This window comes from Halomonas sp. MCCC 1A13316, assembly GCF_014931605.1.
Lineage (GTDB): Bacteria > Pseudomonadota > Gammaproteobacteria > Pseudomonadales > Halomonadaceae > Halomonas.
Genome location: NZ_CP053382.1, coordinates 3,687,964 through 3,744,507, shown reverse-complemented (window position 1 = coordinate 3,744,507; position 56,544 = coordinate 3,687,964). Strand labels below are relative to the sequence as shown.

General features: G+C 63.5%; 52 protein-coding genes (2 of these 52 cut by a window edge). 24 read left to right on the top strand and 28 right to left on the bottom strand.

Features of this window, described 5'->3' with window-relative positions:
- Nucleotides 1–490, top strand: the end of a protein-coding gene (gene astD, locus HNO52_RS17295; protein ID WP_197566468.1) for a succinylglutamate-semialdehyde dehydrogenase. 980 nt of this gene lie to the left of the window's left edge; only the last 490 of its 1,470 coding nucleotides appear in the window; its start codon lies beyond the left edge, outside the window; its stop codon occupies nt 488–490.
- Nucleotides 487–1,851, top strand: coding sequence for an N-succinylarginine dihydrolase (astB, locus tag HNO52_RS17290; protein ID WP_197566467.1), 1,365 nt, complete (start codon nt 487–489; stop codon nt 1,849–1,851). Before astD ends, astB begins: the two co-directional genes overlap by 4 nt.
- Before the next feature lie 38 nt (nt 1,852–1,889).
- Here astB and HNO52_RS17285 read toward each other — a convergent pair whose 3' ends face one another.
- The gene (locus HNO52_RS17285; protein ID WP_197566466.1) at nt 1,890–2,912 is read right to left on the bottom strand and encodes an SDR family oxidoreductase; all 1,023 of its coding nucleotides are present in this window, start codon (nt 2,910–2,912) and stop codon (nt 1,890–1,892) included.
- Between the two features lie 127 nt (nt 2,913–3,039).
- On the opposite strand from HNO52_RS17285, the gene HNO52_RS17280 reads away from it, so the two are divergent.
- Both HNO52_RS17280 and zapE read left to right on the top strand, forming a co-directional pair.
- Nucleotides 3,040–3,522, top strand: coding sequence for a GNAT family N-acetyltransferase (locus tag HNO52_RS17280; protein WP_197566465.1), 483 nt, complete (start codon nt 3,040–3,042; stop codon nt 3,520–3,522).
- A complete protein-coding gene (zapE, locus tag HNO52_RS17275) occupies nt 3,519–4,655 on the top strand; it encodes a cell division protein ZapE (RefSeq protein ID WP_197566464.1) in 1,137 nt (378 codons plus the stop codon). Before HNO52_RS17280 ends, zapE begins: the two co-directional genes overlap by 4 nt.
- Here the strand turns inward: zapE and HNO52_RS17270 are convergent.
- Together HNO52_RS17270 and HNO52_RS17265 are read right to left on the bottom strand one after the other, a co-directional pair.
- A complete protein-coding gene (locus tag HNO52_RS17270) occupies nt 4,652–5,701 on the bottom strand; it encodes an SPFH domain-containing protein (protein ID WP_197566463.1) in 1,050 nt (349 codons plus the stop codon). The two genes, zapE and HNO52_RS17270, sit on opposite strands and share 4 nt — an antisense overlap.
- 73 nt (nt 5,702–5,774) lie before the next feature.
- Nucleotides 5,775–6,227: an NfeD family protein gene (locus HNO52_RS17265; protein ID WP_197566462.1), complete on the bottom strand. Its 453-nt coding sequence runs from the start codon at nt 6,225–6,227 to the stop codon at nt 5,775–5,777.
- Nucleotides 6,228–6,327: 100 nt separating this feature from the next.
- On the opposite strand from HNO52_RS17265, the gene copM reads away from it, so the two are divergent.
- The 4 genes from copM (at nt 6,328) to malG (ending at nt 10,890) form a co-directional block, all read left to right on the top strand.
- Complete coding sequence (gene copM, locus HNO52_RS17260) at nt 6,328–6,870, top strand: CopM family metallochaperone (RefSeq protein WP_197566461.1); 543 nt, start codon at nt 6,328–6,330, stop codon at nt 6,868–6,870.
- A gap of 229 nt (nt 6,871–7,099) precedes the next feature.
- Complete coding sequence (gene malE, locus HNO52_RS17255) at nt 7,100–8,287, top strand: maltose/maltodextrin ABC transporter substrate-binding protein MalE (RefSeq protein WP_197566460.1); 1,188 nt, start codon at nt 7,100–7,102, stop codon at nt 8,285–8,287.
- Nucleotides 8,288–8,425: 138 nt separating this feature from the next.
- Nucleotides 8,426–9,973 carry a maltose ABC transporter permease MalF gene (gene malF / locus HNO52_RS17250; RefSeq protein WP_332107672.1) on the top strand — a complete coding sequence of 516 codons (1,548 nt, stop codon included), beginning with the start codon at nt 8,426–8,428 and terminating at the stop codon, nt 9,971–9,973.
- Between the two features lie 26 nt (nt 9,974–9,999).
- Nucleotides 10,000–10,890, top strand: coding sequence for a maltose ABC transporter permease MalG (gene malG / locus HNO52_RS17245; RefSeq protein ID WP_197566459.1), 891 nt, complete (start codon nt 10,000–10,002; stop codon nt 10,888–10,890).
- A gap of 95 nt (nt 10,891–10,985) precedes the next feature.
- On the opposite strand, the gene ugpC is transcribed toward malG, so the two are convergent.
- The 5 genes from ugpC to tdh all read right to left on the bottom strand — a co-directional run bounded on the left by ugpC (nt 10,986) and on the right by tdh (nt 18,982).
- Nucleotides 10,986–12,101 (bottom strand): sn-glycerol-3-phosphate ABC transporter ATP-binding protein UgpC, encoded by a 1,116-nt coding sequence (gene ugpC, locus HNO52_RS17240; protein ID WP_197566458.1) that lies wholly within the window; start codon nt 12,099–12,101, stop codon nt 10,986–10,988.
- On the bottom strand, nt 12,089–13,765 hold the full coding sequence (locus tag HNO52_RS17235) for an alpha-amylase family glycosyl hydrolase (protein ID WP_197566457.1): 1,677 nt from the start codon (nt 13,763–13,765) through the stop codon (nt 12,089–12,091). The genes ugpC and HNO52_RS17235 overlap by 13 nt, the downstream gene beginning before the upstream one ends.
- A 136-nt stretch (nt 13,766–13,901) precedes the next feature.
- Nucleotides 13,902–16,598, bottom strand: a complete 2,697-nt coding sequence (gene malT / locus HNO52_RS17230) for an HTH-type transcriptional regulator MalT (protein WP_232090374.1) — start codon at nt 16,596–16,598, stop codon at nt 13,902–13,904.
- Between the two features lie 163 nt (nt 16,599–16,761).
- On the bottom strand, nt 16,762–17,952 hold the full coding sequence (gene kbl / locus HNO52_RS17225; protein ID WP_197566455.1) for a glycine C-acetyltransferase: 1,191 nt from the start codon (nt 17,950–17,952) through the stop codon (nt 16,762–16,764).
- A 1-nt stretch (nt 17,953) separates the two neighbouring features.
- Nucleotides 17,954–18,982, bottom strand: coding sequence for an L-threonine 3-dehydrogenase (gene tdh / locus HNO52_RS17220; RefSeq protein WP_197566454.1), 1,029 nt, complete (start codon nt 18,980–18,982; stop codon nt 17,954–17,956).
- Between the two features lie 218 nt (nt 18,983–19,200).
- Between tdh and HNO52_RS17215 the strand changes: the two genes are divergently transcribed.
- Genes HNO52_RS17215 through HNO52_RS17205 form a run of 3 tightly spaced genes read left to right on the top strand, consistent with a single transcriptional unit; the run spans nt 19,201 to nt 21,756 of the window.
- Nucleotides 19,201–19,782, top strand: coding sequence for a helix-turn-helix domain-containing protein (locus HNO52_RS17215; RefSeq protein WP_232090372.1), 582 nt, complete (start codon nt 19,201–19,203; stop codon nt 19,780–19,782).
- A gap of 53 nt (nt 19,783–19,835) precedes the next feature.
- Nucleotides 19,836–20,588, top strand: a complete 753-nt coding sequence (locus tag HNO52_RS17210) for a trimeric intracellular cation channel family protein (protein ID WP_197566453.1) — start codon at nt 19,836–19,838, stop codon at nt 20,586–20,588.
- The gene (locus tag HNO52_RS17205; protein ID WP_197566452.1) at nt 20,581–21,756 is read left to right on the top strand and encodes a DUF3541 domain-containing protein; all 1,176 of its coding nucleotides are present in this window, start codon (nt 20,581–20,583) and stop codon (nt 21,754–21,756) included. The genes HNO52_RS17210 and HNO52_RS17205 overlap by 8 nt, the downstream gene beginning before the upstream one ends.
- Here HNO52_RS17205 and HNO52_RS17200 read toward each other — a convergent pair.
- The 4 genes from HNO52_RS17200 to HNO52_RS17185 are packed head-to-tail and all read right to left on the bottom strand — an operon-like array spanning nt 21,716 to nt 26,979.
- Nucleotides 21,716–22,507 (bottom strand): PEP-CTERM/exosortase system-associated acyltransferase, encoded by a 792-nt coding sequence (locus HNO52_RS17200; RefSeq protein ID WP_197566451.1) that lies wholly within the window; start codon nt 22,505–22,507, stop codon nt 21,716–21,718. The two genes, HNO52_RS17205 and HNO52_RS17200, sit on opposite strands and share 41 nt — an antisense overlap.
- A complete protein-coding gene (locus HNO52_RS17195; protein ID WP_197566450.1) occupies nt 22,488–25,325 on the bottom strand; it encodes a bifunctional diguanylate cyclase/phosphodiesterase in 2,838 nt (945 codons plus the stop codon). The genes HNO52_RS17200 and HNO52_RS17195 overlap by 20 nt, the downstream gene beginning before the upstream one ends.
- Before the next feature lie 45 nt (nt 25,326–25,370).
- The gene (locus tag HNO52_RS17190) at nt 25,371–26,576 is read right to left on the bottom strand and encodes a putative porin (protein WP_197566449.1); all 1,206 of its coding nucleotides are present in this window, start codon (nt 26,574–26,576) and stop codon (nt 25,371–25,373) included.
- Nucleotides 26,545–26,979, bottom strand: coding sequence for a type 2 periplasmic-binding domain-containing protein (locus tag HNO52_RS17185; RefSeq protein ID WP_197566448.1), 435 nt, complete (start codon nt 26,977–26,979; stop codon nt 26,545–26,547). Before HNO52_RS17185 ends, HNO52_RS17190 begins: the two co-directional genes overlap by 32 nt.
- 471 nt (nt 26,980–27,450) lie before the next feature.
- Between HNO52_RS17185 and HNO52_RS17180 the strand changes: the two genes are divergently transcribed.
- Entirely contained in the window at nt 27,451–28,164 is a 714-nt protein-coding gene (locus tag HNO52_RS17180) for a DUF3581 domain-containing protein (protein ID WP_197566447.1), read from the top strand.
- Nucleotides 28,165–28,168: 4 nt separating this feature from the next.
- Here HNO52_RS17180 and HNO52_RS17175 read toward each other — a convergent pair whose 3' ends face one another.
- Nucleotides 28,169–29,230, bottom strand: coding sequence for an acyltransferase family protein (locus tag HNO52_RS17175; RefSeq protein ID WP_197566446.1), 1,062 nt, complete (start codon nt 29,228–29,230; stop codon nt 28,169–28,171).
- Nucleotides 29,231–29,328: 98 nt separating this feature from the next.
- On the opposite strand from HNO52_RS17175, the gene HNO52_RS17170 reads away from it, so the two are divergent.
- Complete coding sequence (locus HNO52_RS17170) at nt 29,329–30,255, top strand: alpha/beta hydrolase (protein WP_197566445.1); 927 nt, start codon at nt 29,329–29,331, stop codon at nt 30,253–30,255.
- Between the two features lie 97 nt (nt 30,256–30,352).
- Entirely contained in the window at nt 30,353–31,585 is a 1,233-nt protein-coding gene (locus HNO52_RS17165; RefSeq protein WP_197566444.1) for a DUF3422 domain-containing protein, read from the top strand.
- Between the two features lie 4 nt (nt 31,586–31,589).
- On the opposite strand, the gene HNO52_RS17160 is transcribed toward HNO52_RS17165, so the two are convergent.
- Nucleotides 31,590–32,753, bottom strand: a complete 1,164-nt coding sequence (locus tag HNO52_RS17160) for an MFS transporter (protein ID WP_197566443.1) — start codon at nt 32,751–32,753, stop codon at nt 31,590–31,592.
- A 159-nt stretch (nt 32,754–32,912) separates the two neighbouring features.
- Here HNO52_RS17160 and HNO52_RS17155 point away from each other — a divergent pair, with 159 nt between their 5' ends.
- Nucleotides 32,913–33,254: an antibiotic biosynthesis monooxygenase family protein gene (locus tag HNO52_RS17155; protein WP_197566442.1), complete on the top strand. Its 342-nt coding sequence runs from the start codon at nt 32,913–32,915 to the stop codon at nt 33,252–33,254.
- Nucleotides 33,255–33,284: 30 nt separating this feature from the next.
- On the opposite strand, the gene HNO52_RS17150 is transcribed toward HNO52_RS17155, so the two are convergent.
- Nucleotides 33,285–36,917 carry a S41 family peptidase gene (locus HNO52_RS17150; protein ID WP_197566441.1) on the bottom strand — a complete coding sequence of 1,211 codons (3,633 nt, stop codon included), beginning with the start codon at nt 36,915–36,917 and terminating at the stop codon, nt 33,285–33,287.
- A 196-nt stretch (nt 36,918–37,113) separates the two neighbouring features.
- Entirely contained in the window at nt 37,114–38,655 is a 1,542-nt protein-coding gene (locus HNO52_RS17145; RefSeq protein ID WP_197566440.1) for an alpha/beta fold hydrolase, read from the bottom strand.
- Nucleotides 38,656–38,894: 239 nt separating this feature from the next.
- Here HNO52_RS17145 and HNO52_RS17140 point away from each other — a divergent pair, with 239 nt between their 5' ends.
- The gene (locus tag HNO52_RS17140; RefSeq protein WP_197566439.1) at nt 38,895–39,317 is read left to right on the top strand and encodes a CBS domain-containing protein; all 423 of its coding nucleotides are present in this window, start codon (nt 38,895–38,897) and stop codon (nt 39,315–39,317) included.
- A gap of 127 nt (nt 39,318–39,444) precedes the next feature.
- On the opposite strand, the gene HNO52_RS17135 is transcribed toward HNO52_RS17140, so the two are convergent.
- Entirely contained in the window at nt 39,445–40,416 is a 972-nt protein-coding gene (locus HNO52_RS17135; protein ID WP_197566438.1) for a diacylglycerol/lipid kinase family protein, read from the bottom strand.
- A gap of 441 nt (nt 40,417–40,857) precedes the next feature.
- Here HNO52_RS17135 and HNO52_RS17130 point away from each other — a divergent pair, with 441 nt between their 5' ends.
- Nucleotides 40,858–41,994, top strand: a complete 1,137-nt coding sequence (locus HNO52_RS17130) for an alcohol dehydrogenase catalytic domain-containing protein (RefSeq protein ID WP_197569282.1) — start codon at nt 40,858–40,860, stop codon at nt 41,992–41,994.
- Nucleotides 41,991–43,034, top strand: coding sequence for a proline racemase family protein (locus HNO52_RS17125; protein WP_197566437.1), 1,044 nt, complete (start codon nt 41,991–41,993; stop codon nt 43,032–43,034). The genes HNO52_RS17130 and HNO52_RS17125 overlap by 4 nt, the downstream gene beginning before the upstream one ends.
- Nucleotides 43,035–43,050: 16 nt before the next feature.
- On the opposite strand, the gene HNO52_RS17120 is transcribed toward HNO52_RS17125, so the two are convergent.
- From HNO52_RS17120 to HNO52_RS17110, 3 genes are all read right to left on the bottom strand, one after another.
- Nucleotides 43,051–44,055 carry an ion transporter gene (locus HNO52_RS17120; RefSeq protein ID WP_197566436.1) on the bottom strand — a complete coding sequence of 335 codons (1,005 nt, stop codon included), beginning with the start codon at nt 44,053–44,055 and terminating at the stop codon, nt 43,051–43,053.
- Nucleotides 44,056–44,113: 58 nt separating this feature from the next.
- On the bottom strand, nt 44,114–44,527 hold the full coding sequence (gene arfB, locus HNO52_RS17115) for an alternative ribosome rescue aminoacyl-tRNA hydrolase ArfB (RefSeq protein ID WP_197566435.1): 414 nt from the start codon (nt 44,525–44,527) through the stop codon (nt 44,114–44,116).
- Between the two features lie 89 nt (nt 44,528–44,616).
- A complete protein-coding gene (locus tag HNO52_RS17110) occupies nt 44,617–45,510 on the bottom strand; it encodes a LysR family transcriptional regulator (protein WP_197566434.1) in 894 nt (297 codons plus the stop codon).
- 166 nt (nt 45,511–45,676) lie between these two features.
- Here HNO52_RS17110 and blaOXA point away from each other — a divergent pair, with 166 nt between their 5' ends.
- Complete coding sequence (gene blaOXA / locus HNO52_RS17105) at nt 45,677–46,465, top strand: class D beta-lactamase (RefSeq protein WP_197569281.1); 789 nt, start codon at nt 45,677–45,679, stop codon at nt 46,463–46,465.
- Nucleotides 46,466–46,561: 96 nt separating this feature from the next.
- Here the strand turns inward: blaOXA and HNO52_RS17100 are convergent, their stop codons facing one another.
- From HNO52_RS17100 to coxB, 6 genes are read right to left on the bottom strand one after another with little or no spacing between them, the layout of a single operon-like run.
- Nucleotides 46,562–47,464, bottom strand: a complete 903-nt coding sequence (locus HNO52_RS17100) for a c-type cytochrome (protein WP_197566433.1) — start codon at nt 47,462–47,464, stop codon at nt 46,562–46,564.
- On the bottom strand, nt 47,461–47,823 hold the full coding sequence (locus HNO52_RS17095; RefSeq protein ID WP_197566432.1) for a c-type cytochrome: 363 nt from the start codon (nt 47,821–47,823) through the stop codon (nt 47,461–47,463). Before HNO52_RS17095 ends, HNO52_RS17100 begins: the two co-directional genes overlap by 4 nt.
- Nucleotides 47,820–48,188 (bottom strand): hypothetical protein, encoded by a 369-nt coding sequence (locus HNO52_RS17090; RefSeq protein ID WP_197566431.1) that lies wholly within the window; start codon nt 48,186–48,188, stop codon nt 47,820–47,822. Before HNO52_RS17090 ends, HNO52_RS17095 begins: the two co-directional genes overlap by 4 nt.
- Nucleotides 48,178–48,789 carry a cytochrome c oxidase subunit 3 gene (locus HNO52_RS17085; RefSeq protein WP_197566430.1) on the bottom strand — a complete coding sequence of 204 codons (612 nt, stop codon included), beginning with the start codon at nt 48,787–48,789 and terminating at the stop codon, nt 48,178–48,180. Before HNO52_RS17085 ends, HNO52_RS17090 begins: the two co-directional genes overlap by 11 nt.
- The gene (gene ctaD, locus HNO52_RS17080; protein ID WP_197566429.1) at nt 48,789–50,699 is read right to left on the bottom strand and encodes a cytochrome c oxidase subunit I; all 1,911 of its coding nucleotides are present in this window, start codon (nt 50,697–50,699) and stop codon (nt 48,789–48,791) included. Before ctaD ends, HNO52_RS17085 begins: the two co-directional genes overlap by 1 nt.
- A complete protein-coding gene (coxB, locus tag HNO52_RS17075) occupies nt 50,696–51,709 on the bottom strand; it encodes a cytochrome c oxidase subunit II (RefSeq protein ID WP_197566428.1) in 1,014 nt (337 codons plus the stop codon). The genes ctaD and coxB overlap by 4 nt, the downstream gene beginning before the upstream one ends.
- A 380-nt stretch (nt 51,710–52,089) precedes the next feature.
- Here coxB and HNO52_RS17070 point away from each other — a divergent pair, with 380 nt between their 5' ends.
- Together HNO52_RS17070 and HNO52_RS17065 are read left to right on the top strand one after the other, a co-directional pair.
- Nucleotides 52,090–52,959 (top strand): cytochrome c oxidase assembly protein, encoded by an 870-nt coding sequence (locus HNO52_RS17070; RefSeq protein WP_197566427.1) that lies wholly within the window; start codon nt 52,090–52,092, stop codon nt 52,957–52,959.
- Nucleotides 52,960–53,039: 80 nt separating this feature from the next.
- Nucleotides 53,040–53,609, top strand: coding sequence for an SCO family protein (locus tag HNO52_RS17065; protein ID WP_232090368.1), 570 nt, complete (start codon nt 53,040–53,042; stop codon nt 53,607–53,609).
- Here HNO52_RS17065 and HNO52_RS17060 read toward each other — a convergent pair.
- A complete protein-coding gene (locus tag HNO52_RS17060) occupies nt 53,606–54,220 on the bottom strand; it encodes an exopolysaccharide biosynthesis protein (RefSeq protein ID WP_232090367.1) in 615 nt (204 codons plus the stop codon). The genes HNO52_RS17065 and HNO52_RS17060 overlap by 4 nt on opposite strands.
- 104 nt (nt 54,221–54,324) lie before the next feature.
- Nucleotides 54,325–55,101, bottom strand: a complete 777-nt coding sequence (locus HNO52_RS17055; RefSeq protein WP_197566426.1) for a DUF1499 domain-containing protein — start codon at nt 55,099–55,101, stop codon at nt 54,325–54,327.
- A gap of 144 nt (nt 55,102–55,245) precedes the next feature.
- Between HNO52_RS17055 and HNO52_RS17050 the strand changes: the two genes are divergently transcribed.
- The 3 genes from HNO52_RS17050 to HNO52_RS17040 form a co-directional block, all read left to right on the top strand.
- Nucleotides 55,246–55,572 carry a thioredoxin family protein gene (locus tag HNO52_RS17050; protein WP_197566425.1) on the top strand — a complete coding sequence of 109 codons (327 nt, stop codon included), beginning with the start codon at nt 55,246–55,248 and terminating at the stop codon, nt 55,570–55,572.
- Between the two features lie 118 nt (nt 55,573–55,690).
- Nucleotides 55,691–56,179 carry a DUF3618 domain-containing protein gene (locus HNO52_RS17045; RefSeq protein WP_197566424.1) on the top strand — a complete coding sequence of 163 codons (489 nt, stop codon included), beginning with the start codon at nt 55,691–55,693 and terminating at the stop codon, nt 56,177–56,179.
- Between the two features lie 102 nt (nt 56,180–56,281).
- Nucleotides 56,282–56,544: the 5' portion of a PRC-barrel domain-containing protein gene (locus HNO52_RS17040; RefSeq protein ID WP_197566423.1), read on the top strand. The gene runs 406 nt beyond the window's last position; the window shows 263 of its 669 coding nt (coding positions 1–263); it begins with the start codon at nt 56,282–56,284; the stop codon falls past the right edge of the window.

Sequence of the window (56,544 nt, the reverse complement as noted above, 5' to 3'; positions counted from 1 at the left end):
CCCCGAGGCGGCCCAGGGCCTGCTCAAGGCCCAGGACGACCTGGAGGCGCTGGGCGGAGTGGTGCTGGCGCGCATGGAGTGCCTGGAGGAGGGCACCAGCCTGCTCTCGCCGGCGCTGATCGACGTCAGCGGCCTGCCGGTGCCCGACGAGGAGCACTTCGGCCCGCTGCTCAAGGTCTATCGCTACCGCGACTGGGACCACGCCCTCGAGCTGGCCAACGATACCCGCTACGGCCTCGCCGCGGGATTGATCGGCGGCGAGCGTGCCGACTGGGACGACTTCCTGCTGCGCATTCGCGCCGGCATCGTCAACTGGAACCGCCAGACCACCGGCGCTTCCGGTGACGCCCCCTTCGGCGGCGTAGGCATCAGCGGCAACCATCGCCCCAGTGCCTATTACGCGGCGGACTATTGCGCCTATCCGGTGGCCTCGATGGAGGCCGAGAGCCTCTCGCTGCCCGACAACCTGCCGCCTGGAGTCGTGCTATGAGCGAAGCGACGAATGCCGCCGACTACCGGGAAGTCAACTTCGACGGCCTGGTGGGCCCGACCCACAACTACTCGGGCCTGGCCCACGGCAACGTGGCCTCGATGAGCCACGGCGGGCTGGTCTCCAACCCCCGCGAGGCGGCACTGCAGGGCCTGGCCAAGATGAAGGCGCTGCTGGATGCCGGCTACGCCCAGGGCGTGCTGCCGCCGCAGCAACGGCCGGATCTCGGCGCGCTGCGCTCGCTCGGCTTCACCGGCAGCAACCGCGAGGTGCTGGCACGGGCGGCCAGCGAAGCGCCCCAGGTGCTGCGCGCGGTGTGCTCGGCCTCGAGCATGTGGACGGCCAATGCCGGCACGGTGACGCCGGGCCGCGACGCGTCGGACGGCCGGGTGCACTTCACTCCGGCCAATCTGCAGTCGAGCTTCCACCGTTACCTGGAGCCGGAAACCACCGGCCGGGTAATGGCGGCCATCTTCCGCCACGAGGCGCACTTCGCCCACCACCCGGTGCTGCCGGCCACCCCGGCCTTCTCCGACGAGGGGGCGGCCAACCACACCCGACTGTGCGGCGAACACGGCGATGCCGGCGTACACCTGTTCGTCTACGGTCGTCAGGCTTTCGGCGGGGACCCGGCTCATGAGCCCAAGCGCTTTCCCGCACGCCAGACGCTGGAGGCGAGCCAGGCAGTGGCGCGCCAGCACGGGCTGGCCGCAGCGCAGACGGTGTTCGCCCAGCAGCATCCCGATGCCATCGATGCCGGGGTGTTCCACAACGACGTGATCGCGGTGGGCAATGGGCCGGTGCTGCTCTATCACGAAATGGCCTTTCGCGACGAACAGGCCACGCTCGACGAGCTGCGCAGCAAAATGACCTCGCCGCTGATTCCTGTTCGCGTGCCCCTTGAGGCGGTAAGCCTCGAAGATGCCGTGGCCTCGTATCTGTTCAACTCGCAGCTGCTGAGCAATCCCGACGGCAGCATGACGCTGGTGGTGCCGGGCGAATGCCAGGAGCGCGAAGCGGTATGGCGCAGCATCCAGGACCACCTGCTGGCCGGGCACAACCCCATCAATGATGTGGTCGTCAAGGACGTCAAGCAGAGCATGCGCAACGGCGGCGGCCCCGCTTGCCTGCGCCTGCGGGTGGTGCTCTCCGACGCGGAGCGCGCCGCGCTGACCGGCCGGGTGCTGCTCAACGATACCCTGCACGGCGAACTCGTTGCCTGGGTCGGACGCCACTACCGCGACCGCCTGGCGCCGGACGACCTCGCCGACCCGCAGCTGGCCGACGAGACGCTTACCGCACTGGACGAGCTGACGCGCCTTCTTGAAATCGGTTCGGTCTATCCGTTCCAGTTGGGCTAGTTCGCCACGAGAGGCGCGTTACGGAGTCGCTGAGAGCTTCAATAGCGCTTGCGTCGTGCCGTACCGGTCAGCGCGGCGATACCGAGCACGGCGCCGGCGATGGCCGAGGCCGTCAGTGCCGGATGCATACTCGCTTGGGTGTAGCGGCTCCTGCTGGCGACTGATGTGTCGAAATCGGCCCGCTGCCAGACCCCCGGTGCCGGCCGGTGCAGCCCACCGATATGTCGCGGCGGCTGATCCGACCGCTGCTTGGGAATCATGCTGCGCCGCATGATGCGGTCGGCCAGCCGCGGTGCCAGGTGGCCGAGCATGGCGATGCCCTTGCTGGCGCCGCCGACGCGAATATCGCGGCGTGGATGCTCGGCGCAGTGCAGGATGGCTTCGGCCACCACGCTCGGCTCGTAGAGGGGTGGCGGCAGTGTCGGTTCGACGTCCATGTGGTTGCCCGCGTGGTGCGGGAAGGGAGTGGCGATGCTGCCCGGCTTGACCAGCGTGACCGAAACCGGTGCTCCCATATCCTCGAGCTCCATGCGCAGCGCATCGGTGAAGCCCTTGACCGCGTGCTTCGCGGCCGAGTACATGCCCTGCAGCGGGATGGCGCGATCCGAGACCACCGAGCCCAGGTTGATGATCGCGCCACCGTGGCGTTCGGCGCGCATGCCCAAGTGGCGGGCCGCCTCCAGGGAGCCGTGGACGACGCCCCAATAGTCGGTGTCGAACAGGCGCCGCTGGTCTTCGAGCGGCTGGTCGGTCATATAGCCGAACAGCGAAACCCCAGCGTTGTTGATCCAGGTGTCGAAGCCGCCGAACTGGTGGATAGCCGTCTCGACCACTTCACGGACTTGCTCGGGATCGCCGACATCGGCTGCCACGGCGACGGCAGCCGCGCCGCGCTGATCGAGTTCATCGACCAGCGCTTCCAGCGCGTTCTCGTCGCGGGCGACGACGATCAGGCGGGCACCGCGATCGGCGGCCAGACGCGTGGTTGACAGGCCGATACCACTGGTGGCTCCGGTGATGACGAGGGTCTGGTCTGCGACTTTTTTCAATGACACTGCCATATCGCTCTCCTTGCCTGCGTTCCGTTAGGCGCTTGGCGTTCTGCGGTCCATGTCATCTCAGGATAGAATCCCTGTGAGATCTGCCAAAGCGAAGCGGCAGCCATAGCTGCCGCACGAAGGAGAGAGCATGTCCAAGCTGGATCCGATCAATATCGTTCGACTGAGTCCCGACTCGGACCATGTCCCTACCGTGGCGAGCTGGACCTACGCCGAGTGGGGCCACCTCAATCCCGGCTATACGGCCGAGTCTTGGTGCGAGGCCTTTCGCCGCGAGTGCGGCATCGCTGGCGTACCGTCGGTCTTCGTGGCGATGGAAGGCGACCAGCCGGTGGGAACGGCGGCGCTGATGGCCGAGGATATGGACTGTCGCCGCGAGCTCACGCCCTGGCTGGCCTCGGTGTTCGTGCTGCCGGAGTGGCGTGGCCAAGGCATTGCCTCGACGCTGATTCGGCAGGTCGAGGAGGAGGCCAGTGCATGCGGCACGACCCTGTTCTACCTGTTCACGCCCGACCAGCAGGCGCTCTATCGCCGGCTTGGCTGGCACGATCATGAAGAGCTGAGCTATCGCGGCGAGGAGGTCACCATCATGCAGCGCCGGCTCGCAGAATGACGGCAGCCGCGCCGCTCGACTTCTACCGCGAGGCGGTGGAGCGCCAGGGTTTCGCCCCGGACGAGGCCCAGCGAGTTGCCGCCGCCCGGCTGGATGAATGCTTCCATGCGCTGCACGACGAAGCTGCCGCGACCAAGCGCCGCTTCATTCCCGGCGTCTATCTCTGGGGCCCGGTGGGGCGCGGCAAGACCTGGCTGATGGATGGCTTCCATCGGCATCTCGACGTGCCGTCCCGTCGCCTGCACTTTCACCACTTCATGCGCTGGGTACACCAGCGCCAGTTCCAGCTTGGCGGTACCCCCGATCCGCTGACGGCGCTGGCGCGGGAGCTGGCCGCAGAAGTCCGCGTGTTGTGCCTCGACGAACTGTTCGTCAGCGACATTGCCGACGCCATGCTGCTCGGCCGCCTGCTGCAGGCGCTGTTCGAGCAGGGCTTGGCGCTGGTGTGCACCTCCAACCAGGCGCCGCACCAGCTCTACGCCGACGGCTTCAACCGCGAGCGCTTCCTGCCTGCGGTCGCGGTCATGGAGCGTCACATGGAGGTGGTGGAGCTGGACGGCGGCTTCGATCATCGCCTGCACCCCGGCCAGGCGTGCCAGCGCTACTGGGTGGTCGAGCCCGGCCGGCCGAGCGTGCTGGACGAAGTTTTCGCCCGGCTGAGTGAGGGTGAGTTGGCAAGTAATGAGCCCTTCGAGTTGGGGCATCGCCGCATAGCGGTGGTGCGACGTAGCGAAAGGGCGGTGTGGTGCCGCTATGCCGAGCTGTGCGAGCAGCCCCTGGCGGCATTGGATTTCATTGCCCTGGTCGACGGTTTCGAGCAGATCCTGCTGAGCGAGGTGCCACGCTTGAGCGATGCAAGTGCGGTGCGAGGCATTGCCCGTGGTACCGAAGATGGTGCCGAGCGCATCGAGGCCGGGGAGCGAGAGCTGCCGCCGCTCTCACGGCGTGACGATGGCGTGCGTCGCTTCATCGCGCTGGTCGACGAATGCTACGACCGCCGTGTGCCGCTCTATCTCGAGGCCGAGGTCGCCATGGACGAGCTGTATGCCCATGGCTACCTGGCGTTCGCCTTCCGCCGCACTCTCAGCCGACTGCGCGAGATGCAGCTGGCGCGATTCGGCGCGAGTGGCTAGCCGGCGCTGCCCGCACCGCCGAGGATGCCGCCGCGCACTCCGCTCTGCTGGTCGCTGCCGCGCAGGTGCTTTGCCACGGTGTCTTCCGGCGAGCCGGCCATCTCGCGGAACATGCCCATGGAGCCGAGCAGGGCGGAGGACTCGTAGGGCACGAAGACTCGCTCGCCGTCCTGGGCCATGTTCGGCAGGACCTTGATGTAGCTCTGGCCGAGCAGATAGCCGACCACGGTGCGCTTGTGCTCGTCGCTGTCGCCGATGGCGTTGAGCACCAGCTTGATCGATTCCTGCTCGCCCTGGGCGCGCAGGATGGCGGATTCCTTGTCGCCCTGGGCATTGAGGATCGCCGATTCACGCTGGCCCTGGGCCTTGGCGATGGCGGCGGCCTTCTCGCCCTCGGCCTCGGTCACGGTGGCGCGGCGCTTGCGCTCGGCGGCCATCTGCAGGCGCATGGCGGTCTCCACTTCCTCGGGCATGGCGATATCCTGAACCTCCACCCGCGAGATCTTCACGCCCCACTTGGAGGCCGGCTCCTCCATGGCGGCCTGAATCTCGTTGTTGACCTCGGCGCGCGACTCGAACAGCTTGTCGAGCTCCATCTTGCCCACCACCGAGCGCAGCGTCGTCTTGGCCAGCACTTCCACCGCCTGGCTCATGTTCTCGATTTCGTAGACGGCGCGGCGCGGGTCGATGATCTGGTAATAGAGCGCCCCGTTGATGGTCACCGTGACGTTATCGGTGGTCACCACCGGCTGGCCGGGAAAGTCCATGACCGTCTCGCGGCGGTCGATGCGCGCCTCGTTGGTTGTTATCGGGAAGTACTCCTCGCCGCGCTTCTGATAACGCACCATGGTGATGGCGCGGGGCTGCTCGATGAAGGGAATGATGATGTTGATGCCGCTCTCCAGCAGCCGGTTGAACGAGCCCAGGCGCTCGATCACCATGACTTCCGACTGGCGCACGATCACCAGCCCCTTGGCGATGATCAGGATGCCGATGACGACGACGATCAGGGCCAGCAGCAGCCCCGGGTTGAGGGGTAGATCCATGTGTACGTTCCCTTGTGTAGTGGCGTAGGTATATTGGCGACGTCCTGCAGCGCCAGGTGTTGTCTCGTTCGGTTCAGTGCGGCTGGGTGTGGCTGACGACGGCGGTGGTGCCGTCGAACGCCTGGAACACCACGAGCGTGCCTTCGGGCAGCTCGGTCCCGCCGGTTTCGGCCACTCGCAGGCGATAGAAGTCGCCGTTGATCTTGATGCCGCTGGCGCCGTCGAAGTCGCGCTTCAGGGTGGTATAGCTGCGCCCCTGTTCCACGCCGGTTCCCGTGGTGCCGTAAGCCACACCGCTGGGCGAGAACCAGGGGCGGATCACCTTGATCGCCAGCGGCAGCAGTAGGCCGGAGAACACGCCCATGGCGAGCAACTGCCAAGGTAACGTGATACCCAATGCTGCCAGAGCCGAGGTGAGTGCCGCGGCAATGCCCAGCGCCAGCAGCAACAAGGCGCCGGAGGAGAGTTCGGCCAGGCCCAGCAGCAGGGCGATGGCCAGCCAGATCAGGGCAGGGTTCCAGTCCATGGTAATCTCGTGATGAGTTGTTTCCCGCGCCGGTACGATGACCTGCGCGGCGCTTGGTTCTATCGTTTGACGTACGATTCTCATGTTATAGGAGAGCACCATGCCGCACACCCTGCTGTTACGCCCCCTCTCGACGCTTGCCCTCATTCTGGCCGCCCTGCTGGCGGTTCCGGCGCTGGCCACGGAAGAGGAGGCCCAGGCACAGGGGCGTATCGAGCAACGGGCCGATGCACAGCAGGATGAAGGGGAGAGGAACGGTGCCGAGGGCGGGGCCAACGGGGACGAAGCCCAAGGGGAGAAAATGGGCGCTGAGGAGAACCCGGAGGGACATGACGAGCATGTCGTGGAGCCCGAGGAGGACGAGCATGCTGATAACCCGGCGGTGCAGGCCTACCGCGAAATCGCCGAACGCATGCATCGCGACATGCTCACCGAATTCAGCGGTAATGCAGACGTCGACTTCGCCAGGGGTATGGTTGCCCATCACCAGGGTGCCCTCGATATGGCCCGCGTGGCCTTGGAGCATGGCGAGGATCCGGCGGTTCGCGACTTGGCTCGCGAAGTCATCGAAACACAGGAGGAGGAGATTGCCTTCCTGCAGGACTGGCTGGCCCGGCACGGCCACGATGAAGCAACCGACTAGACCGGGCTGAACCCATCGGGCGGCATCTTCGCGCTGCCGCCCGCTTCTTTTCCCGCCGAGGTGCCCACCGCCTCGCCGACGCTACTCCCGCCCTACGCCCTTCACTTACGCCGCTGCTACGCCCTACGGGGAGGAGGACGCCTGCGCCGCGATTGGCGAGGCTGGACGGGTTCGCTTCGCCGCGCCGCAACGGCAGTGGCATCGATAACAACAACCCGGAGGTTCTCCAATGCCTTGGACACGCCACGCTGTGAGCGTTACCTTGCTGGCCGCGCTCGCCGGCGGCCTCTCTCTCTCCGCCCACGCCTTCGACGATGACCGCCTGACCATCTGGATGGGCGAAAACAAGGGCGACGACGGCATCCGCGAGGTGGCGCGCCAGTTCACCGACGACACCGGCATCGCCGTCGAGGTGGTCAATCCCGATAACCTTACCGACCGCTACCAGCAGGCCGCCGGCAGCGGCCAGGGGCCGGATATCGTGATCTGGGCTCACGATCGCATCGGCGAATGGGCCCAGAGCGGGCTGCTCGCTCCCATCTCTCCCGGCGATGATTTTCGCGAGCGTTACTTCGAATTCACCTGGGATGCCACGCTGTGGAACGGCGAGCACTACGGTTACCCGATCTCGGTGGAGGCATTGGGGCTGATCTACAACAAGGCGCTGGTCGAGACGCCGCCGCAAAGCTTCGCGGAGCTCGCGGCGCTAGACGCCGAGCTGGCCGGCCAGGGGAAAAAGGCGATCCTGTTCGACTATAGCGAACCCTACTACGGCTGGACACTGCTGGCGGCCAACGGCGGCTACCCGTTCCGCCAGACCGAGGCGGGCTTCGACGTCGACGACATCGGCGTCAACAACGCCGGTGCCATTCAGGGCGCCGAGCTGCTGGTAGAACTGATCGAGAGGGACGTGCTGCCGCGCGGCACCGACTACAGCATCATGGATACGCGCTTCAACCGCGGCGAAGTGGCTACCATGATCAGTGGCCCCTGGGCCTGGAGCAACCTCGAACGCAGCGGCATCGACTACGGCGTGGCACTGCTGCCCAAAGTGGGCGACGAACGCGCCAAGCCGATGTTCGGCGTGAAGGCGGCGATGATCAACACGGCCTCGCCCAACGACTTCCTCGCAGTGGAATTTCTCGAGAACTACCTGCTCAGCGAGGAGGGCATGCGCACCTTCAACGGCGACGGCACCCTGGGCGCCGTGGCGCACATCGATTACCAGCAGGAACTGGAGAGCGACCCCAACATCGCTGCCACGCTGGAGAACGCCGAGCTCGGCATGCCGATGCCCAACATTCCCGAGATGGGGGCCTTCTGGGCGGCCATGGAGCCGGCACTGCAGAACATCGGCAGCGGTCGCCAGTCGCCGCGCGAAGCGCTGGACGCCGCGGCGCGACGCATGCGCCAGTAACCGCTTCGCGCTCAATGTCCGGCCGGCGGCAGTATTGCCGGCCAATAGCAGGACCTGCTCATGTATACCACCAATGCTTCCCGGGGGCTGCCGCGCCACCGTTCCCGCTATCCGGCCTAACGCTATACCCGCTGGGCGCTGCGTGGCCTGATCGCGGCCCTAGTGCTGGCCCTGCTGTGGTTGGTGCTCGCCTTCCACCTCAACGGCCAGCCGATTTTTGCCCTGTTGTTTCTGGTGTTCGGCGCCGCCCTGGGCGTGGTCTTCACCCGCCGCCAACTGATGAGCCATCGCTACATCTTTCCCGCGGTGGCCGGCATGGCGCTGTTCGTCATCTTTCCGTTGCTCTATACCATCGGCATCAGCTTCAGCAACTACAGCTCCAGCAACCTGCTCAGCGAGGAGCGGGTGCGCAGCCAACTGCTCTCGCGAACCTACCAGGAGGAGAGCGCCACCTTCGGCTTCCAGCTCTACCGCACCGACCAAGGCGTGCGACTCTATCTGGAGCGTGAGGGTCGCCCGAGCGAATCTGGCATGAACGCGGGCCAGGACGCGGCGGGAGCCGAGGCAGCGCTACGTGGTGTGACGCATTTCGTCACCGGACCGATCTCGCTCGAAGGTGATGAACGCCGTCATGTCGCCGTCCAGCCGGCAGAAGACGAGCCGGCCGGTGAGCCACTGGCGATGCGCGATGTGATCGCCAGCCGCGCCGCGCTGCAGAACCTGGTGCTGACGACACATGATGGGCTCGAGCTGCACATGGCCGGGCTGCGCCACTTTGCGCCGATGCTAGAGCGCTATGAGATCCGCGCTAACGGTAGCCTTTACGACCGGCGCGACGACCGGCTACTGATCGCTGATAGAGAGACGGGTTTCTTCGTCGTCGACGACGGCGAACGCATCACCCCGGGCTGGCCGGTGGCGGTGGGCCTCGACAACTACGCCCGGATCTTCCTCGATCCCCACATTCGTGGCCCCTTCCTGCAGATCTTCGTCTGGACCTTCGTCTTCGCCGGGCTCACCGTGGTATTCACGCTGATGGTCGGCTTCGCCCTCGCTTCGCTGCTGCAGTGGGACCAACTGCGTGGCAAGGCGCTCTACCGTACACTGCTGATCCTGCCCTACGCGGTGCCGGCGTTCATCTCGATCCTGATCTTCAAAGGTATGTTCAACCAGCACTTCGGCGAGGTGAACCTGATTCTCGATGCCCTGTTCGGCATTCGCCCCGACTGGTTCACCGACCCCTGGCTGGCCCGCAGCATGCTGTTGATCGTCAATACCTGGCTCGGCTACCCCTACATGCTGCTGCTGTGCATGGGCTTGACCCAGTCGATCCCCAGGGATCTCTACGAGGCTTCGGCGGTGGATGGCGGAGGACCGCTTACTAACCTGTTTCAGATTACTCTGCCGTTGATCCTCAAGCCACTCACGCCACTGCTGATTGCCTGCTTCGCCTTTAACTTCAACAATTTCGTGCTGATCGCCCTGCTTACCGGGGGCAACCCCGACATCCTCGGCGCCAGCACGCCGGCGGGCACCACCGACCTGCTGGTGAGCTACACCTATCGCATCGCCTTTCAGGATGCCGGGCAGGACTTCGGTCTGGCCGCCGCCATCGCCACACTGATCTTCGTGCTGGTGGCGGGGCTGGCGCTGCTCAACCTGCGCCTGGCCAAGGTCAGGGTCTGATTCGCAAGGTCACAGGAGAATTCGTCATGGCCATGGTTCAACCTCGTTCGATTCGTGCCCGCAAGCTGGCGGCGCATCTTGCCCTGATCGGCTTCCTGGTGCTGATTCTGTTTCCGCTGCTGCTGGTGATGTCGATCTCTTTCCGCGAGGGCAACTTCGCCAGCGGCAGCCTGATTCCCGAGCACTTCTCGCTGGAACACTGGGCGCTGGCACTGGGCATTCCCTGGGAGCGCGCCGACGGCAGCGTGGTGCAACCGCCCTTCCCGGTGTTGCTGTGGCTATGGAACTCGGTGAAAGTGGCGTTGGTGTCGTCGCTTTTGGTCGTGCTGCTCTCCACCACCAGCGCCTACGCCTTCGCCCGCATGCGCTTCGCCGGTAAGGCGCCGCTTCTCAAGGGCATGCTGATATTCCAGATGTTCCCCGCGGTGCTCTCGCTGGTGGCGCTCTACGCCCTGTTCGACCGCCTGGGGCAGTTCGTCGGCTGGCTCGGCATCAACACCCACGGCGCGCTGATCGTTGCCTCGCTGGGGGCGGTGGCCCTGCACATCTGGACCATCAAGGGCTACTTCGAATCCATCGACGGTTCGCTGGAGGAGGCCGCCATGGTCGATGGCGCCAGCACCTGGCAGGCGTTCCGCTACATCCTGCTGCCGCTGTCGCTGCCGATCCTGGTGGTGGTGTTCATCCTCGCCTTTGTCATGAGCATCATGGAGTACCCCATGGCCTCAGTGCTGCTCGTCGACGAACACAAGCTGACGCTGGCGGTAGGCGCCCAGCAGTACCTCGCCGACCACAACCAGCGCTGGGGCAACTTCGCCGCCGCCGCGGTACTCTCCGGCCTGCCCATTACCATGGCGTTTCTGATCTGCCAGCGCTGGATCATCGGCGGGCTGACGGCGGGCGGGGTGAAGGGTTAACAACAAACGCGAATCGAATACTGGTTGCGCTCGGTAGCAAGGCGCCCCGACCTCTGACGAGATCGGGGCGCCGTTGGTAGCCGTGGTTGCTGGTGCTAGTGGGTAACGCCTGGTATTCGCACCTGCCGCGGGCAGGCCGTGCCGTCGTTCGCGAACAGGTGGCAGCGCTCGCCGGTGAGGCCAAGCTCGATTCTTTGTTCCTTTTCCAGCACGGCCAGGCCGTCCAGGCGTTGAGCCAAGGTTTCCTCGACGCCTTCCACTTTCAGGTGGACGAGAGTCTCGTAGCCGAGCTTCTCGGCCACCATCAGCCGCGCTGCCAGGCGTGCGTCGGCTTCCTGGGGCTCGACGAAGTCCTCGGCGCGTACCGCCAGGGTGGCACTGTCGCCGGCTCTGAGACGGGTGCCGTCCACCGCCACTGCGAGCGTCTCGCCATTGGGCAGGCGTACAGCGGTGCGCTGGCGGCCGGGGTCGAGCACCTGAACCGGCAGGAGATTGATGCGTGGTGAGCCGATGAAGCGCGCCACTTCAAGGGTGGCGGGATAATGGTAAAGCGCCAGCGGTGCGCCGACCTGGGCGATGCGTCCGCCGGCAAGCAGCACGATGCGATCGGCCAGCGTCATTGCCTCCACCTGGTCGTGAGTCACGTAGATCATGGTGGCGCCCAGTCGTCGGTGCAGTTCGGCGATCTGCACGCGCATGTCGACCCGTAACGCAGCGTCGAGGTTGGAGAGCGGCTCATCGAACAGGAATACCGCCGGTTCCTTGACCAGGGTGCGGCCGATGGCCACCCGCTGACGCTGCCCGCCGGAAAGCACCTTGGGCTTGCGCTCGAGCAGCTCGCCGAGGTGCAGCATTTCCGCGGCGTGCTGCACCCGGCGGCGAATCTCGGTCTTGTCGGTGCGTGCCAGCTTGAGGCCGAAGGCCATGTTCTCGGCCACCGTCATGTGCGGGTAGAGCGCGTAGGACTGAAACACCATGCCGATGTCGCGCTCCTGCGGCGGTAGCTCGTTGATGCGCTCGCCATCGAGGCGCATCTCACCGCGGCTGATCTCCTCGAGCCCTGCGATCATGCGCAGCAAGGTCGACTTGCCACAGCCGGAGGGGCCGACGAAGACGACGAACTCGCCGTCTTCGATGGTCAGGTCGATGTCGCGGGAGACCACGACCCCCTCGTATTCCTTGCCGATGCCGGCAAGCGTCAAACGTCCCATATGATCTCCTCCTGCGCCGGGCAGCGGGCGATGGCGATCCCGTGGGGCGGTAGCTGAACCTTGCCTGCACTCCAGGTGCCGTTGACCAGGGCGGGAGCGTCATCGAGCGGGCCCGCCTTGCGTGGCGCCGAAAGTTCGCGGTGGGCGTCGCTGAAGTTGAGAGCCACCAGCAGCCGCTCGCCGGGGTGCTGGGTCGGGTGGTGGCGCTCCAGGCAGAGTACGCCGTCGCGCACCGGATGGTAGCGGACCCCGCCCTGCACCAGCGCCACGTGCTCGCGGCGGAAGGCGAGGAAGGCGCGGTAGGCGTTGAGCAGCGAATCGAGATCGCCATCCTGCTGCTTCATGGCCAGGTCCAGGTGCTCGTCGGGTACCGGCAGCCAAGGTTCGCCGTGGGAAAAATCGCCGTGAAGCGTGTCGCCGCACCATGGATGCGGCGTTCGGCAGCCGTCGCGGCCCTTGTAGGCCGGCCAGAAGGTGAGGCCGGCCGGGTCGACCAGTTGCTCCAGGGTCAGCTCGGCTTCGGGCAGGCCCAACTCTTCGCCCTGGTACAGACAGACGCTGCCGCGCTGGGTCAGCAGGAAGGCCATATAAAGGCGCAGCTTGGCCAGATCGCCTTCGGCTTGCCAGCGCGTGGCGACCCGGGAAACGTCGTGGTTGCCCAGCGCCCAGCATGGCCAGCCGTCGCCGATGCGCTCTTCCATGGCGGTCATGGTTCGGTGCAGGAACTCGGGGTCGTGGCGCTCACCCAGCAGGTCGAAGGAGTAGGCCATGTGCAGTCGGTTGCCGCCCTGGGTATAGGCCGCCATCACATTAAGCGAGTCGTCGTCTCCCACTTCGCCGACGCTGGTGGTGCCGGGATATTCGTCGAGCAGGGCGCGCAATTTCTCCAGGAAGTCCAAGTTCTCCGGTTGGGTCTTGTCGTGGAGATGCTGCTGGAAGCCGTAGGGGTTATCCGGCCGCACCCCGAGGAAGCTCTCAACTGCCTGGGTACGCGGTGGGTTGTCCTCGAGTTCGCCGTGGGTGCAGAAATTCACTGCATCCAGGCGGAAGCCGTCGACACCGCGTTCGAGCCAGAAGCGTACTTCGCCAAGAATGGCGTCGACCACCTCGGGATTGCGGAAGTTGAGGTCCGGCTGGCTGACGAGGAAGTTGTGCAGGTAGTACTGGCAGCGGCGGGTGTCCCACTGCCAGGAGCTGCCACCGAATACCGATTGCCAGTTGGTGGGCGGCGAGCCATCGGGCTTGGCGTCGGCCCACACGTACCAATCGGCCTTGGGGTTGTCGCGGTTGGCTCGGCTCTCGGCGAACCAGGGGTGCTGGTCGGAGGTGTGGGAGAGTACCTGGTCGATGGTGACCTTGAGTCCGCGAGCGTGGGCCGCCTCCACCAGGCGGTCGAAGTCGTCGAGTGTGCCGAACATGGGGTCGACGCCGCGATAGTCGGATACATCGTAGCCAAAATCCTGCATCGGCGAGGTGAAGAAGGGCGAGAGCCAGATGGCATCGACACCCAGCGAGGCGATGTAGTCGATCTTTGCGGTTACTCCCGGCAGGTCGCCGATACCATCACCGTTGCTGTCCATGAAGCTGCGCGGATAGATCTGGTAGATCACCGCGCCGCGCCACCACTCCTGCCCCTGCTTGCCGAGTACATGCTGTGCGTTCATCTGTTGTCCTTGTCGCCATGGTGTGGATACGTGAAGCATGCAGGCGATGGTGACGCGACCGATGACGGGAGGAATCCTCTGCCCACCGAGGAGGATAGGCGTAGGAGGGGGGATGAGGCGCAGGCAGCCGGTCGCTCTACACCCCCTGGATGCGCGAGAGCAGCTCGCCAGCCAGAGCGATGGCCTCCTCGCGGCGTCGGATGTGCTGCTTCTGGTAAAGGCTGCGGATATGCGTCTTGACCGTGGTCGGCGCCACCGCGAGTTGCTCGGCGATCTGTTCGTTGGAAAGTCCGGCGTGGATCAGGCCGAGAATCTGCCATTCCCGGCGGGTTAAGGGCGAGGTGCGGATAAGCTCCGGCACGTCGGGGCGGGAGACGATGTCGGCGATTACCGAGTCGTCGAGCATCAGCCGTACGGCGCGACCGAACTCGCGCTGGCGCCTGGTCAGGCTCACCAGCCGTTCGGCATGACCTCGGGCCAGTGGCTCCAGCGTGTCGTCGAGGAGCAGTCGTTCGAGCATCTCGGCCAGCGCCTGGCCCAGGCGCAGGAAGCTGCCGGTCAGCGCGGTGCGGGTGGCCAATGCCAGCGCCTGGCGCAGGTGCTCCAACGCTGCTTCGTGCTGTCCACGCTGCCAGGCCAGCGCCGCCAGGCACAGCCGATTGCGGTTGGCATCGGTGACCAGCCCCAGACGTTCGGTCTGTCGTTCCAGCTCGACGAGCAGCGCTTCGGCTTCGTCGAAGCGGCCGAGCAGTGTCAGCGCACGGGCGTGGTTGCGCAGGTTGCACTGGGCGAAGTGGTTGGTGGCTCGTGCCGGCTCGCCGGGCGGTGCTTCATGCAGCCAGCGGGCCACGGCGTCGAGGTCGCCGTTGGCCTGCCACCAGGCGATCAGGGTGGCATGGGCATTGGCCTGCCAGTCGATGTGGTAGTCGCCTTGTACGAGAATTTTGCGCAGGCGACGGACCTGGTCGGCGCACTGGGCTTGGTCGCCGCGCGAGAGCGCCACCTTGGCCAGGCTGATGTGGCACTGCAGAGTCCAGCATTCGCCTTGGGTATCGAGCACTTCGATTCCCTTCAGCGCCGCCTGCTCCGATTCTTCCAGGCGCTGCCACTCCCACAGCAGCTGGCTGCGGATGCGATAGAGAAACTCCGTCACCGGCAGGCGATCGAGCCCACAGCGTTCGACATGAGCGATGGCGCGCTCCTGCACGTCGTGGGCGGCTTGCAGGCGCCCCTGTGCCACCAGTGTCTCCGACTGGTGGCACAGCGCCCACAGCAACATCTGGTCGTCGCCGAGGCGGCTTGCCTCGCGTTCCACGTTGCGAATGCGCTGTAGCGATTCTTCGAGTTGCCCCTGAACAAAGCGGGCCTCGCCGAGAATCGCCGCGGCGGTCAGCGGCGTGGTGGCCAGATAGCGGGGTGGCAGGGTCAGCGCCCGTTCGGCGAGGGGCGCCGCCCGCTCGGCGTCGCCCTCGTTGATCGCCAGCTGCGCGCGCAAGGTGGCGAACTCGGCGGCCAGCGCCGCCCAGTCGGGTTCCTCGAGCTGCGACTCGATCCAGTCGATGGCCTGGCGGGTGCGGTCGAAGTGGTATTGGGCGTGGGTGGCCCAACCATGCAGCAGTGTCAGCCGGGGTGAACCGACCAGCCGCGTAACGCCGAGTGCGGCGAGCCCGCGTGCTAGCAGCGAGAAGTGGCCGTTGGCCAACAGGGCGGGCCCCTCTTGCCCGAGCAGTTCGGCCAGCGGCTCGGGTGCCTCGGCCTCGATGGCCTGGGCCAGTGCCAGGGCCGGGTTGCCCAGGCGCAGCCAGGCATTGCTAGCTCGCTGGTGCAACTCGTGCTGGGTCGCCAGGCTGAGTTCGTGGCGACGATGACGCAGGTAGCCGGAAAACAGCGGATGGAAGCGAAACCATTGGGCATGAGGCTCGACTCTTTCGAGAAAGACGCCGGCCCGGACGAGCGCCTCCAGGCGTTGCGAGAGTCGTTCGCCCTCCAGTAGCCGGGCCACCAGGTTGGGCGAGAAGCGCTCCAGTACGCCGAGCTGCAGCAGCAATGGGTGGTCCTGGGCATCGATATTGGATTCGAGCAGTTCGTCGAACCAGGCGACGAAGTCTGGATGGCTGCCATCGAGGCGCTCGAGCAGGCTATCGAAGGCGGCCCGGGTAGTTGTGCGCTCGATCAGCCAGACCAGCGCCAGTGGCCAGCCCCCGGTGCGACGCAGAGCGCGCTCCAGGCTGACCCGGGTGGGTGGGAAGCTGAGCTGCTCGGCACACAGCGTCTGCGCCTCCTCGGCATCGAAGGCCAGCTCGGCCAGGCCGATCTCCTCCAGTTCACCGCACAGCCGCAGTTCGGACACCCCCAGGTCGGGACGGGTGCGTGAGGCAAGCGTCAGGGTCAGCCAGGGCGGTTGGTGGCGTAGCCAGTGGCGAAGGCACTCCAGAATCTGCGGATGGCGCAGGTGCTGAAAGTCATCGAGCACCATCCGGCCGGGATCGGAACGGGGCGGCAGGGCAGCGAGCCAGCCTTCCATCGCCTCGGCCACGGGCGCGTATACGCGGGGCAGCTCGACGTCCAGGCCGAGTTCACGACACAGGCCGGCCAGGGCTTCACGAAAATAGGCGGCGAAGCGCCCGGGCTCGTCGTCGCGACTATCCAGGCGTAGCCAGGCCGCCGGTTGCTCCAGCCGCGGCAAGCGCTCGGCCAGCAGGGTGCTTTTGCCATAGCCAGGCGGCGCCTGAACCACCTGCAGGCGTACTCGCTCAGTGAGTGCGAAGCGATCATTGAGCCGTTCCCGGGCGACCACGGTGGCGGGCAACGCAGGTGGGACGAGCTTTTCCATGAGGATGTGCATGTTCAGGTCGGCAACTTTAACGATTAAGTTCTGCAGTATGCCGGCTGTTGCGCTGCGTTTGGGTAGTGTTCGACCAAGGATGTAGGGAAGAAGCATGAGCAAAAGCCGGACCCCTTTGGGTCCGGCCGGATGCCCACTGAAGCATTACCCGCTACAGGCCGAGGCGTTCCTTCACCCGGCCGAAAGCGGCGAGGGCGAGCTCCAGATCGTCGCGGGTCAGCGCAGCCGACATCTGGGTACGGATGCGTGCCTTGCCCTGGGGGACGACAGGATAGGAGAAGGCGATCACGTAAACGCCCTCCTTGAGCATCTCCTCGGCGAAGCGGCCGGCGAGGCCGGCGTCGTGCAGCATCACCGGCACGATGGGATGCTCGCCGGGCAACAGCTCGAAGCCCAGCCGTTCGAGCCCTTCGCGGAAGAAGGCGGTGTTCTTGGTGAGGCGATCACGCAGCTCGCGGGATTCCGCGGCCAGCTCGATCGCCTTCAGTGCCCCGGCGACCACCGGCGGCGCCACGGTGTTGGAGAAGAGATAGGGCCGTGAACGCTGGCGCAGCAGCTCGATCACCTCGCGCTTGCCGCTGGTGTAGCCGCCGCTGGCGCCGCCCAGCGCCTTGCCCAGGGTGCCGGTGGTGATGTCGATGCGGTCCATGCAGCCGCGGTACTCGTGGGTGCCTCGCCCGCCCTCGCCGAGAAAGCCGGTGGCGTGGCAGTCGTCGAAGTGCACGAGTGCCCCGTAGCGCTCGGCAAGGTTGCAGATCTCGTCGAGCCGGGCGATGTAACCGTCCATGGAGAAGACGCCGTCGCTGGTGATCAGCTTGAAGCGCGCACCGTCGCGGTCGGCGGCTTTCAACTGCTCTTCGAGGCCAGCCATGTCGTTGTTGCGGTAGCGGTAGCGCTTTGCCTTGGAGAGCCGTACGCCGTCGATGATGCTGGCGTGGTTGAGCTCGTCGGAGATCACCGCGTCCTCGGCGCCGAGCAGGGTCTCGAACAGCCCGCCGTTGGCGTCGAAGCAGGAGGGGTAGAGAATGGTGTCCTCGGTGCCGAGAAAGTCGGTCAGGCGTTGCTCGAGCTGTTTGTGCAAACTCTGGGTGCCACAGATGAAACGCACCGAGGCAAGCCCGTAGCCCCACTCCTCGAGGCCTGCCTTGGCCGCGGCGTTGACCTCGGGGTGCTGGGCCAGGCCGAGGTAGTTGTTGGCGCACAGGTTGAGCACCTCCTGGCCGGCGTTGATGCCGACGTGGGCACCCTGAGGTGTGGTCAGCTGACGCTCGTGCTTGTACAGCCCTGCCTGGCGGATGGCGTCGAGCTCGCCACGCAGGTGCTGTTGAAAGGCTCCGTACATGTCATGACTCCCAGTTGAGAACGACCTTGCTCGCTTCTCCGCTCAGCATGGCATCGAAGCCACGCTGAAACTCGGTATAAGGCAGGCGATGAGTGATCACCGGCGAGATATCGAGGCCGGACTCGATCATCACCGACATCTTGTACCAGGTCTCGTACATCTCGCGGCCATAGATTCCCTTCAAGGTCAGCATGTTGAAGATCACCGTGTTCCAGTCGATGCCGATATCCTCGGTGGGAATCCCGAGCATGGCGATCTTGCCGCCGTGGCACATGTTGGCCAGCATGTCACGCAGGGCGGCGGGGCTACCGGACATCTCCAGGCCCACATCGAAGCCCTCGGTGAGGCCCAGCTCACGCTGCACGTCGGCAAGCGTCTCGCGTTGCACGTCCACCGTACGGGTAGCGCCCAGGCGCTTGGCCAACTCGAGTCGCCCCGGGTTGAGATCGGTGACCACCACGTGCCGCGCGCCGGCATGGCGGCAAACCGCGGCGGCCATGGCGCCGATCGGCCCGGCCCCGGTGATCAGCACGTCCTCGCCGAGCAGGTCGTACTGCAGGGCGGTATGCACGGCGTTGCCCAGCGGGTCGAACAGCGCCGCCACATCGAGATCGATGCCCGGCTTATGCTCCCATACGTTGGACATCGGCAGGGACACGTACTCGGCGAAGGCACCTGGGCGATTGACGCCTACGCCGCTGGTGTGAGCGCACAGATGACGGCGCCCGGCCAGGCAGTTGCGGCAGCGGCCGCACACCACGTGGCCCTCACCGGAAACGATCTGGCCCGGGTGGAAATCATTGACGTTGGATCCCGCCTCGACGATCTCGCCGACGAACTCGTGGCCCACCACCATGGGCACCGGAATCGTCTTCTGCGCCCAGCTGTCCCATTTGTAGATATGCACATCGGTACCGCAGATGGCGGTGCGCTTCACCTTGATCAGCACGTCATTGATGCCGATCTGCGGTTCCGGCACCTCGTCCAGCCACAGGCCGGGTGTCGCTTCCTTCTTGATCAGTGCTTTCATGTCGCTCCTTCCTGTACTTGTTCGTTGGTCGATTCAGGTGGTGGGCTGCGAGCGGATTCTGGCAATTCACAACGAGAGGTTTACTATAGGGGAATGAATTCCAGTATTGCAGAATATTTCTTTTATACAAGAAAATATTCTCTTATATTGTATTTTCAGTTGCCCGGCGAGCCTCGCTCTGCTGATCCGGTTGGACTGGGTATCGAGGAGAAGTGTAGGTGGACGACACGACGATAACTGCATCGCAGGCCGAACCCGGTAGCCTCTCCACCCGCGTGATCGAGTTGCGCAAGCGGCGCGGGCTCACCCTGGAGCAGCTGGCAGCGGCATCGGGGGTCAGCCGTTCGATGCTGAGCCAGATCGAGCGCGGCAAGGCCAATCCCACCCTGGCGGTTACGCTGCGCATTGCCCAGGCCTTCGACATGAACATCGGCGACTTGGTGGACCAGCCTTGGACGGCCTCGCGCATCGAGGTGGTACGCAGCGACGACGCCAGCCAGCTGTTTCGCGACGATCACGATTGCCGCATTCGGACGCTCTCTCCGCTGCACATGGAGAAGAACGTCGAGTTCTACGAGATCCGGCTTGCGGCGGGAGCGCGCCTGCAGAGCGCTGCCCACTTCGAGGGTACCCGGGAACTGCTGACCGTTACCCAGGGCCACGCGCGGATCGAGGCGGGAGAAAATCGCTGCGAACTGAACTCGGGCGATTCCGCTCACTACCATGCCGACCTGGAACACACCATCGAGAACGTTGGCGAGGGGGAATTGGTGAGTTTTCTCGTGGTGACCTATCAATGAGGGGACGGCACTTCGGCCGTCAGCATGGCTAACGCATGACTCGGGAGAGTGTTTTGACGGGGCTGGTGTATTGGCTGGACATGGCGGGGGTGATCGTCTTCTCCCTCTCGGGCGTGATATTGGCCTGTCGTTCGCGGATGGACCCGTTCGGCATGCTAGTGCTGGCGGCGGTCACCGGCATCGGTGGCGGCACCCTTCGCGACCTGGTGCTTGGCGTAAGGCCGGTGTTCTGGATTGCCGATCCCACTTACCTGTGGGTGATAATCGCCACCGTGGGTCTGTCGATCGTCGGTTTTCACTACATTCACCGCCTCTCCCGCGTCTTCCTGCCGGTGGCCGATGCTTTCGGCCTGGCCCTGTTTACCGTAATCGGCGCCCACAAGGCGCTTCAACTGGAGGCGTCCGGGGTGGTGGCGGTATTGATGGGGCTTCTGACCGGCGTGGCCGGCGGCATGGTGCGTGACGTGCTGGCACACCGGGTGCCGATGGTGCTGCGCCAGGAGGTGTATGCCACGGCCTCCATCGCTGGCGGTATCGCCTACGTGGGGCTGGGAGCGTTGGGCGTACCGGCCGGGATCGCCATTGGCCTGGCGCTCACGCTGACGCTGGGCTTGCGCCTGTCGGCTATCCACTGGCGGCTCTCGCTGCCGGTGTTCGCCTGGGTGGTCATCCCTCCGCCGGCCGATCCAGCACCGACTGGCGGCGACCCAGGGGCTGATGACAGCGAAGCTGAAAGGCGGGTGGCACGCCCCAAGGCCAGGGTACGCATGATCTCACCCCGGCAACGGAGCAGGAAAGATGGCTGAAGGAATTCTGCATCGCCTGGCGGCCAGGCATTGGCCCATGTTGCTTTTGCTGGCGTGGCTGGCAGGCTGCGCCCACGAGGCTTCGTCACCGAACGATGAGCATCGAGCCGCCGGTCAGGCGATCCAGGCCGTCTATGAGGCCGCATTGCCCGAGTTGCCTGCCGACAAGCAGCGACATTATGCCCAGCGGCTTTACCGCATCAGCGGTGATACGCGCTATCTCGGTCTCATCGAGGCTCATGGCCGCCGGCTTCTTGCTCAGCTCGAGCGAGACATTGCCGGTCTCGAGCAGCCGGGCTATGCCTCGTCACGGGCGCAGGAGATCGTGGCGAACTATCCACGCCGAACGGCCAAACAGCGTGCCAGGCAAGCGATGCTGGCAGAGTGGGGCGAGATCGCGTTCGGTCGCCAACTGCTCTTTCGCCTGATCCAGGCCGACTACTACGGGCTGCTGGAAGCGGTGCCCGACCATGAGCGCGCGCTCGACTATCTGGCGGGTCTGGCGTGGCAGCGTTTCCTGACCGACCCCGAGGTCGTGCGCCTATATACCGCACAGGTGGCGAACCAGGCCTGGTTCTTGTACCAGTTGGGTGTCGTCGACCTGCGCCAGGAGATGCACGGGGCATTTCTTGCCGTCTTCCCAGGGGAATCGGTGGCGGAGCTGGAGGATGCGGACTATCGCAACCGGCTTTATGGAATGACGCATATCGTGATCGCCGATAGCCGCTACTATCAGCGCTGGGTGTCGGCGGAACGACACGCTTGGATCCTCGAGGCCTTCAGCGCTGAAATCGAGCGCATCCTTGACGAGGCAACGGCCGATATCCAGGCCGAGATCGCCCTCAGCTTTCTGCTGACGGGCCGGGAGAAGCACCCAGTCGTGGCGCGGATACGCCAGCGCCTGGCCGAGGCCATCGACCCTGCCACGGGCATCATTCATTCTCCGAAAGGCGAGACCGATCTTGCGCGCGGCGAACATCGCAACGTACTGGCGCTCATGGTGCTCAATTGGCCGGGCCGACTGCATCCCGGGCCTGACTTGTCGGCAAGGGTGCGGCCGGTCACAGGCACGCTGCGCCTGCCGTGCGTACATGCCGGCACGGGACTTGCCGTAAGCCTTGCTAGATCTAGGTGGTGCCCACCATTTGCGGAGCCAGTGTCGACTTGATATGGCGATAGAGCGGCTGGAGGCTCGACTGGAGATCCCGCTCGGCCTGGTGCTGGTCGATGTAGTACGCCGCCCGGGGGCCGCAGTAATCAATGACATCGCCGACCTGGCGGAACTTCAGCCCCGAGATTTTCAGCAATCGAGCGAAGCGTGGCTCCATCATGGAGAAGACGTGGCGCCTGCCTGACAGGCCGACGATGGCAGTGGCGGCCAGGAACAGACTCAGGGTCACCAATGGGGACGGAGGGGGTAGGCGATTCTCTTCCAGTAGCTGCAGATCCTGTTCGCGCAGCCCCAGGGCGCATTCGCGTGTGCGGCGAAAATCGGGGTGCACGGCGAGGCGCGAAACCTCGCACAGCGAGCGGCGTTCGAACCGGTCCGGATGCAACTGCGGATCGGTCAGGCCGTGGGCGCAGCTCTCTTCCAGCGGCAGGGACCTTGGCTGCCCATCATTGTCGATGGGCAGAACCACTCGCAGACAGCCTGCATCGCGTTCGCTCCCGGCATGGTGGAGCAGGCAGAGGATCGAGTGCTTGTCGTGGCCGTCTTTCTCGAAGGGCGCATCGACATCATCACCCAGCGTGTACTGAAGCTCCTCGCGAAAAACCTTGTGGCGCAGAGCGTAGGCTCGGTAACGGTTTTCCCGGCTATGAGCGATGATGAAGCGGTATTGCTCGACGAACTCGCGCACCCGGTCACCCTGGGGTACGTCACGTTCGCAGGCATTCGACTTATGACGAGGTGTCACCATGCGAAACTCCCGGAATGGCCTCAGCCAGAGGGGTGGGACGACCAAGATGGTAGCCCTGGCCGTAAGAGATGCCGTAGGAAATCAGAATTGGTATCAGTCCTTCCTGGTCGACGAACTCGGCGATGGCCAGCTTGCCGAAGCCTGCCGCGATGTCGGCAATGGCCTTGACGATGACCTGGCTGTCTCTGTTCGTGCTCAGTGTGCGAATGAAGGCGCCATCGATCTTGATGAAGTCGACGGGTAGCTCACCGAGGTAGTGGAAGCTGCTGAAGCCGACGCCGAAGTCGTCGAGGGCAGTGCGGCAACCCAGGTCACGCAGGGCCTGGAGAACCCCGCGAGCGCTGGAAAAATCGGTGACGGCTGCCGTCTCGGTGATTTCGAGGATAAGGTGGTGCGGATCCGCACCGGAGGCCGACAGCTCTTCCATGAGGAATTGCTTGAGCCCCTCGTCGTGCAGGGTCTGGCCCGAGAGGTTGACGGCCAAACTGATGCCCTGGGCCTGAACGCGACTCAGGGCACGCAGGCTTTGGCGTAGCACCCAACGGTCGATCTGGACGATTTGGCCGCTGCGCTCCGCCACCGGAATGAAGTGCGCCGGGGAAATGAGAGCCCCTTTGGGACCACGCATGCGCAGCAGCACTTCATAGTGGCGCACGTCGCCATCGCTCAGGCGCACGATCGGCTGCACCATCAACTCGAATCCCTCTTCGTCGATGGCCTGGCGAATCCGCTCCACCCAGTAGACCCGCTCCTGCAGTTCGTCCTTGGCGCGCTCGAGCGTCGAGAGCAGGTGCCAGCGCTGGGAACCGCCCTCCTTCGCCTTGTACATGGCCAGGTCGGCATTGGCCATCAGGTCGGCGGGGTTGTCGCCATGCGCCGGGAACAGGGCGATGCCGAGGCTCGAGGTTGCCCGGTGACGTTGACCTCCGGCATCCAGGCCGGTGCTGTCGAGCAGCGGGGCGATCTGCTTGGCAATGCTGATGGCTCGGCGGGTGTCGGCACCCTCCAGCAACATGGCGAACTCGTCGCCCCCTAGGCGCGCGATGATGCCGCAGTGGCCGAATTCCTGAAACAGCGTATCCGCCACCATGCGCAGCAGCTGGTCGCCGGTGTGGTGGCCACTGAGTTCGTTGACGTCCTTGAAGTGATCGAGGTCGAGCAGCAGCACAGCGCCGCAGCGCCCGCGGCGCATGACAAGGCCCAGAGCCTCCTGGAAGTAACGCCGGTTGTACAGCTCCGTCAGCGGATCACGCTCGGCCAGCCAGGTGAGACGCGCTTCGGCCAGCTTACGTTCGGTGATGTCGAGCCCGACCGAAATCCTTGCTGCCCGAGAGTCGTTGTGTGTTGCCAGGGGTGCATGGTACCAGGCGATAGTCCGTTGCCGCCCATCCGCCGTCACCAGGCTGCGCTCCTCCTGGGGAATTTCCTCTATGGATTCAGTACCCTTGCGCGGTGTGAAGACCTCATCGAACGTACGGCCCAGCAGGCGCTCCTCCTGCATGGCCAGGGTCATCAGGGCGTAGTCGTTGACCAGCGTGATATGACCTTGCGCATTCTGGGTAACGATGAAGACGCGAGCCGTATCCAGCAGGCTGCCGACGAAGTCGCGCTCCCGCGCCAGTTCGTCCACTCGCTCGGCAAGCTGAAGCCCTCGGGCCGTGACCTCCTGCTCCAGTGCTTCCAGTTGATCGGAGAGGGCCAGTGTCGTGCCCTCCAAGACTTCGATCTCGTCCTCGAAGCGGCTGTGCGGAACGGGTATGGTGCTACGAGCCTTGGCGAAGCCGCCTTGGGCCAGGACCGGAAGGACACCGGCCAGCCGGCGTAGCCTAGCCATCGGACGCAGCAGGATAGCCAGCAGTAACAGCTCAGCGGCAAGCCAGCCGCCTATGCCGACCAACAGCAGGTTACGCGTGTTCTGCTGAATAGCCTGGATCTGGGCGGTAATGTCGGCCGCCAGGAGAAAAAAGCCGCTACTGCGTCGGCTATCGTCGGCTTCCATGCGCACGGCGGACAACTCATAAGCGCGCCCGTCGTGCTGCAGGCGCAGCGGTGTGGCCAGAATGTCACTGAGCATGGCCATTTGCGCCGCTCGCTGCAGCATTGCCTGGTAATGTTCCGGGTGCGTCAATGCTACGAGAAGACCGTTCCAGCTCGTCAAGTGTCGCTCTGACGGCACCTCCGCTTCAGAAGCTCCGGTGATCAACAGCGCGACATCGCTGCCGGAAACATGCTGTGCCTGGCGGGTTACATCGGCCAACGAGCGTGACAGAACCACGATGCCGACGCTCTCGCCTTCGACCAGGACGGGCACGGCGGCATACTGCCGACAGTCGTTGGCACAGCGCAGCGCTGAGAGCGGATACTCGGTTTCCATAACCTGGCTTACCCAATCCTGCACCGGGCGCTCCCTGTCTGCCTGGGCTTCGCCCCACTCGGCCAGCTGGCGGCCCTGGGCGTCGAATACCAGGATCTCGTCGACGCCGGCTTCGAGCTGTAGCGTGGGCCATTGGGATGAGAGAGAGCCGATCAGTTCCGCCTGCTCGTCGTTTGCCAACGCCGGCCCCAGGTCTGGGGAGGCGGCCGTCAACGCTGCGATCTGCTGCAGGCTCGCCTCGGAGCGCTGTAGCGCGAGCTGGATTTCGCGCGCTTCCCGCTGGTTGCTCTCCCTGCGGCTCTCTTCGAACTGGTGGGTCAGGGTGGCGTGTCCAAGCCAGGTGAACAACCCTACCAGCACCAGCAGCAACAGGCTGCTCAAGGCAAGCACTCGCCAGGTCAGGCTCAGTCGTGAACGAGGTGCTTGTGGGGAGGAAGCGCTCATACAGGCAATCCCTGGCCGATTCTTGAAGAGTGGTTTGACCGTCGATCAGAAACGCAATGAGAGTTGAAAAAGCACCATGTTCCAGCTCCGCTGGGTTTCGGCGGGGTCAGGCTCGTCGCGCAACGGCAACCAGCCGGTGCCGTCGATGTGGTGGTATTCGGCGGCCAACAGCACTCGGGGATTGACCCGCCACTGCAACCCGAACGTGATGTCGTCGGCATAGCGAGCATGGGCGGGGCCGCGACCCTGGGCTTCGTAGGCTCGGCCCGAGCGATCGTCGCGATCGTTCACCAGGCTGTCGTAGCGAACCAGCCACTGCCAATCATCGAAGAAGCGACGAGTATACTGTACATACCAGCTTTCGCCGGTAACGTCGGACCCAGGCAGTGGGCCGGTGGCGGTCGTCGATACCTGGCGCAGGGCAAACTCCCCCGTCAACGCCCAGCGCTCCTTGTCATACTGTAGCGAGAGGATCCACGGCTGGAAGCTGAGCTCTCCTTCATGCGGGCCGAGCCCCAGGTCAAGGTTGACGTCCGCGGCGCTGAGAGCAGCCGTGAAATGTCCATCGGAGTGCTCATAGCGCAACTGGGCAATGGAGGAGGTACTGCCGTTGACGTCCACTCCTAAGTGGGCAGGGTAGAGCTGGCTATCCAGATCGCGTGTGGTGGGGGTGCCGACGCCACCGGTGAAGCGCAGTGTACCGTGTTGCATTCGCTCCTCGGCATACAGGCTGACGCCGTCGGCGGAAAGGCCGAGCGAGCGGGTGCGGTCGAAGTAGATCGACTGTGGCAGCAGTATGCTGGGGCGGGTGAAGGCGACGTCCCGGGTCTGGTTGTAGAAGCCGAAAGGGTTCTTGAAGCGCCCCAACTGGATGCCCAGGGTGCGTCGTTGGTCGGAGTACGGCTGATAGTCGATTACACCGTAGTCGAGTGCCGGACGGGCATCGCTGCCGTCGCCGCCAGCGCGTCTGCTCAGTACCTGAGCGGCCACGAGCACATCGTGGCGGGGCCGGAACGAGGCATTGGCACCAATCTCGGTGTACTTGAGGCTGCCGTCTCCGCTACTGCTGGGGCCGAAGAAATCGTTGTCATCGGTAATGACGAGCGCCTGGCTGAGAAAACCGTGTACCTGCAAAGTGTCCATGACGCCTTCCGCCGTGGCCATGGGAGCCCAGGCGGCAAGAGCCAGCGCCAGGGGCACTGAGCGTGAACGATGGCGTCTACTCCATGGTAATGACTTGGACTCTCTCATCCAGGTACTCCCTTTCCAGATACCCAAGGGCGCCAGGCGTCGTGGCGACGCGTTCCAGCATCTCTGATTGGCTGTCGACCTGGCTGGGCGCCTGGCCTGTCCCCGAAAACACCATGCGATCCCACGCCAACTGCAGCTGATGGGGGTACACGCTAAGACGCTCCTTGGCGAAGCGTGCATGTACGGGATGGCCACTGGGCAGCACGAAGACCCGCACGGCCTGGCCATCGGGCCAGCTGCGCTGACGCATGGCAAAGATCGCCCGGGTGGTGTCGCGGGTAAGAACGGCATCGGCCACATTCGGATGAGCAATCAGCACGATCTGACGCTCATTGGCCTGCACGGGCAAAGCAAGCAGTGCCAGCACCAACGGCAGAAGCAGCCAACGTGTCAATCCAGCCACGCGCCAACTTCCCGAAGGTATGACTGCACCGCACCCGTTCGACTTGGAAAAACGGTTCCCATGCCTGGCTCAACGAAGACGATAGTTGGCCAGGGCTTCCTGCGCGTATCGATAGTGTTGTCCCCCGATCCCTTACTGTGCTGGAGCGGCTGTGTCCGTCGCGTCATGCCAGCTGATGATTATGTATCCCACTTTAGCCGCCAAGCTTTGTTGTACGATATAGATATATCACAAGAATGACGAATACGGGCAAGGGGTGCCAAAGGCGATGAGCTCAGCCGTGCTTCGTTTCAGCGGTATCAATAATTCAATGGCTTATGTTTTGGGTGCGGCGAGCAAGCTGAGCGAGTCGGCCGACGGTCGCTACGCCCGTCGAAACGGCACTTCCCGGACCGAAGTGGTCTCATCAATGAAAAAAATGGCATTATCGCCGACTTGAGCAATTCCAACCAAGGACAGGCCAGAACACGAATGTTTCTCGACTCTTACCATACGCAAGCGGGCGCGAGCTTCCGCATCTCCGCGAAGCAGGCCAGCGACTTCGCCAAGCGTGTCGCCGGAGACTTCAATCCCATCCACGATCCGGGAGCGCGGCGATTCTGCGTTCCCGGTGACCTGCTGTTCGCCCTGGTGCTGAGTCGGTTTGGCCTCTCCCGGCACATGGACTTTCGCTTTCGCAGCATGGTAGGCGATGGAACCCTGTTGAGCCTGGATGAGAACGAGGCGGGGCAGCTCGTGGTCAGGGACGATGAGGGCAAAGGTTACCTCGAAGTGAGCCGGGAGGGTGATACCAATCTCGATGCAGCAGCCATAGAAGCCTTCACGCGCTGTTATGTCGCCTTTTCGGGGAAGAATTTCCCACACGTACTCAAGCCGCTGCTCGAGGCGCAGGGCGTGATGTTCAACCCCAAGCGTCCGCTGGTGATCTACGACAGCATGGGGTTTTCACTCGACCGGCTCGACCTGACCGCCCCTTCGTTGGAGCTGGTCGATTCTAGCCTCGAAGTCGTCGGTAAGCGCGGTGACGTCAGGCTCGAGTTTCGTATCATCGACCGAGGCGAGTCTGTCGGCAGAGGCTCGAAGAAGCTGGTCGTCAGCGGCCTGAGCGAATACGACCCTGCTGCCATGGATGACATCGTCGCCGAGTTTTATCGCTTGAAGGCGGCTTACGAGCGCTCCCACTGAGCCTCTAGCGCGCTTGTGTGGCCGTAGTATGCCGCTTTTCGGACACATACAGGGTCTTGCCGAACAGCATACCGCCTCCAGGGATACCGTTTGCGACCCGGTTCAATGCGATGGAACCGACCATGCCCACCACAATCAGCAACAGTGAATAAACGAACAGCGAGAAGGGAACGAATTCATGGGCGAAATCTACCATGGCGAAGAACATGGGGTGCGCTAGATAGATGCCAAACGAATAGCGGTTGATGAATTTGACCAGCGGGGTGGCCCGGACGTTACGCAGCCGGGTCACGGTATACAGCGTGAACAGGATGAAGAGCGGCACGACCCAGGCCTCCTTGGAGGAGTGTTCCAGCCAGCCGAACCAGGTGAACAGAGCGATAATGCCGACATAGGCCAGCAGCAGCTCTGGCCTCGACAGCCGAGCGATCCACGGGATCTCGTGCATCCGCTGCGGGACGAGTTGCGGGTAATGACGTACCACCAGCATGGCCAGGAAGAACAGGTAGATCCAGCCGAGCGGGGCGATCCAGTGCAGATAACCCGGCGGTTCGAAGTCGAAGAAACGGATCAGGGCCCAGTAAGCGATACTGATCAGGCTGCCGAGCGCTAGCCAGGGGACGGGCGGCAGCCAGCGTTCCAGGCCATGGCGGGAGTAGACCCAATAGAAGGCATAGAACTGCATCGCAATGATCAGGAAATAGCCGTGCCAGCCAGCGTAGATCAGGTACTCGACCAGGATGTCTACGAGGTCGACCGGCACGCCCTCCCGGCGCAGGTTCAGGTATTTTGTCAGTGCATAGGCCAAGCCATAGACGACATACGGCAGCATCACGTACTTCAGGCGCTTGATCAGAAATCCCGAAGGTGGCCGATCGCCATAGCGGGACGAAAACAGGAAGATCGAGATGAAGATGAAGATGGGCGTACCAAGCACGGTAGGGATGCGAGCCAGGTCGATATAGACGCTGTCGACGTATTGGTTCAAGCGATCGAAAAAGTGAAAGCTGAACACGGCCAGGCAGCCATAGAAGCGCAGCCAGTAGATTTCTTCGATCCGCTTCATGAGCGCCTTGCCTTCCTTGGTGGCAGGAACATCGATCGTCGATAAGATGTCGGACCATGACGAGACGGAAAGATTCCACTATCGAGGGAGCCAGTTACATGGCTTTCAAACGCACCGTAATCGCTCTGTTGGCAGCGTTGTGGTATGGACCGACTGTCCAGGCCGGCGAGGTCACCTACCATCGTTTTGCTTCGGAGATCCTGGGCCGAGAATATCGCTACACGCTCTATGTGCCCGACGGATATCGCGAGACGAACCAGGCCTACCCCATCCTATATCTGCTGCACGGCTCGTTTGGCAGCGAACGGGACTGGGTCGAGCGCGGTGGCATCGAACGGACCGCCGACCGCATGATTCGCGATGGCATCATTCCGCCGATGGTCATCGTCATGCCCGGCAGCGAGAGTTGGTGGATCGACGGCCATAACGAGGCGGCGCGCTCGGCCTTTCTCGAGGAACTGATGCCCTATGTCGAGGAGACCTGGCGGGTCGTGCCCCAACGTGAATGGCGCTCCATCGCCGGGCTCTCTGCGGGGGGGTATGGCACGCTCAACTTTGTGCTCGAACGTCCGGATCTGTTCGCCGCCGCGGCGGCTCTCAGCCCGGCGAGCTATCATCCACTGCCGCCCCGGAATTCTTCGGCCTGGCGGCACCCCGCTTTTCTCAACGCGACGGGCGACTTCGATGAGGCGTTATGGCAGCGCCGCAACTATACCGTTTATCTGGATGACTACATGGAGCGAGATACCGTCGTACCGCTCTACCTGAGTGCCGGCCACCGCGATGCCTACAATGCGGAACACCATGCTCGGCTCGTGCGCGAGGCGCTGGCGCCACACCAACCGGGCCTGGTGACGATGGAAGTGCTCAGCGGCGGTCACACCTGGCGCGTTTGGCGAGCAAGCCTGCCCAGTGCCCTGGCCTGGATGGGGCGCTTCCTGCAAGGGCCGGTGTCGTTCGAGTCCCTGGTCGAAGAGCAGGCCGCGCAGGAAAAATTCGAGCGGAACGCCTCCATCGGCCCCTGATGCGACCAAACGACGGCACTTTCCCTTCGAAGGTGGGGTTGGCGGCGCCGCGTTTAGACCTTAGTCTCAAGGGCCGACCATTCTTCAGGCCTTTGGCATGCATCCCCAACGAGAACGATTGCACAACGAACTGCACGCACGCCCCTCGATCTATTTCTCCGAGCCAGCGCACCTCTACCACTACGCCTTCTTCGCTGACGTTCAAACCCACACCGCCATGCTGGGACAACTGGCTGAAACGACCGGCGCCGCCTGCAATGCCGATGCGGCTCAGCAGATTCTTACTTTCGAGGGCATGGTGTTGAAGTGGGAGCGTCATACCGAGTTCTCCACCCTGACCCTGATGGTGCCAAAGGCCGAAGGAAGCGAGGCGTGGAGCACCCCGCCAGCATGGCTGACGAAGGTCGTCGAGGCGCAGCAGGCTGCCCTGATGAATGCCACTCTGGTCTTGGTGGAAAGCGTCGATACCTGGCGGGGCAGTGCCGAAGCGTACGGCTTCAACGACCCGGCCGGTTCGCAGGTGGGCGGCGGCGACGCCACGGTGTGGAGCGATTTCCACCTCGACAGCGCGGGCTTCAATCGTCTGCTGATGCTCAATGAGGGGCTCAATGCCTTCCGCCTCGGGCGTATGGTGCGCCGTCTGTTGGAGATCGAAACTTACCGCATGATGGCCTCGCTATCGCTGCCCCTGGCCAAGGAGCTGGCGCTGGAACTGGAAGGCTACGAGGTCGAGCTGGGGGAGCTTTCCGATCGCAACGCCGAGAAGGAAGAGGCCAGTCCGCGGCCGCTGTTGACGGCACTGTCCCAGCTTTCTGCGCGACTGGAACGCAGCGGTGCCCGCTCGCGCCAACGCTTCAGTGCTACGGAAGCCTATGCTCGCATCGTGTTTTCCCGTATCGAGGAGCTCCGGGAGGCGCGGGTCGATCACTGCCCCCGGCTGGGCACCTTCATCCTGCGGCGCTTTCGCCCCACGGTGCACTACTGTGCCGCCATTCATGAGCGTCAGGAGAGCCTGGCCGAGAGCGCTGCTCGGTTGAACGACCTGTTGCGAACCCGCGCCCAGGTGGAAATCGAGGAGCAGAACATAAGCATCCTCAACAGCCTCGACGAGCGGGCGAGCAGTCAGCTCAAGATCCAGAAGGCGGTGGAGGGACTCTCGATCATCGTCATCAGCTACTATGTCTTCAGCCTATTCAAGTTGGGCCTGGATAGCTTGGAGGCACTGGGCGTCGTAGTCCCGCCCCACACCGCGGCGGCCGTCCTGGGACCGCTGGCAGTATTGATCGTCGGCCTGCTGGCCTGGCGAATCTGGCGGGTGAAGCAGCACTGAAGCGTTATCGACCGGAACTGCGCTTCACTCTGGCGCGAAGAGCGATGAGCCCTAGGAGCAACAAGCCGACCAGGGTCACAAGCAACACGGGAAAGGCTTCCGTGCCGGCGCGTTCCAGCAGTGGGCCGGTCAGGGAGGGCAGTGCCATGCCGCCGAGCCCGCTGGAAAGGAAGATCCAGCCGGTGGTGCGCCCGCTGATGGGCATCAACTGGTTGCTCAACCCGAACAGGGTGGGAAAGATCGCTGACGCGGCGAGACCGAAGAGCAGGGCAATGAGCGGTAGCGGCAACCACTGGCCGTGCAGCGCCAGTGCGCTGAACAGGCCCAGCGCAAGACAGCCGCGCAGGACTTTCCAAGGTGACAGCAGGCGAATCAGCGGTATGGCCAACAGGCGCCCGGCGGATAGCGTCAGCCAAAACAGCGTTACCAGAAGGGCGGCCTCCGTGGGTGCCAGGCCGCTGAGCATGCCATAGGCGGTGATCCAGCCGGCGAAGGTGACCTCCATGCCGACATAGAGGCCGAACATCAGCAGGAAAATCGCCAGCCGCAAGCCATCCTGAGGCGGTGGGGCGGCGCGGTCGCCGATGGTGATGTCGGGTGACCGAGGGCTGGCCTGGCTCAGCAGCGGAAACAGCAGGACTACGACATACAGGGCGACGAGCCAGAATGCCCAGGCAAAGGAGAACTCCAGGCGCAGCACTGTCACCAGCACCAGCGGTACCAGCATGTTGCCGAGGCCGAAGCAAAAATGCAGCGCGCTGATCCAGGGCGGCGACGCTGTGCCATGGGTCCACAACAGCAGTGTATTGGCACCGGCATTGACCGACACCTCGGTCAGGCCGAGCAACAACATCAGGGCAGCGAGCAGTATCAACGTCTGGCTGAACGGTACCGCGGCGAGGCCGACTGCCAGCAGCAGCAACATCGCCGTCAATACCCGGTGTCCGTCGAAGCGATCGATCAGCACACCGGAGAGCACCGAGCCCAGCATGGTGCCCATGGCGCGAGCAGTGAACAGAATGGCAATCTGGCCCATGCCCGATCCCGTCATGTCGGCGAGGTAGGGCAGGGTCGGGCCGAGCAGACCGACACACATACCGATGGCGATGAAGGCGAAGAAATAGATCAGAGAGACCCGTCGTCCGTGATCGAGCGTCAGCGTCGGCATGCCATCTCCAGCAAGCAGAGGAAAGGAGCGTGCAGTATGCACGCGCGCTTATACTCTCCGAGAATGGCACTTGGGGAAATACCCGCTGCCATTGGCGGCGCAGAGACATCACGAACCCGGATCGCCAGGAAAATCCCGAGACACAATTTGTGAGGTCTTATGACCCGTATCGCGAAGACACCGGAGCCGCCCTATTACGCCGTCATCTTCACCTCGCTGCGCACGGTGGGAGACAACGGTTATGGGTTGATGGCCGAGCGTATGGCCGAGCTGGCTGCTCAGCAACCGGGTTTTCTCGGGCTGGAATCGGCACGCGAGGAGTTGGGCGTGACGATTTCCTATTGGGAGAGCCTCGAGGCAATCCAGCAATGGAAGCAGAACGTGGAGCACCGCGAAGCACAGCGCCTCGGACGCAATGACTGGTATGCCGCCTTTCAGGTACGCATTGCCAAGGTCGAGCGTGACTACGCTTTCGGCAATCGCAACGACTCTGAGGGTTGACACATCCCGGCGGGAGTACCGGGACGCGCCTTACTCCTCCCCATCGATGCGCTTCAACAGGTCGTCTACCGCCGCCTCGAGCTGGCGGTCGCGACCGGCCACCTCGTCCTGCGGCGTCTGCTCGACCAACAGGTCCGGTATGGCGCCGTTGTGTTCCATGTCGGTGCCATCCGGCAGGTACCAACCGCGAAAGGGCAGGCGTACTGTGGCCCCGTCGATCAGCGTATGGCTGAGAGTGGAGATTACCCCGCCGTACGTCTGCTGACCGATCAGCCTGCCGCGATCGAGCGTGGTGAAGGCATGTGCCAGGATCTCGGCGTTGGAATAACTCTTCTCGTTGGCCAGCATGTTGATCGGCAGCGTATAGCGCGGCGCATCCAGGCGGTCCTGGGGATAGTGGCCGGTCTCGTTGCGATCGGCGCCCGCGGGAATCGTGTAGGCGTGTTCTCCCGCCATGATAGAGGTCAGGATGCGATCTGTCGTATTGCCACCGCCATTGTTGCGCACGTCGATGATCAAGCCATCCTTGCCTTCTGCTGCGGCGTAGAGATCGCCCTGGAAACCCTCCAGCGAGGTCTGGTTCATGGCTTGGATATGCAGATAGCCGAGCCGACCGTTGGAAAGTTCGTCGACGCGGCGCCGGCTCTCCTCGCGGAAGGCGTCGTATTTCAGGCGGGCGAGCTCGGAAAGACCCACCGTACGTAGCATGGTGCGGTATTCGGTATAACCATCCTCGCCCGGACGATCGATAGTGACGATCACCTCCTGGTCCACCTGGCCGCTCAATCGCTGTAGCAGGGTCTCGTGCTCCTCGAAGGGCTGCAAGCCGATCTCGGTAATGATGTCACCCGCCGCCAGAGGCATGGGGCCGCGGCTCGCCGGTCCCTCCGGTATCACCTCGGTGACGCGAAAGCCGAGGCGGCCGTCTTGCTTCGAGACGATGCTTTCGTACTCGATACCCAGCCTTCCCGAGGGTTCACGCAGCGCCGACACCGGGCCGGGGTTGGACACGCCCATATGCGACGCCGCCAGTTCACCCATCAGTCGGTTGGCGATGTCACTGAACTCGCTGGAAGTACGAGCACGGCGAATCAACGAGGCGTAATCCGCGACTACGGCAGGCCAGTCCAGCCCCTTCAGATCAGTGCGGTAGAAGTTCTCGCCGATGACGCGGGCCGCCTCGTAGAACTTCTGCAGCGCCTGCTGGCGCAGGTCAATGCGCAGCCGGTCGGAGATGTCCAGATAGCGGGGGGAGCCGTTGCCGGAGAGATTGGCCACGCCAACCCGGCCATTCACGATGTAGACCACTTGCTCGCCGGTAATGTTGAGCTGCTGCACGTTGGCCCTGGGGCCGATGCGGGTTCGGTTGCTGCCGTCCCAGTTTGTCGCCACTAGCCCTGCGCTGCCGTCATTGAAGACGTAGCGGTCGCCCCCCGGGGTCATCTCGTTGGCTGTCTGGTGGGTCGGGGAGGCGGTGATGCGCTCAATGCGGCGCCAGGCGTTCTCCAAGTCGAGCTCCGCAGCATCCTGTGTCGCTGCTTCAGCATCGCCGTCGACCGGCAGCGGAGAGCGATCTCGCGCTTCCTCACGGGCATTACGGTAGTAGGTGCTGAGTTCGCGTGGCGTATAGGTCTCGATCTCGCGGTCCAGGTAAACCCGGTACAGGTCGTAATTCTCTCCGGAGCGGTTGGAGATGAAGGTCAGCTTGCGGCCGTCCGCCGACCAGCGCGGATTGAGGTCGTTGCGTGGATGCCGGGTAATGTTGACCGGCTCTTCCGAGCCGTTCGCCGGGACCACAAAGATATTGGCACTGAAGTCGAGGTCGTTCTGGGAATAGGCAATGTAGCGGCTGTCGGGGGACCAGCGCCATCGCATGAAGCTGTCCCAACCTTCGACCAGAGTGCGCTCTTCTCCGCTCTCGAGATTGAGGATAACCAGGTCGCCACGGCCACGGCGGAAGGCCAGGAAGCGCCCATCCGGTGAGGGTGACACATCTCGATCGTTAGCGTCACCGGCGACCACCGGGCTGACATTGAACTGAATGGCATCGTGCCAGCGCGTCGGGTCACGGTTGGTGGGAAAGTCCTCGGGCGGCTCCTCCTCCAGGTCCTCTTCGGGGATGCTCTCGATTTCCACCTGGGGTTCCTGGGTAGTGGAGGGAACGTCGTTGGGATCGCCGGGTTGCGGAATCAGAACGGGGTCCAGGATGAAACCTGGATCCTGCGGGGCGAAGGGATCCTCCGGCTCCTCGCCGCGTACTGCCAGGTCGGGGTCGTAGTCCGCCTCGGTGTTCTCTTGGACGTCGAGCTCGGGGTCGACATCGGGGCCCGTCGAGGCCAGCGAGACGGTGGTGTTGCCATCCCAGTGACGGGCGGAGACACGGCTTCGCGCACGCTGGCGTTCATGGCTGCGACGCACCTCGTCCCGAGTCAGTGCTACCCGTGCCTCGTAGATCGACTCACTGCCGTCGGCGTCGTTGACGAAGTAGAGCCGCAGGCCGTCGGGCGACCAGGCCAGGCTGTGGTGCCGGGCATGGGTGCCTGACGTGACCAGCCGGGTCGGGCTCTGCTCATCGACATGACGCACGTACACGCGGCCATAGGCGATATAGGCCATGGTCTGTCCATCCGGGCTCAAGGCCGCCTCGCTGACGTCTCGATCGACACGCCGCAGGGCATGTCTGTCGCGACCATCGTCGGGCGCGCGAAGAGTGATGGGCTCGGGTTCGGCGTTCGGCGTCTCCAGGTCGAGAGTGAGCAGCGTGTCCCACACCTGCAGTACGGCAGTGCTACCGTCGCGGGAAACATCGAAATATTGCAGATCGCGCTGATCTAGCTCAGTGAGCCGCTCGATTGTACGCTCGGCATCGAGTTCCATGCGGTAAAGATTGACCGTCTGGTCTTCGCGGTCGGACATGAACAGCAAGGTGTCCTCATCGACCCAACGGGCCATGCCGTCATCGCCGTTGCGCTCGGTCAACGGCTCGAAACGCTCGGTGCCGACCTCGTGCAGCCAGATGTTCATGGCATCCGGGCCGCGGTAATGTCGACGGTTCCAGTCGTGGTAGGCCCCGCCGCGGGTGAAGACGACCTGTTGGCCACTCGGCGAGAACTGAGGCTCGGAGCCGAAGGCATCGTGCAGCCGGGAATAGTCGCCACCCTCCGGGTCGATCCGGTAAGGGCGCTGGTCGCGGTAGACGTCGGCCTCGAGCATGCCCGAGAAGGTGATTACAGGCTCGCCGTTCTGGTCACTGGCATAGGAAGGGCTGCGCAGGTGCTGGTCGCCATGGGTCAACTGGGAGAGTTCGCTGCCGTCTCGGCGCATGCGCCACAGGTTGAGGTAGCCGTCGCGCATCGAGGCGAACACGATCCACTCGCCGTCCGGGCTCCAACTGGAGTGCAGGTCGTCGAGGTTGTGACGGGTCAGGCGCACCGCCTCGCCGCCGTCGCTCGATGCACGCCACAGGTCGCCACGCCAACTGAAGATAAGTTCTGAACCATCGGGGCTGATCGAGGGGAAACGAGGTAATCCGACCTGGCCGGATTGCGCCAGCAGGGCACTCGACGCGCTGAATGCCAGGCCGGCGATGAGTGCCAGGAGCGAGAATTTAAAGACCAAGGGCTTGGCGGGAGTGAGGACGTGACGGGTGAGAACCTTCCTCATACTTTTCCTTTAGTGTTGCCATGCCTTCCCAACGTAGCAACAAACCCGTATCCCATCGAACCGTCTGAATGCGTCAGTTTGGCACGAGGTGCCATCGCCAAGTGACTGAGGATGGCGCCTCGGCCTTATTTCGATGTGCCTGCGCTTGCAAGATCGAAGCGGGAAGCAGCGGCAAGCACCATGTAGCCACGCCCTGTTACTCTGCAGATGTCTCGATCACCCAAGGCTCCCGGGCGGTTTCATCGCGACAGCTGGCGTCGACCGGGCTGTGCGGATCGTCGAGAAAGGCCTGGATCAGGGTCGAACGGCATTCGTTGACCGGACTGTGGCCGAGTGCCTGCAGTTCCACGTATTGCAGGTTGGGCATGGTGCGCTGGAGATGACGGCTCCAGCGCGTTCCGCAGCATGGGTCCATCTCGCCGTGAATCGCCAGTGCCGGCGTCTCACTCACTGGCGGGTCGTTATGTTCGGCCGGCACGTCCCCATCCTCGCCCCACCATGCGCACAGCCAGGGTGGCTCGAAGCCGAGCACCGCGGGTTCGCGCTCCACGGCGGAAATGGAGTCATCCCGGCTCGGGCGGTTCGTGCCCATATCGCTGCAGACATGGGCGAGGAAATAGCCGAGTGCATAGTTCGGTGCCTCGGGCTCGGGATCGTAGTCATCGGTACGGAAGAATGCCTCGAGCCGGGAGTAGTCGCCGGCCCCGACTTCGGCGAGAAGGCTCGGCAGTTCGGCATAATCGGAGGCCAGCGTCAGGTACAGCGTGTCGAACAAGGCTGCACCATCGAAATAGAGCGTCTCGGTGCGGCCGTAGGGTGTGGCGACATGGGCGACATAGGGGCGGGCATCCAGCATGCGGCGGGCGCGGTCGAAGGCCTGCATCCAGTTGGGTAGCATCTCCCGGCATGCCTCGTCTTCAGCGGCGCACAGGGCCAGGGTATCGGTGAATGTCTGCTTGGCGGTATAGAGCTCGTCCACCGGCGGGCGGTTGCGCAGGTGGTTGAACCACGGCCAGCCGAAGATGGCGGCGCGGATGCTCTCGGGATGGTACTGAATGAAGGAAGCAAGAGTACCGCTGCCTGTGGACGAGCCAAAGCCGTCGATCCGCTCGTGACCGAGCAGCTGGCGGAGCTCGTCCACGTCACGCGAGACGGTATGGCTATTGTACTGGCTGACATCGTGTCCCTCCTCGGTCAGCTTGCGATAGCACGCTTCCACCGCCGAGGTAATGATTCCCAGCCGGTGCATCGGCTCCAGCGAGGCGGTAATGGCCGGGGTATGGATGATGTTGTGGTAAGGCGATACCTCGGCGTAACCAGGACACTCGAGTGCCGGGTCGGCATGGATGAAGCCGCGGTGATCCATGGTCACCAGGGTGCGGTTGCCGACGTCTTCGAGCAGCTGTTCCATGTACTCGAGTTCTCCCAGCGAAGAGTAGCCCGGGCCTCCGGGAAAGAAGAATACCGGAAGTGTGTCCTCGTCCTGTTCGCCGCTCTCCGGCTCGATCACCGCCACGGGCAGGGAGATAGTCTTGCCGTCGGGTGCTTCCCAATTCTCGGGTGCGTGAAAGGTATGGCAAGTCGCGCCCAGCTCTCGGAGGGCCTCGGTCGGGCACTCCGCACTTTCCAGACGCGGCGGCTCGTCGGTCGTCTGTGCCTGACCTGGCGTCGTGGAGAGAAGCAGCGTCAGCGGCAGGGCGCCCAGCAAGTGCCAGGCGCGAGAATCCGTTATTGTCATGGCGGCCCCCATTGTTGTCTTCGGTCGTTGTGGCCGGGCTTCGCTAGTCAAGCTAGCAGCCGCGAGAGGGTAGTCAATGGCCGGGAAACCTCATTTAACCGACGGCAATTAAACCAAGACAGAGTTCGTTTTGATGCGTGCACTCGAGCGAACTATTTTTTAAGTAGCAAGAGGCAAGGCATTCAGCAGGAAGCAGTGCGGCCTTCGCCGCGCAACATTTAAAATAAGGAGGTGCAATCATGCAGGTACGTGAAGTGATGACCAAGCGTCCCGATTATTGTCCGGCCGACGCGACTATTCGCCAAGTTGCCGAGCGTATGCGCAAGGATGATTCAGGCTTCGAACCGCTGGTTCAAGGTGACCGGATCATGGGCACCGTCACGGATCGCGATCTAACGGTTCGCGCTCTCGCCGAAGGCAAGAACCCGGACGACAAGGCGAGTTCCATCGCCACTTCCGAGGTGCTTTACGCCTTCGAGGATCAGGACGTGAAGGACGTATTGCGCAACATGCAGGAACAGAAAGTGCAGCGTCTGGTGGTACTCATCAACCAGAGCGACAAGAGCCTCGTCGGTGTGGTGACCTTGAGCGACATTGCCGATCGTTGCGAGGACGACGAAATGGCGCGTGAGATCGCCAACTGCAGTAAGCATTACCATTGAGCAAGCACTGATGCCGGCAGATCGCGCCGGCACGTTTCAGTGTGAGCATACCGGGGCATCGTCGAGGCGATGCCCTTCCAGGTTCGAAAGGTTTCATGTTCGTAAGCAATGCCCTTGGCCACGGTGCCTAGCGGCCGGCTTCATCACGTCCCTGGAGCGGGTTGGGACGCACCATGGGTGCATCGAATCCGGGAGGCCTGTCTTCCGCCGGGTGTAGCGTGGCCAGTTGGGACGCAACAAGGGGATGGCAGGCGACACGGAGCACGCCGCGTCGGGTAAATGCCGAGACGTTGCTCATGCGTCCGAGCGTCTCGCCATCGGCGGTCAGGGTTCGGGCCTGCTGCAGCTGTATATGGCACTGGGACGACTGCAGGTGCTCCAGAGTGTCATCGTGATGCGGCGTATGTCCCATCAGGCGAGTCGCGAGAAACGCCATTACCACCCTGAACCATGAGCGGTGTCGCACCGCTATCACGTCCAGCCGCCCATCGTCGATGCGGGCCTCGGCAATGCTGTGACCGCCGCCGAAATAGGCGCCCGAGGCGATGGCAATGGTCAGCCAGCGTCCTTCGACCACCCCATTGTCGCATTCGATCCGTCCGGAAAAGCCACGCTGCAATCTTGCCCGCTGGGCCAAGGTGATCAGGTAGCTGAAGCGCCCCAGGCGCTGCTTGCGCTCATGCGTGGCCTCGCGAGCGGGCATGGTGCCGAGCCCGATATGGGCGACATTGAGATACAACCGGTCGTTGATCCAGGCGACATCCACGCTGGCCGTATGGTCGGATACCGCCAGGCGGCACAGCTCGGCCGGATCCTCGGGCAGAACCAGGTTGCGTGCGAAATCGTTTGCCGTACCGGAGGGCAGCACGGCCATGGTAGCCTTCCGCTCGATACAGACCGTGGCGACCCGGCCCACCGAGCCGTCGCCGCCGGCCACCAACACCCGGTCGCCGGGCTCGACCTCCCGCTCCCAGTCGGTATCCTTGAGTTGGCCCACCCGCAGGTGCTTGAGGCCGGCTGCCTCCAGATGCTCCCGCCAATGGTGCTCCCCACGGCGTCCATCGCCGGCGGTGTCATTGACGATAAGCCAATAGTTCATGGTGTTTTCCTTCACCTCAGTCCAATCCTGTGTGTAAGGATAGCGAGCAAGCATTTGTTGTGCCTTAGCCCAAGTGATGTCGGTTCGTCTCGTTGACGGGGCAGGAAGTTCACGCGGAAGAAAGAACACCCACTCGAAGCTCGCTAAAACAGAAAAAAATCCACTGGCTCAACGGTATGCAGCCCGGGGCAGGGCATGATTCAATCTGCCTCATATCGACACGCCGGTCAGGCTGCTCCCACCTCATTCGTCTTCCTCGTTCCACCGCGACGCCTTGTCGGCGCAAACAGCGCTGGCTTTTCGGCATGTCGTTGCCTGGAAACTTCGGGGCGATTGAAGGCGAGAGGAACTCATGATTCGGGCGTGAAATGCGACCGCCATCGAGGCTCAGCCAGGAGGACCACCGTGCCTATAGAGAACGTGCCGACCATCCCGGCCACCATGGACGCCATGGTCCTGACCGGCCACGGCGACATCGACAAGCTCGTCTATCGCGATGACGTCGCCACTCCGCGCCCGGGGCCGGGCGAGGTGCTGGTGCAGGTTACTGCCACGGCCAAGAACAACACCGACCGCAAGGCCCGCGAAGGGCTTTACCCGACCAAGGACAAAGGTGAGGTGACCTCGTTCGCCATGGGCGGCGAGCCGACCCTGACTTTCCCCAGAATACAGGGCGCCGACGTGGCCGGGCGCGTGGTGGCAGTGGGCGAGGGCGTGAGCGCTGCGCGCATCGGCGAGCGCGGCCTGCTCGACTTCAACCTCTACGCGGACGAGCGTCGCGACATCAACCTGACACCCGACTATTACGGCCATGGTGCCGATGGGGGCTATGCCGAGTACATCGCCGTGCCGTCGGATCAGTTCCATCACGTGCCCAATCCGGAGCTCGCCGACGCCGAGCTGGCGGCGATGGGCATGTGCTCCTACCAGACCGGCTATCACATGATGACCTCGGCCAAGGTGGCAGCGGGCGAACGGGTGCTGGTCAGCGGCGCCAGCGGCGGTGTGGGTGCCGCGCTGATCCAGATGTGCCGCATCGTCGGCGCGATTCCCTATGCGGTGAGCCAGCCCGACAAGGCGGACTCGCTGCTCGCGCTGGGCGCCGAGGCGGTGATAGATCGCGGTGACCTGCCTACCTTCGTCGAGCGCGTGCTCGAGGCCACCGGCGGCGCTCCCATCGATGCCGTGATGGACCTGGTCGGCGGTGAGATGACCGATCTGTTCATCGACACCATGATCCAGAACATGAAGGCCCGCACCACCTATCCGCGGCTCTCCATCGCCGGTGCCAGCGGTGGCAACCTGAGCGAGATCATGTGGACCCGTGTCTACCTCTACCAGGTGCAGATCTTCGGCGTCTCCCACGGCACCCGCGAGGAGGCCGAGCAACTGGTGGAGTGGATTCGCGATGGCCATCTGAAGCCGGTGCTGCACGCCGCCTTCAAGCTTTCCGAACTGCACCAGGCGGAGCGCTATTTCGTCAATCGCGGCAGCAACTACCTGGGCAAGATCGTCATCGTGCCCGATTCGCAGTGGGACGAGCACGGGGCGCCCTTCGCGCTCGAGGGTAACGCATGAGCCACGAACTCACCCTGCAACTGCTCGACACCCACGCCGGCGGCGACGTCAGCCGTATCGTGATCGGCGGCATCGATCCGCTACCCGGCGGTACCGTGCGGGAACAGATGGAATACCTGGAGAACGACGCTGACGGTCTGCGCCGGCTGCTGCTGGGCGAGCCCTACGGTATCCCGGAAATGTCGGTGGATCTGATCGTGCCGGCTTGTGATCCCAAGGCGCAAATGGGCTATATCATCATGGAAGTGATGGGCTATCCGATCTATTCCGGCTCCAACACCATCTGTACCGCGACGGCGCTGCTCGAGACCGGGCTGATCCCCAAGCGGGAAGGCATACAGCATTTCACCCTCGAATCGCCCGCCGGGCTGGTGCAGATCGAGGCCAGGGTGGAGAACGGGGTGGTGGAAGCCATCACCTGCGGTGGCCTGCCGAGCTACATCGACACTCACCGGGCGCGCATCCATGTACCCGCCGTGGGTGACGTAACCTACAGCATCGCCTACAGCGGCGGCTTCTATGCCTTGGTGGACGCCGCCGAGCTGGGCTTTTCACTCAAGCGCGAGGAGGAACGGGCACTATCCGAGTGCGCGTTTCGCATCGTCGAGGCGATCCAGGCCCACAGTGGCTTCTCGCACTACACCTTGGGCGACGTGGGGCCGCTGCCGTTCCTGCATTTCATGGGGCCGGTGGAGCAAGTGGCCGACGACTTCTACCGTTCGCGTTCGGCGACCTACGTCCATCCGGGCGTCATCTGTCGCAGCACCACCGGGACCGGCACCTCGGCGCGACTGGCGCTGATGCACTACGAAGGCGCCATCAAGCCGGGCGACAAGCTGGAAACCATCTCGCTGCGCGAGACCGGTTTCATTGGTGAGTTCATCGAGGCTCGCGAAGCCGGCAGTGGACACCAGGTGGTGGAGAACACCATCACCGGCAAGAGCTACGTGATCTCCCGCTCGGATATCGTCGTCAACTGCGAGGACCCGATGGTCGACTGTGGGGGGGTGCACCATATCCTCAGCGCGAGGCATCCGTAACCATTGCGCTTGCGGTTCAGTCGTAGCGGTTTCGCCACTGCTTCACGGCGATCTGCTCCTTGGTCAGCTCGAGCATGTCGACAAGCACCTGTTCGGTCACCCGTTCGGTACGCTTGTCGACCTGCACCCAACTATCGAAGCCGCTCTCGGTGAGGCGCTCCAGCAGCGTCTTGAACTCTGGCGAGCGCAGCCCTTCCATCGCCTCGTGTACCAGGCGGCAGGCCAGATCGGCGAGGCTCGTTTCCATACCGCGGGCGACGAGCTCGCCCATCGGTAGCCTGCGCAGGCGTTTTATCTCCTGGCTCTCGGCCACGGTGCGCCCCACCAGTGCGCTGACGTAGCGCATCGTATCGTCGCGGTTGTGCGCATAGGCATTGCCGGTCATCTCCTCCAGGCGGGAGGTGATCTCCTGGATCAGCTGCTGCTTGCGCGGCATCACCACCCGGTCGATGACCCGAGTCGACAGCGAATCACCGGAGCGGATCTGTTCCTGCATGTTGCTCAGCAGGCGTAGTGCCACCCGATCGGAAAGCTCCTCGAAGAAGACGTCGTAGTATTTGGCATAGAAGGCATAGAGCTGCCAGCGGCGAACGTCGATCAGCCCCAGCCGCTGCAGTCGGAACAGCAGCGAGAAGATACGCAGCACACGCAGCAGGCGAAAACCACTCAGCGGGATGCAGCCCAGTACGTCGTACCAGTGCACGAAAGGGTAGAAGAACCAGCGGTGATAGCGGCGCTCGGCGATGGCTGCGGCCCAGCCCAGCAGCACGTCGAGAACGAAGACAGCGACGAAGACGAGGTCGATCTCGATGAAGTTGGCATGCACGTGGCGATCGTAGGCGCTGTGCAGGGACGGTGCGACGGCGGCGAAGGCATCGTTCAATGGCGGCAGTAGAAACAAGCTGTCGAACAGCAGCAGTGCCAGGTTGGCCACCACCAGCACGATGATCAGCAGATCCCAGGCCAGGTGCAGGCGCTCCAGCATCGGGCTCAGCGGGCGCGACGACGTTCTCGATGGCATGGCGGCTCCTTGGCGTTGAGTGCGCAGCGTTGCGTTAAGCCTAGCAGCCGTCCACGAGTTAAATCTTGGGCTTGCCGCGCAACGCCTTGGTCTGCCCCTTCTTCGTCTTGCTATCCATGCGTCTGCGCTTCGCGGCGCGGGTCGGTTTGGTAGGCTTGCGCGCCTTGCGCGTCTTTACCGCCTCCTGAATCAGCGATCTGAGCCGCGTCAGGGCATCCTCGCGGTTCTGCTCGTAGGTGCGGTAGCCCTGCGCCTTGAGCACCACGACGCCCTCCTTGGTGATGCGCTGGTCGGAAAGTGCCAGCAGTCGCTCCTTGTAGAAGGGCGGCAGGCTCGAGTTGGGAATGTCGAAGCGCAGGTGCACGGCGCTTGCCACTTTGTTGACGTTCTGGCCGCCCGCCCCCTGGGCGCGGATCTGGCTGATCTCGATCTCGTGGTCGGGCACTTCCACGTTGTTGGAGAGTCGCAGCATATCGGCCTCGTGCGTGCTGAATGGGCGCAGGGCAGCACAGGCTAGCACACAAGGCGCTTGGGTCGCCTGGACACCCGCGTTGGCAGCGGCTATGCCTCGTCGCCGTAAGCCTGGAAGATCTCATCGAGCAGCCACGCCTGGAAGGCCTCCATGGTGGCGCTCGGAGTGCGCGACTTGAGCCGCGTGAGCCAGTAGCTGCCCAGCGCGGCATGGATAGGAAAGGGCTGCATGACCTCGCCGCAGCCCAACTGACGGGCAAACATCCGCGGCGGGGCGAGGGCCACGCCCGCGCCCTGCACCGCGGCTTCCATCATCGCCAGCGAAGAGTCGAATACGATGGCGTGAGTTCGTGCAGGCGGATGCGCTATACCGGCCGCGGTGAACCATTTCGTCCACTCGTTCTCACGATAGGAACGCAACAGCGTGTGATGCACCAGGTCTGCCGGGGTGCGCAGTCGGTTGGCGATGTGCGGCGCGCACAGCGCCGACAGGGGAGCCTGGAACAGTCGGGTCGCTTCGAGGCCATGCCAGGCGCCATCGCCGAAGCGAATCGTATAGTCCAGGCCTTCGGTGGCCTGATCGACCCGGTTGTTGTGAGTCGATAAACGAACCTCGATCAGTGGATGCTCGGCCTGGAAACGCGCCAGGCGTGGTAACAGCCAGCCCACGGCGAAGGTGCCCACCGTACCCACGTTGAGAATCTCACGTAGCTTGCCGCCCTCGAGCCGCTCCAGCATGTTTGCCATGCGATCGAACGCATCGCGCATCACCGGCAGCAGCGCCTCTCCCTCGCTGGTAATCATCAGCCCGCGAGGCAGGCGCTTGAACAGCGCCACGTCGAGGCGTTCCTCCAGCAGCTTGACCTGATGGCTCACTGCCGCCTGGGTCACGTTCAGTTCGTCGGCGGCGCGGGTGAAGCTCAGGTGGCGGGCCGAGGCCTCGAACGCACGCAGGGCGTTGAGCGGCAGGTAGGGTCTGGTCATAAGCCCTAACTCAGTTTATGGCTCAGGCAAGATAACATGGTTTGTGAGCCCCGGTAGCGTACCGCTAATCTGCCATCCGACGCGTCGCTTAACCAATCACGACAACTCAAGACGAACGGATGGAACCATGACCCCGAAATACATGAGGCTGACGCAAAGAATCTTGATGGGGGGTGCCATGATGCTGGCCCTGACTCCCCTCGCGGCCGTGGCCGACGCCTGGCAGGAGCGCGCCGATTGGAGCGAGATTTTTTCTGCCAACGAGGCCAGTGGCACCCTGTTGGTGGTCGACAAGCGTGAAGGTGGCGAGGACATCCTGGTGCACGACGAGGAACGTGCCCGGCAGCGCTTCTTGCCTGCGTCCACTTTCAAGATCCCACATAGTCTGTTCGTCCTCGACGCCGATGTGGTGGAGGACGAGTTTCAGGTCTTTCCCTGGGATGGCGTCGAGCGAGACTTTCCGCAGTGGAACGCCGATCATGACCTGCGCTCGGGCATGCGCCTCTCTGTCGTATGGCTTTATCAACGCTTCGCCCGCGAACTCGGCGAAGAGAGAGAGCAGCGCTACCTGGAGGCGATCGACTACGGCAATGCCGAGATTGGCGACGACGTCGAGAACTTCTGGCTGGAGGAGGGCATGCTGGAGATCTCCGCTGAGGAGCAGATCGAGTTCCTCGAGCGGCTCTATCGCAACGAACTGCCATTCGACGAGGCCGACCAGCGATTGGTCAAGGATCTGATGATCGTCGGCGCCGGCCGCGACTGGATCCTGCGCGGCAAGACCGGCTGGAGCGGCAAGCTCGGTTGGTGGGTGGGCTGGGTCGAGCGCCCCAGCGGCCCGGTGTTCTTCGCCCTCAACATGGAAACGCCCAACCGCATGGCCGATCTGCACAAGCGTCAGGGTATCGTCGCTGAGGCGCTGCGTACCATCGAGGCGCTGCCGCCCGAAGCGTGATGCAAGCGGTCCCGGCCGGGCGATTCCGCCTGGCCGGGAGTCATGCTGCGTAGCAACTCAGCATTTTTCCTGGGCTTCGAATTCCAACGCTTCGAACTACCTCAGCGTTTCGAGATAGGCCGCCATGTCCCGCGCGTCCTGTTCCGTCACGCCCAGGTCCGGCATGGCGGTAAGCGGGTCCACCTCGGTGGGATGGCGCAGCCAGTGCACCATGTTCTCTTCGGTATTGGCCAGGACGCCAGCGATGTAGCGGCGCTCGCCGATGCCCTTGAGCGGCGGGCCGACGTCGGCATGCGGTCCCACCGTGCCCGGAATACGATGACAGGCGATACAGCCATAGCCATACAGTGCCAGCTTTCCTCGCTCGGAGTCGGGCTCCGCAGCGTTGCGTACCTCAGCGGAAGTGCTGGCGGTCGTCACGTCGCGAGGCGGTGCAGGATCCTCGCTGTCGTTGGCGTTCATCGCCTGGTACTCGGCCACAGACATTTCCGGCATCTGCTCGATAAAGGCGACGATGGTCCAGATCTGCTCGTCTGTGAATGTGAACTGCCAGCTCGGCATGCCGGTCATCTTGATGCCGTGCTTGACCGACCAGAAAACCTCGGCGGCGCCCTTGGCCTTCGCCGTATGCGCCAAGTTGGGTGGCACCGGCGTCATGCCCTTGCCCACGTCGTCTCGGCCCACGCCGGGCGCACCATGGCACTGTACGCACTTTTGCTGGTAGATAAGCCGGCCCTGCTCGGCCATTTGCGACGTCAACGATGGTGGCTCGATCTCCTCGGCTCGCTGGCGTATGGAGCGGTCCAGCGCCAAGTTGAGGATGGTGAAGACGGGCTCGGTATGCTGTTGCAGCGCCGAGACGTTATAGGCGCCCCAATAGACGAAGCCGGCCGCGCCTACCCCCATGGCGACGACCAGCGCCGCAATGGCGATGCCGACATGTATCTCGATCCGCTTGCGGATCTTTCGGACTGAATCTTGGCGATCCTGGTTATTCATTTCAATGTGTACAAGTAGGCAGTGATGTCTCGTGCGTCGCTTTCGCTGACGCCCATGTTCGGCATGGCCGTGCGCGGGTCGACCTCCTCCGGCTCGCGAATCCAGCGCGCCATGTCGTCGGGTGTGTTGGGTAGTACCCCCGCCAGGTAGACGCGCTTGGCAATGCGCTCGAGCGACGGCCCCGTGCGACCGTCCGCTCCGCCGATGCCGGGTATTACATGACAGCTGCCGCAGCCGTATTCGCGAATCGCGGCCCGGCCATGTTGTGGATCGCCCGGCGTCGATTCGACCTTGTCACCGCCGCAGCCGGTAGTCAGGAGTGGTAATAGCAGCAGGCAGCACACGGTTCTCGCTGTCATAGGCACGGACTCAGGAAAAAGTTGGGAATGGCTTCGGCCACGATAAGCAGTGCGGACAGGGCGCTGAGAAGCAGGCCCATGACGGCCATGAAGCGTACTCGCCCCGCCTCACCATCGCCGGAGGCCGGCCAGCGCCTCCCGGCGCGGCCCCACTGTCGCCAGGCCACCGCGGCGCCAGCCAGGCTCAGCAACAAGGTGAACAGGGTCGCGCCGTGCAGCAACCACATGGAGCCGGATTCGCAGGCCCTGGAAACCAGCAGGTAACTGCCCAGCAAATGCAGCGCCCAGGCGCCGGGACCGATCAACCAGCCGGACCACATCATCACGGGATGCAGCAGCACGCCGCGATTCGACTCACTGGCCATAAACGCGAGGCCCCCAGTACAAGAGTAGATAAAAGGGAATCCAGGCGAAGCAGACGAAATACCAGTAGTTGGTATCCACCACGACGCCGATCTGCCGTTGCTGGGTGAAATAGCCGCGCCAGGCGAGGATGGCCACCACCGCACTGCCGAAGACGATCGACGTTACGTGAACGTAGTGAAAGCCGGAAATGGTCCAGACGATCGAGCCGTAGGCGTGATCCTTCCAACTGAACTCGTAGGCCATCAGCTCCAGCGAGCGCAGCACCAGCACCGCTGACGCCAGCAGCACGCTGGCGGTGACCCCGATGGCCAAGCCGCGTTGATTGCCGCGCTTGATGGCGCGTCCACCAAGATACATGGTGAGGCTGCTCAGCATCAGCAGCCCCAGATTGATGCTCGGCCACAGCATGGGGGGAGCCGACTCGCCACTCGGCGGCCAGGCTTCGGCGTAGGCCGCCAGATACATGTAACTGACGCAAAAGGTCAGGACCACCGCCGATTCGATGGTGATCAGGCCGAGAATGCCCCACCACAAGGGTGCGCGCTGGTCGGGGTTGAAACGGGTCATGTCCGAGACGTCTATACCCTGCACAACTTTCATCAATCGTTCCTCCAGGGCCGGCGTGGCCAGAACCAGGCCACCAGGGTGAACGCCACCAGGAAGAAGGCGATCACGAAGAAGATCGGATGGAAGATGATGCCGATGAAACCCATCGAGGCGGCGACTGCCGAGACGAACGGCCAGATGGTCGGTGCGGGAAGCACCTGCACCCCCACGGGCTTGGCATCCAGAATGCTGGTGAGCACCACCTCCCGGCGGTCGTTGCGCAGGCCGGTCACGACTGCACGTTCGCGATCCGTGTCCCAGTCCCACAGCGGCCAGCGACTATGCACCACGGGTATATGGCGGAAATTATAGGAGGCCGGGGGCGAGTCCGCCGCCCACTCCAAAGTGGGCGCCCCCCAAGGGTTCGGCTCGGCCCGCCGGCCGCGAAACACGCTCCAGACGGCATTGATCAGCGTAATGCCGAAGCCTGTCGCCAGTACCAGGGAGCCGATCGTCGCCAGCAGGTTGAGGTCGCCCCAGCCCATCTCTTCGACGTAGGTGTAGATACGCCGCGGCATGCCCTCAAGTCCCAACTGATGCATGGGGAAGAAGGTAACGTTGAAGCCGATAAACGCCAGCCAGAAGCTCCACTTGCCGGCCGCTTCGCTCATCATGCGGCCGGTGATCTTGGGCCACCAGTAGTAGGTCGCGCCGATCAGCGGGAAGACCGCTCCGCCGATCAGCACGTAGTGGAAGTGGGCGACCAGGAAAAAGGTGTCGTGCACCTGGGTATCGAAGGGAATGGAGGCCACCATGACACCAGTCAGACCGCCGATGACGAAGATGGCGAAAAACCCCAGCACCCATAGCATCGGCGTGGCGAAACGGATCTTGGCCCCCCACAGCGACGCGATCCAGCAGAAGATCTGCACCCCGCTGGGAATGGCGATGGTGACGCTGGCGGCGGTGAAGAAACTCATGCCGAGCTGGGGCAGGCCGGTGGTGAACATATGGTGCACCCACAGGCCGAAGCTGACGAAACCAATGGCGACCACCGACAGCACCAAGGCCGTGTAGCCGTAGATCGGGCGCCGGGTGAAGGTGATGATGATGGTCGAGATCATGCCCAGCGCCGGCACCAAGATGATGTACACCTCAGGGTGACCGAAATACCAGAACAGGTGCTGCCATAGCAGCGGTTCGCCGCCGCTCTCGACGATGAAGAACTGGGTGTCCACCAGCCGGTCGAGGATCAGCAGCGTACTGCTGACGATCACCGCCGGCATGGCGAAAACGATCATGAACGACATTACCAGCGCCGCCCAGACGAACAGCGGCATGCGATTCAGCGACATGCCCGGTGCGCGCATTCTCAGCGTCGTGACGATCAGCTCCACCGCCGCGGTCAGTGCCGAGACCTCGATAAAGGTGATCATGGTCGTCCAGACGTCGACGCCGTAGCCGGGCGAGTAGAGCTTGCTCGACAGCGGCACGTAGTTGAACCAGCCTGCGTTGGGCGCCATGCTCAGCAGCAGCGAGCCGAACAGTACGATCCCGCCGATCAGATAGACGTAATAGCCGAAGGCGTTGAGCCGGGGAAAGGCCATGTCGCGCGAGCCGACCATCAGCGGCACGAAGTAGATGGCGAAGCCCTCCATCACCGGAATGGCGAAGAAGAACATCATCACCGTGCCATGCATGGTGAAGAACTGGTTGTAGAGCTCCGGCCCGAGCAGCTTCTGCTCGGGGCCGGCCAACTGCAGGCGAATCAGGATGCCGAGGATGCCTGCCAGCAGGAAGAAGCAGAAGGCGGTAATAATGAAGCGCTTGCCGATCATGCGCTGGTTGACGTGAGTGAACCAGCCAAGCAACCCACCGGGCGAGTGCCAGGTGCGCTCCAGGCGCGAGGTCTCCTCCGGTGAATCGATCACGTCGCGAGAGTTGGTGGGTTTCTCGAACGTCATTCCAGGCTCTCCAGGTAGCCGAGCAATGTCTTGAGCTCCACCGGTGAAAGGTCGCTCGGCGGCATCCTGCTGCCCGGCTTGACGTGCTGCGGGTCGGTGATCCATCCGCCGAGATGTCCGATACGGTTGGGCACCGTGGCGCTGGCCAGCGTTCGCCGGCTGGCGATATGGGTCAGGTCGGGGCCCAGGTCGCCGGAAGCCGATGTGCCGCGAATCGTGTGGCAGCCGGCGCATCCGGCCTCGAAGAATACGTCGCGTCCGCTTGCCTGGGCCTCCGTCTGCGGCATCGTTGCCGGCTGGCGCTGTCCGTCCAGCCAGGCGTCGAAGGCTTCCGGCTCCTCGGCCACGAGCATGAAGGCCATCAGCGCATGCTGCGTGCCGCAGTATTCCGCGCACTGACCGCGATAGACCCCGGGTTCGTCCGCCGTCACCGAGGTAACGTTGGTACGCCCCGGCATCATGTCCGTCTTGCCCTTCAGGTTGGGTAACCAGAAGCTGTGAATGACGTTGTCCGACTTGAGCAGAAAGCGCACCGCTTCGCCGACGGGGATGTGAATCTCGTTGGCGGTCGTGGCGATGCGGTTGCCCGCCTCGTCGAGGTAGTGGACTTCCCACCACCACTGCTTGCCGATGACCTCTACGGTCATGGCGTCCTGAGGCAGGGGGGCATCCATCGTGCGCCCGATTGAGAAGCTCGACAGGGCGAAGGGAATCGTAGCCGCCAGCGGCAGGATAATACCGCCGGCAATCACCAGGTTACGGCTCTGACGGGCATTCAGCGGTAGCGCGGAACGCTGGCGATGGGCACGGAAGATGGCCACCGCCAGCAGGGTGAGCACCAGCAGCGTGACGAGGGTGGCAACGAATAGCGTCGGCCACCACAGCCTGGTAATCAGCTCGGCGGCCGAGCCCGCCGGATCGAGGGCCGACTGGGGGCCTTCGCAGGCGGACAAGAACGGGGCGGTGGCACCGAGCAGTACTGTTGTCCGAACGTGCTGGCTGAAGGACATCGTTAACAATCCATTGCTACGTGCGTGTGCGCAGCGGAGGCTGCGGTGCATTCCATGCAAATAACGACAAGCGCGTCTTGCCGCGCGCTATTCGGCCCGGCTTCCCGGACGAGCACGCCACACCAGACCCCATTCTGGGTCTGAGTCGGCTCGTTGACCATGTTTCGGCTTCAACCTAGTACAGGTGGAGGCTTCCTGCTCGTCGTTGCCAAGGATAGTCACGGTTTTTTACGTTTCTTTATGCAGTCGCTACCTTGCGTCGGGCCAAGGTCATTCGTTCTACCTTAAAGTCCTCCCTGTGGTTCATGGCTGGCCAAGTTCGCTATGCTTGAGGATCAATTCACCAGGCGGAGACATGCCGCCTCGGTTAAGGAAGAAAAATGCTCGAGCTTGAGCGAGTCGCCGGCTACCTGCTGCCCTGGGAGTTTTCGCCGTCCTGGGTACTTTTCTGCCTGGTGGCGGCGGCGGTGTATCTGCGCGGCATGCAGCGGCAACGACATCAAGGTCAGAGGGTAGGCTACTGGCGCCCGTTCGCCTTCCTGCTGGGCGTCGGCGCGATCTATGCGGTGACCCAGACCCACTATGACTATCTGTCCCAATACATGTTCTTCACCCATCGTGCCCAGCACTTGGTGCTGCACCACGCTGCACCGTTCCTGATCGCCCTGGCTGCGCCGCTGCCGGTGCTGGCGGCCGGCATGCAGAGTCGTCTTCGGCAACTACCGGGGCGAGCCGCGGCGGGACGAGTCATATCCCCTCTATACCGCCTGCTGCAGCATCCCGTCATTGCCCCGTTGCTGTTCGTCGGGTTGATTTACTTCTGGCTCATCCCGGAGGTTCACTTCGATGCCATGCTCAGCCATCGGCTTTACCAGATCATGAACTGGAGCATGCTGCTGGATGGCTTGCTGTTCTGGTGGCTGGTGCTCGATCCGCGAACACCGAAGCAGGGCGGGCTGGGGTACGGCGCGCGAATTCTGGCGCTGCTGGTAGTGATACCGCCACAGATTCTGCTGGGGGCCTATCTCACCTTCAGCGAAAACGTGCTGTTCGACGTCTATGCCGTCTGCGGTCGCGCCTGGCCGATCTCGCCACTGACCGACCAGCAGCTCGGCGGCTTGATCACTTGGATACCCGCATCGATGATGAGCGTGATCGGCGTACTGCTCGTGATTCGCTACATCCTCTCCGAGAAGGGCGACGTGGATGGGGGCAAAACAGCACATGAACGGAGGGTGCCACAGCCATGAGGACCAGGATGAACACAGCCAGCCCGATGAGACGACGTCACTCGCGCTTCTCGGCAGGTCTCCTGTCGAAAGCAACGCTCGTGGGGGGATGGTTCGCGCTCGGTGCACTGCTGAGCGGTTGTTCCGACCCCGGCTGGCAGACCAAGGATATTTCCGGCCTCATGCCGCCGCTCGAGTTCCAGCTCACGGGCGAGTCGGGAGAGCAGGTCGATGCGCAGACCTTTCGCGGCGATGCGACGCTGCTCTTCTTCGGTTTCACCCACTGTCATGACGTCTGTCCGGCGACGATGGCGCATCTCGACTCGATCATGGGCGAGCTGGACGAAGAGGCACGCGACGACCTGCAGGTGCTTTTCGTCTCAGTGGACCCAGCCCGTGACGATCCCGAGACCCTGCGTGAGTACACCGAGAACTTCGGTCCCGAGTTCGTCGGCCTCACCGGCAGTGAAGACCAGTTGGATGCGCTAACGCGCCGCTACCGTGTGACCTACGGCTATGGCGAGAAGGATAGTGAAGGGTACTACATGGTCTCCCACCCCAGCGCGATCTTCGCCTTCGCTCGCAACGGCGAGGCGCAACTGCTCATCCGCCAGGACGATGAGAGAGAGGATGTGCTGAGCGATCTGCGCAGGCTTCTGGCCCAGGGCTAGAAAAGCCCCTGGTAGACGAAGATCAGCGTGGCCAGCGTCACGGCAAATGCCAACGCCGCCAGCAGACCGTCATGCGCCATGAGTGACAGCGCGAATAGCGTGAGGGCCAGGCCGGCGCCGTTGGCCGTGAACGGCACGACCTCCATCGGCGGCATGGCCAGGGCAATGACGATGCAGGCCAGGGCAACGGCCACGACTCCCGGCCCGTGTGTCAGGAAGGTTAATCGCGGCTTGAGGAATTTATCCAGGAACCGAGCGGGTCGACGGCTCCAACTGACTGCCTTGTCGAGCTTTTTCTTTGAGACGGACCGGTTCAACAGGAACTTGGGAATCCAGAAATGGTGCGCTCGAAACAGAAGTTGTACGGCAACCAGCAAGACCAACAGCGCCATCAGGGTGGGAACGCCGGGGATGTCCCCAACCACAGGAAGCACGGTAATCACGCCGGCTACCAGCAATAGGGGGGCAAAAGACCGGCGGCCGACTTCATTCAATACATTGCCCAAGGTGACTCGGTCGCTGTCTTCGACACGCTTGGCCTGCGTGAATCGATCGAGCATCTGCTCGAGATTGTGCGGCTCTTGTTGCTGGTCCGTTTCTGCCTGGCTCACACTCGCCTCCACGCCTCCCTGCGACGGATCAATATCAACCCGTCAGCGGCTTCAACATAGTTGGCGATGTGAATGTCAGCAAGGCAACGCCTTCAGCACGAGCCTTAGCCGGTGCGCTGTTGCAGCGCTTCGAAATAGTCGCGAATCCGTTGCGCATTGGCGCCCGCATCGCCGCGCCCCAGGCGCGAGGCCGAACGCACGTCGACCCGGATGCCGTCGGGCTCCTGGGTCAGGCGGACCACCACGTCGTCTGTGAAACCGAACCAGGTAGTCGTTGCGGTGGCCTCGATGGTATCCACCTCGTCGATATTGATGTCGGCGATTTTCCAGCCCATGTCCAGTACGGCGGCTTCGGCGGCGGCGCGCACCGTCGCCAGGGGCAGGGGGAAATGACGCGATTGAATGTCGGGGTAGGCCTCGCGCTGACGACGCGCGAACGATTCGCCGGGATAGTCGACGGCGTTGGGAGCGGCCTCGCGAGCGGGGGCCAGGGCCACGAATTCCGGGGGATTCTCCAGGTCGGTGGTGATGTCGTGGATCGGCGGCGCCGATTGGGCACGCTGCCAATACATCCAGGGTATCGCCAACAGCGCCACGGTGGCGGCGGTCGTGAACAACGCCATCCAGACGACGCCCTTGCGACGACACAGCAGCGCCACTAGCAGTGCCAGCAGAGCGACCGCGATGGCGCCCAGCCCCGCCAGGCCGCCTAAACGCAGCATTTTGAAGGCGCCACCCAACGCCAGCAGGTCCAGCCGGTAGGCGGGGCCGGCACCGGCCAGCAGCAACGCTGCCAATACCAGCAACAGTACGCTGAACCCGGCGATGCGTGTCGGCCACCGCCCGCCGCGTTGACGGCGTTGACGATTCAGAGCGGACATGGCTTACCCCGTTAGCATTAGAACGATACCCCCTAGCATATCCATGTAGGCACCGGCCTGCCGCATCTGGAGATGCATTTTGCAACATCTCGCAATGCAGGTGGCTGCTATCGTTTCCTCAAGGCTCACCAAGGAGGAAATAGCATGACCATGCAGGTCGATTACATGGCATCGGCGCCAAGCCTCGAGGAGGTACGTTCCCTGGCGGGAGTTACCGTTCTCGAGTTCGGCACTCCCTGGTGCGGCTACTGCCAGATAGCCCAGCCTGGGCTCGAGCGGGCCTTGGCGCGTCGCCACGACGTGCATCATCTCAAAGTCGAAGACGGACCGGGGCGGCGTCTGGGACGGGCTTTTCGCATCAAGCTGTGGCCCACGCTGGTATTCCTTCAGGACGGCGAAGAGGTGGCTCGGCTAGTGCGCCCTGCTAGCGGTGAAGCCATCGAACAGACTCTTGAAGGTGTAGCAGCATGAGAGCGCTGGCATCGCTGGCATATTGCCAGGGCACGGCGGTGACTTGACGAAGCCCACTACCAGGGCCAGCTTGAAGTCATGGAAGATCACTACAATGGTGAGCCAAGGAGGCGTGAACATGAGCCGTTATCAGCAACCCCGGGTAGACGAACTGGAGACCGATATTCGTCAATCCCGCACCCATCTTAACGACACCCTGCATGAGCTCGAGAGCCGGCTCTCGCCAGCTCAACTCAAGCGTAGCGTCTCGGCCTATATGCCCGCGCGCAACGGAGTAGGACAGGGCTTTTTCGATAGCCTGAGCCGTTCGATCCGCGAGCATCCCATGCCTGTGCTGGTGACCGGGGTCGGGCTGGGCTGGCTGATGGTCTCCCAGCTACGCTCCGGCTCGTCTGGACATTCCCTTGCGGGCAACGCTGGCCTGCCGGTGCCGCGTGGTACGACGATTCCGGCTCGTCAGGAGGCGCCGCAGCGCATGGTAGCCACGCATATGGGCACCCGGCAGGGACGTGGCATCGTATCGCCGCATCGGCCGGATGTTATCGGCGAGGCCACTCATCTCGGTACCGGCCAGGGGTGGCGCGGTTATGTCCATCCCGAGGCATGAGCCAGCATCCCTTCGTTAACGTTTCGCTCCGTTATGTTCCGGCTGCTTGTAATCGGCGCTGCCTAATCTAAACCAATGGCCCACCCAAGGAGGAAAGTGCCAATGAAAAAGACATTACTGGCTATCGCCATCGGCGCTCTCTCCGTCGGGCTCATCAACGGCGCTCTGGCTCAAGACCACGAGGCTGACCTCAGCGACGATGCCCGAGGCTCCCAGGCCGAGGCCGGCGGTGAGGGCGACCAATCTACCGGGGAAACCCAGGGAGCCAATGACGATGCGGAGATTAAGACCGACCCCGGAGAGCAGGCGACTTCAACCGAACCCGATGCGGAGCAGGCCGCCGAGGACGAGCAGGCCGCCGCCGA

Bases quoted from the DNA above. Each gene is read 5' to 3' on its own strand.
- astB (WP_197566467.1), top strand. From the start codon at position 487: ATGAGCGAAGCGACGAATGCCGCCGACTACCGGGAAGTCAACTTCGAC.
- HNO52_RS17285 (WP_197566466.1), bottom strand. From the start codon at position 2,912: ATGGCAGTGTCATTGAAAAAAGTCGCAGACCAGACCCTCGTCATCACC.
- HNO52_RS17280 (WP_197566465.1), top strand. From the start codon at position 3,040: ATGTCCAAGCTGGATCCGATCAATATCGTTCGACTGAGTCCCGACTCG.
- zapE (WP_197566464.1), top strand. From the start codon at position 3,519: ATGACGGCAGCCGCGCCGCTCGACTTCTACCGCGAGGCGGTGGAGCGC.
- HNO52_RS17270 (WP_197566463.1), bottom strand. From the start codon at position 5,701: ATGGATCTACCCCTCAACCCGGGGCTGCTGCTGGCCCTGATCGTCGTC.
- HNO52_RS17265 (WP_197566462.1), bottom strand. From the start codon at position 6,227: ATGGACTGGAACCCTGCCCTGATCTGGCTGGCCATCGCCCTGCTGCTG.
- copM (WP_197566461.1), top strand. From the start codon at position 6,328: ATGCCGCACACCCTGCTGTTACGCCCCCTCTCGACGCTTGCCCTCATT.
- malE (WP_197566460.1), top strand. From the start codon at position 7,100: ATGCCTTGGACACGCCACGCTGTGAGCGTTACCTTGCTGGCCGCGCTC.
- malG (WP_197566459.1), top strand. From the start codon at position 10,000: ATGGCCATGGTTCAACCTCGTTCGATTCGTGCCCGCAAGCTGGCGGCG.
- ugpC (WP_197566458.1), bottom strand. From the start codon at position 12,101: ATGGGACGTTTGACGCTTGCCGGCATCGGCAAGGAATACGAGGGGGTC.
- HNO52_RS17235 (WP_197566457.1), bottom strand. From the start codon at position 13,765: ATGAACGCACAGCATGTACTCGGCAAGCAGGGGCAGGAGTGGTGGCGC.
- malT (WP_232090374.1), bottom strand. From the start codon at position 16,598: ATGGAAAAGCTCGTCCCACCTGCGTTGCCCGCCACCGTGGTCGCCCGG.
- kbl (WP_197566455.1), bottom strand. From the start codon at position 17,952: ATGTACGGAGCCTTTCAACAGCACCTGCGTGGCGAGCTCGACGCCATC.
- tdh (WP_197566454.1), bottom strand. From the start codon at position 18,982: ATGAAAGCACTGATCAAGAAGGAAGCGACACCCGGCCTGTGGCTGGAC.
- HNO52_RS17205 (WP_197566452.1), top strand. From the start codon at position 20,581: ATGGCTGAAGGAATTCTGCATCGCCTGGCGGCCAGGCATTGGCCCATG.
- HNO52_RS17200 (WP_197566451.1), bottom strand. From the start codon at position 22,507: ATGGTGACACCTCGTCATAAGTCGAATGCCTGCGAACGTGACGTACCC.
- HNO52_RS17195 (WP_197566450.1), bottom strand. From the start codon at position 25,325: ATGAGCGCTTCCTCCCCACAAGCACCTCGTTCACGACTGAGCCTGACC.
- HNO52_RS17190 (WP_197566449.1), bottom strand. From the start codon at position 26,576: ATGAGAGAGTCCAAGTCATTACCATGGAGTAGACGCCATCGTTCACGC.
- HNO52_RS17180 (WP_197566447.1), top strand. From the start codon at position 27,451: ATGTTTCTCGACTCTTACCATACGCAAGCGGGCGCGAGCTTCCGCATC.
- HNO52_RS17175 (WP_197566446.1), bottom strand. From the start codon at position 29,230: ATGAAGCGGATCGAAGAAATCTACTGGCTGCGCTTCTATGGCTGCCTG.
- HNO52_RS17170 (WP_197566445.1), top strand. From the start codon at position 29,329: ATGGCTTTCAAACGCACCGTAATCGCTCTGTTGGCAGCGTTGTGGTAT.
- HNO52_RS17165 (WP_197566444.1), top strand. From the start codon at position 30,353: ATGCATCCCCAACGAGAACGATTGCACAACGAACTGCACGCACGCCCC.
- HNO52_RS17160 (WP_197566443.1), bottom strand. From the start codon at position 32,753: ATGCCGACGCTGACGCTCGATCACGGACGACGGGTCTCTCTGATCTAT.
- HNO52_RS17155 (WP_197566442.1), top strand. From the start codon at position 32,913: ATGACCCGTATCGCGAAGACACCGGAGCCGCCCTATTACGCCGTCATC.
- HNO52_RS17150 (WP_197566441.1), bottom strand. From the start codon at position 36,917: ATGAGGAAGGTTCTCACCCGTCACGTCCTCACTCCCGCCAAGCCCTTG.
- HNO52_RS17145 (WP_197566440.1), bottom strand. From the start codon at position 38,655: ATGACAATAACGGATTCTCGCGCCTGGCACTTGCTGGGCGCCCTGCCG.
- HNO52_RS17140 (WP_197566439.1), top strand. From the start codon at position 38,895: ATGCAGGTACGTGAAGTGATGACCAAGCGTCCCGATTATTGTCCGGCC.
- HNO52_RS17135 (WP_197566438.1), bottom strand. From the start codon at position 40,416: ATGAACTATTGGCTTATCGTCAATGACACCGCCGGCGATGGACGCCGT.
- HNO52_RS17130 (WP_197569282.1), top strand. From the start codon at position 40,858: ATGGACGCCATGGTCCTGACCGGCCACGGCGACATCGACAAGCTCGTC.
- HNO52_RS17125 (WP_197566437.1), top strand. From the start codon at position 41,991: ATGAGCCACGAACTCACCCTGCAACTGCTCGACACCCACGCCGGCGGC.
- HNO52_RS17120 (WP_197566436.1), bottom strand. From the start codon at position 44,055: ATGCCATCGAGAACGTCGTCGCGCCCGCTGAGCCCGATGCTGGAGCGC.
- arfB (WP_197566435.1), bottom strand. From the start codon at position 44,527: ATGCTGCGACTCTCCAACAACGTGGAAGTGCCCGACCACGAGATCGAG.
- HNO52_RS17110 (WP_197566434.1), bottom strand. From the start codon at position 45,510: ATGACCAGACCCTACCTGCCGCTCAACGCCCTGCGTGCGTTCGAGGCC.
- blaOXA (WP_197569281.1), top strand. From the start codon at position 45,677: ATGGGGGGTGCCATGATGCTGGCCCTGACTCCCCTCGCGGCCGTGGCC.
- HNO52_RS17100 (WP_197566433.1), bottom strand. From the start codon at position 47,464: ATGAATAACCAGGATCGCCAAGATTCAGTCCGAAAGATCCGCAAGCGG.
- HNO52_RS17095 (WP_197566432.1), bottom strand. From the start codon at position 47,823: ATGACAGCGAGAACCGTGTGCTGCCTGCTGCTATTACCACTCCTGACT.
- HNO52_RS17090 (WP_197566431.1), bottom strand. From the start codon at position 48,188: ATGGCCAGTGAGTCGAATCGCGGCGTGCTGCTGCATCCCGTGATGATG.
- HNO52_RS17085 (WP_197566430.1), bottom strand. From the start codon at position 48,789: ATGAAAGTTGTGCAGGGTATAGACGTCTCGGACATGACCCGTTTCAAC.
- ctaD (WP_197566429.1), bottom strand. From the start codon at position 50,699: ATGACGTTCGAGAAACCCACCAACTCTCGCGACGTGATCGATTCACCG.
- coxB (WP_197566428.1), bottom strand. From the start codon at position 51,709: ATGTCCTTCAGCCAGCACGTTCGGACAACAGTACTGCTCGGTGCCACC.
- HNO52_RS17070 (WP_197566427.1), top strand. From the start codon at position 52,090: ATGCTCGAGCTTGAGCGAGTCGCCGGCTACCTGCTGCCCTGGGAGTTT.
- HNO52_RS17055 (WP_197566426.1), bottom strand. From the start codon at position 55,101: ATGTCCGCTCTGAATCGTCAACGCCGTCAACGCGGCGGGCGGTGGCCG.
- HNO52_RS17050 (WP_197566425.1), top strand. From the start codon at position 55,246: ATGACCATGCAGGTCGATTACATGGCATCGGCGCCAAGCCTCGAGGAG.
- HNO52_RS17045 (WP_197566424.1), top strand. From the start codon at position 55,691: ATGAGCCGTTATCAGCAACCCCGGGTAGACGAACTGGAGACCGATATT.